This is a genomic window from Companilactobacillus sp. RD055328, assembly GCF_022835675.1.
In the GTDB taxonomy this organism is placed as follows: Bacteria; Bacillota; Bacilli; order Lactobacillales; family Lactobacillaceae; genus BQUT01.
In genome coordinates, this window is record NZ_BQUT01000005.1 from 447,251 (window position 1) to 503,371 (window position 56,121).

The following is a 56,121-nucleotide window of genomic DNA, read 5'->3' on the forward strand; positions in this document are numbered from 1 at the left end:
TTTTTCCTCTTTCTAAATTAAAAGACAACTCGATTAAGAATTGTCTTCTATTTGTTTAATTCAAATCTAATTGTGTTGATACCCTCATTTAGATACCAAACATTCTTGCTTCCGATGGATTGAGTTAATGTTCCATTCAATTCATATATTCGTGGCATTTTAATTGTTACATTATCAAAATTATTGTTGATAATTGTCGTCGGTACTTGTGTACTCTCGCTACCGAATACTTGACCGGAAGTTTCAAATCCATTTACTTCTGTATCAAGAGCATTTTGATATTTCTCAACTAAAATTGATTTTGGATTTGCACCTAAATTATGATTAATTTTCACTTCGAAGCCATCGGGTATCCAGGTTGATATTATCTTCTCAATATTTTCAATTCTTGGATCTAAGGTGTTAAATTCTCCATATATATCACTCTTTCGAGCAAGTATAACTTCACTGTCTGTAGTAGCATTAGCTATTACATCTTGAAAATCATCTTCAACATTTGATTGTCGTTCTTCAACATTATCAACTCGATTTAATACACTATTAAACTCATCTTTAATAGCATTAATCATTACGCTAATCCATCGAACGAATAACGACAACGATTTACGTACTTCTTCACCAAACATTTTCGTCATCAACCAACCAGCTAATTCTTCACTTTTATCATCAACTGTTCCATTTTCAATTGCTTGCGATATTTCGTTGTCATTTTCAATAGGTGAATCGTCTGTTGCGTAACAATCATCGTTATTTTTATTAACCATTAAATCACTCCTTTCGCAAATAATTTTCTTTAAATCTCGAACTTGGTTCTGTGTTCATATCAACGTTTCCTACAATTCCGCTTATGCGACCGGTGGACGTATATTGCCACAAATCGTAAGGGTGTGTTGGACGTGTACTGTTTTCAATCGTTCCATCATTAGCACCATAAGACGGCAGTATGATAGACCCAAATTTAGAAACATTGATGTTGAAACTGTCATACAAATGATTGGCTATATAAGCCACTTGCTTATCAGCAGGTACACCTAACTTAACCATTTCAGCATTCCAAGCTTCTGTAGTGCCTCGCATGTCTGTAGCAGTCTGTTCTTCGATGTCAATCATGTAGAATTTAGGATTAGCGTTCTCTGCTTTGACCCTATTAAAAAAAGCACTAGCTTCTTGCTGTGCTTCTGTAATAGTTGAATATAATCCATAAGCGTAAACTGCATAGTTGATACCTGATTCTTTAGCTTTTCGAAGATTTTCTTTAAAAGTTAAATCTTCTCTAGATTGTCCATATTGAACTCTTATGATAACTAATTGAACGCCCATGTCTTTCAATGTTTTAAATGAAATATTTCCTTGAAATTCTGATACATCAAGAATTGCTCCGTTTGAATTTCCATTATTTAATTTATCAAGTTCATCTTTCAACTTCTGAATCTCATCATCTTGTGCTTTCTCACGATTACTTAATCCATCAATTGACTTATTCTGTCCTTGAACAATATTCTTTAAACTATCAACAGAATCCTTATATTTCTTGTATTCGTTTTGATACTGAGATAGCGATTTCTTCTTATCTCCAAAAGTTAAAGTTGATATATTCGGATTTAGGAAATCAATTTCTTTTTGTGTGATTCTTAGTGCTTGAGTTTCAGAAACATTTGGATTAATAAACATATAACTATCTGAAACTTTAAAGGATTCAAAGTTAGCACCTATTTCAAGGGCTGATATACTCCAATGTTCTGATGAAGTCTTTTGGTCTTTAACCCATTGCTCTGCTTTAGTTTTTAAATTCTTAGCTTCTTTTACATCTTCCCAAACGTTCGTACCGTTGATTATCCCAAATTCATTTTGTAAATCTGGGATATCAATATAATCTTTACCACCATTAACACTTGAAATTGTTAATCGTGGATTTGATACGTGTTCTCCCTCACGTTCAACCGTTGCCCCTAATGGAACTAGTCTCGTGATTACTAAGCTGGGATCAATTTCAACAGTAGAGCTTTTTAAATTTTTGCCAATTTTGATTGGAGTGTCATTGTCGTGTATCTTTCCTGGATCTTTCAAATAATCAATATAGTTAGTTCCATTTTCAAATCTAACTCTTAGATATCCACCTAATCGACTAACTAATTTATCAATTATTGTTTGGTATGAATTTGAATAGTCAACATAGCGATAAACATTATCCGTTGAATTAGTTACGTCAACGTTTCCGATAGTAAATTTTTGATAGTCTTCAACTTGTGAATTGTGAACATCAATTAGCTTTTTAAAAAAATCAGTAGGAGTCGTATTGTTAATTTCCAAAAACCTTTGAGTTGAATCTAGTAAATAAGCACTAATTGATTCAAAGCTAAAAGTTTGATTGAATAGTCCATCTTGAGACATTGAACGAGTAGGTTTTAAAGCTCTTCCACGGAAAATCAATACATCATCTTGAAATATATCAACATGCGTTTTAAATGGTCTAATTCCCCCAAACAATGGACTGGATGGAGCTAATGATAAAGTGAAATCGTCAATATCATTTTCTTTAAGTGTTAATTTACCTGATGAAATATGCTTATTAGTTGTTAAATCAAAAATAACCCTTCCTACTCTATCGGTTGGGCTATCGTAAGCTATTATTTTGTACATCTAAACCATCAACTCCTTACGCCAATTAAACGATACTGAACCTTTTCCTGAAAGTTTAATATTGTTAATTCCAACGTTTAATACTATTTGAGTATCTTTGTATTCTCCTGTCTTAAATGGAATTCCATTAATACTAATATCCCCATCTACAACAATTAATAATTCTGATCTATGAGACCCATTATTAATTAATACTATTTCCTTGTTTCCATTAACTTCAAAATCAACCTTTTGGGAAATATCACTTGTAAAATTAAATATATCCCAAACATCATTACCTTCTAAGTATTCGTAAATTGCAAATGGATAACAATCGAACACAATTGTGACAGATAATGTATTTTTATCTTGATTATCTTCAACAGAAACTGATTTACATTTACCAAACCAGTACATATTTTGATTATGAGTATCGTATATTTGCTGCTTACCAAAAGGCATCAATGCAGATTTAACTTTATTCTCTAGTATTTTTCTGTCAGGGTAATTCATTTTAAATGCAGTTAATTTGAAAGTTAAATCTCTATTATTGAAATAGCGTTCATTATCAATGATTGAAAAATCATAATTTCCTTGCATATAAGCGATTGACTCTGTGATTTCTTTCTCAGGCGGAGTTGGCGCATCACGTTCAATTAGGTACAAGTCATTATCTAACGAATTAAATTCGGCAAATTTAAACCCTTCAGTGATGCTAATACCATCGATTTCTGTTTTACCTTCATATTTGTTTAAATCTCTAAAATTATATTCAGCCAAAACTCCACCTACTTTCATTTTCGATAGCTCCACCTAAAGCATTATTCATTCGATTTTGAGTTCCTCCTACAAGAGTATCGCCATCTAAGTACATATCTGTACTTTTATTTGCAATTTGTTTCAATAATGCGTTTTGTTGCATTTGCATTGAATTTTCAGACATTTCATATTTAACATTTAACGTACCAGACAATTTATTTGCACCAATGTTTGCCATTTTTGAAAAACTTGAATTAATAACATCAAACTGTTCAGCAAAAGACTTAGTGTCAATTTTGGGTAAAGCATTTTCAGCTAACATTTGAGATGCTCTGTTTACAGTGGAAGCCATTGAATTAATACCATTCGCAAATCCTTCTCCTGTGTAACCACCTATTTCAAATAGAACTCTTGATGGCGAATGTATCCCCAAGAATCCTTTAATGCCACTTACGGCTTTATCTGCTACACCTTTTACTGCTTTACCTACAGCACCAACCATTGATCCAATTCCATTGATGAAACCTTGTATAACATTTTTACCGATTCCGACCAAATCAATACTCTTAAGTACATTCATTACAGCATTACCATTAGCTTTACCTGCATTTTTCGAACCACTCATACCATCCATAATTCCTGATATGAATTTTTTAATAAGCTCTCCACCTGAAGTTAAGACTTTTCCGAGGTAATAACCAACACCGTACACGAATTGGCCAACTGCATACATCGCTTTATCAACAATTTTAGGTATTGCATTTACGATTCCGTCAATAAAAGCAAATATTAGATCAATACCAGCGTTGATTACTCTGCCTAAATTTGCAGTAATTCCATTTACTAGAGCGACAATTAAGTTAACTCCAGAAGTGATTATTTGAGGTAATCCAGTTGCTAAAGCATTTAGAAAGTTAACTAATATTTGAATAGCTATAGCTGTTATTTGCCCAATATTAACCATAATTCCTTGCAATAAACTTAAAATAACTTGCATTCCAAAGGCTACAATTTGTGGAATTAATGCCATACCTTGAATAAGTAATTGACCTATTCCTAAAATAAATGCCGCTACAACTTGTGGCATTCCAGCAGAAATTGAAACAGCGAAATTAACCATCATTAGCGCTGCACCAGTTCCGATTGCTGCAAAAGTAGGAACAATTTGACTTGAAACTGTTGTTAATCCTTGAAAGGCTGTCATGACTTGAGCTATACCTATAGCCAAGACTCCAAACCCAGCAGCTGCCAATCCAACACCTAATCCAATTTTTAGAATAGACGTGGCGACTTTAGAAAATCCACCACTCGCTGACGTAGCACTTTTACCTGCGACATCTTGAGTATTTTTCAAGGCATCCATTGGACCTTTTACTGCTTTAGTTGCATCAGTAACTGGTTTTATTGTTTTTTTGAACTTCATAAATCCAGCGATTAACACACCTAGCCCCGCAATACTTCCAAGAGAGCCAACAGCTAACTTCAATGTATCAATTCCGCCGATTGTTTTAGGTACTTTAGAAGCTAAATCACCTAAAGATTTAACGGCTCCGTCAATAAAATCTCTAAATGGTTTAATATTTTGATATGCGTACATAAACGCTGTTGCTAGTGCTAAAATCACTGCAATTACAGGATGTTTATAAATTAAAGTTAGCCCACCAGATACTGCGCTTGTAGCCTTACTAAATCCATACATCACAGTTAGTCCAGCGCCTAACGCACCAAATACTAATCCGAATGCTTTAGCTGCTGGAGCTATTGCTGTTACCATTTTTTTAATAAAGTCCATTGTCTGAACAACAAAAGGAACCATAGCTTCAAAGCCTTTAGCGACTCCATCTGCTGCTTGTTTCATTAGATTTAAAATCTTAGGAGCACCTTCACCGCCGCCAATAGCCTCAATGATCTTCTGCATACCTGCTCCGACTTTTTGTTGCATAATTTGCAGTGTTCCAGCAAATCCAGCTGCTTCTTTAGCAGAGCCTTTATATCTCTTGCCCATTTCTTGAACAGTATCAGAGACCATATCAGCGGTAACTTTACCGGCTTCTAAATCTTTAGTGAATTTAGCACCATCGCCGTTGTAGAATTTCTTAGTCATTTCAGAACGTAATCCAACTACAGATTCACCCATTATATTTAAATCTTGAGTCGTAACACGACCAGTTGAAGCGGTCTGTTGAAGTTGTCTTGAAAAGCTTTCAACTTCAGCTTGTCCACCACCAAGACCAGATACGGTATCTAGTAGCGCACTCATTGTCTTTTTTGTTTTTCCAGCACCCATTCCAGCTGCCATCCAACCGGCTGCCATTTTAGATGTAGCAGAAGTTGTAAACTGCGTTCCAGTAACCATATCTTGCAATTGAGCAGTATAAGCATGTGCAGCATTTTTGGACATTCCTAAACCTTTGGTCATAGTCATGTTAGCTGAACGCATTGTATCCATTCGTTCAACTGCCGCTCCAACACCCATTTTCAACATACTAATTCCAGCTGAGGCTAATTTAAATACACCAAAAGCTCCAGCCATTCCTAAAACGGTTGATTTCATGTTATTAAATTTTTGTTCAGTTCCTTCAGTAGAACTTCCCATTTCATCAGTCGAACCACTAATAGTCTTTGCTGCTCCATTTGCGGCTTTTGCTGCATTCTCAAATGCGGAAGAAAAGTTAACGTCAGTTGCTTTCAAAGTAGCGCTAACTTGATAATCTGCCATATGTTTTCCTCCTTTCAAAAAAGAGAGCAGCATCTTAGCTACTCTCTTTCTTCATTTTTTGAAATTCTTCAAACCTTCTGAGCGTTTCACTTTGCTCAGTTTTTTCTTTTTCTTTTTTTGTTTCCGCAATAGGGACGTAATTTTCAATAAAATTTTTATGGATTTTATTTTTCAACTCTATGGAATTATAAAATTCTTCAAATTGTTTAAATTTAGGTTGCGGATTTTTAGAAGAGCCCTTTGTAGCTTGAACAGATTGATTTAACCAGCTTTGCTTTGCAATTTTTTCAGTTTCTTCAACTTTTTTAATTTGAGCGGCTTCAAATCTTAACCAATATTCTTCTAAACTCATCATTCCAATTTGCTTCAAATCATTTATATTAAAATCATTTAAAGCAGTAATGTACATTTCACGGTACGTTTGTTCAAAGCCAACTTTTATTTGCTGTTCGCTGTGATTTTGTTGAGTGAAATACGTACCAGTGGTGATTTTTTTAGTTCACCATTTAATTCTTCAAACAGTGTATTGATTTTATCTTCGTCCATTGTTTCATCAGCAAACATTGAAGTGATTTCGTCCATTGAAGGACGTGGTGAACAAGCGTGAGTACCGCAGTATAGAACATTGATTAAAGCTAATGGATCATATGCCATCAACGCCGGTAATGTTCTAGATAGCCCCATTCCCATTGATACACCTTTTACTTCCATTCCTGCAATTCGATCTAAATCACGCAAGAAATCAATGCCGAAATTAAGTTCATATTCTTTTTTGTCAATTTTTATTTTCATATTAAAATCACCTTTAATTTATTCCGACCGCCACCGCTCTAGTGTGAGAGTATGCACCTGATTAACTATTTAACTTTCTTAGTGTCTAGTTTCTGTGTTCCACCTTCTGGAGGTGTACTTTCAGGAATTCCGGCTCCATCAACTTTAGAATCGTAATCAATTCCACCGGCTTTATCATCGTCAGAAGCAATTTTGTCAATTCCACGGAAGATGTAATCGAACGCTTCTCTTTGAGTGTCTGATAACTTAACCCAACCAATTTTAGGTATTCCGTCAATTGATGTTGAAATCTCACGAGTTGAATTATCATCAGGGTCATTACTATTAGAGTCTTCTGAAATTGTTCCCTGCATATACTTAGCAAAAACATATTCCTCTTTACCGTCTTCTGATACTTTCACGCGATCTTTACTCAATAACCAAAATTCCATTTTTTCGCTATTAAATAACGCTGTAAGAATTCTGTCACTGATAAAGTGATTGTTGTTAATAAAGTTAAAACTAAAACCAGTCTCAACGGAAGATTGAGAAGCAACAGAACCATCTTTAGTCTTTGTTGAATCTGAATCTGCGGAAGGGTCAAAATCAGCACCTGTTTGCCAAGGAACTAATTGAGCTTCCATATTTTTTGCTTCTGATAAAGGACGTGTCATAACGACTGTTTCTTTACCTTGAAGCGTTTTAAGAATTTCTTGTGACATCTTGTGCCCTCCTATAGTATTTTGAATTGAATATCTAATATGCCGTGCCACAATGTAGTATTAGGAACTGACGTATCTTGCAAAACCCTTTGAGTAATTGCTTGTTTATCAATTACCACATTGTAGTTTTTTAAATTTTTAAGATGTATTCCGGCATAAAAAAAACGATTAACCATATCTGATATAGTCAATCGCTGTGTATCATTCCCCCAAAAGTGAATTGTTATTGCTACATATCCGTTCAAAGAGTATTTAGTTCCGCCAGAAATAATCTGAGTTTCACCAACTGTCACGAATGGATATGTTGCACTTTCTTCTTGCATAGGCAAATGATCGTATACATCGTAATTACTTTCTAGTCCGAATTTATAAAAATAATCGAACAATTGTTGCTCTGGAGATTGCATATTAACCTCCTATTTCTTTTTTTAAATCTGATAAGAAGATTAGTTGTTGTTCTTTTAAAGATGGTATTAAGATTGGCTCTGGTGCCATGTAGCGTGTTCCTAACTCTGTGTATTCGTTATACTCCATTGTTAGCCACACAGTTCCTTCTAACTTGTTAAGTTCAATTGCAATACCTCGTTTTGTCGCCCCAGTTGAATAGCCTTTTACAAAGGCGCTTCCTGCTTTACGCATGGCTTTAGTTTGAAGTTCAGCGGTATTTCTTTTGACAACTTTTTCAACGACAGATAGATTTGAAGCTTTTTTTAAAGCTTTGGACAACTCTTTATCGCCGCTTAAATCAACACTAAAAGACTTACTCATCTATAGAACCTACAACTAAAGAAGAAACATTTAAAGCTGATAAAGAGCTGTTTTTTTCATATTTAGTATCGTTAATAACTAAATAAGACCAATTAAAATCTAATCTTTCAAAAGGTCTTACTACTTTCTTATTAATGTCGTATTTGCCGAACAATTGAATTGAACGTTCAACCCCTAAATCAGTTACATTGCAAGGAACTTTACCAACGAATTTATCATTTATATCATAAGTTGAAGTATTGGGATTATAAACTCTATCTTTTTTATAAAAATCTACATAATGTGTAATTCTCATTTGCGTACTCTCTGATACGGATTAATAAATTTAACAACATTCTTTTTATTCTTATCATCAGCATATTTGTTTATATCGTTTTCAAACTCTTTAAAATCATCATCTTTAAAAGTAATCGATTCCCCTTCTTGTGAATAGGCACTCATACCCTCATTTTTGAGACGATTAAATCGCTTAATTGATACTTCAACCACAATGTAATTAATGTCTTTTGGTAGATTATCTTTTAAACCTGTTAGAACTTTCAATCTTGATACTGTCATATCAACAATATCTTGAATTCGTTTATCTTCTTCATCAGTAGAATTTTCAATAAACAGTAATCTTTTAATTCTGTCTAAATAATCAGACATACTAATCACCGCCTATTTTTTAGATTTAGTTTTTTGTGTTTCTCCGCCATTTTCAGGTGGTGTAACAGAACTATTTGTTACTTTCATAATTTGTTTCTTGTTAGCTGGCAATACATATTCCCCAGCCATACCTTGTCCTTGAAGTGCTACACCGTCGAAGTCTTCTGATTCAATAGTACGCGCTGTGTTGATACCAGTAAATTGACGACCAACATTAACTACAGATGTGTAAGCAATTTCTCCAGTTTGGAACTTAGTATCTGGTGTTTCAACAATTGTAAATCCTTTGAAATTAACAATGTTGTTTTCATCAACATTAGCTGATGAAGATTTGGCAGATGTTGTTAGCGGGTGGTCAACGATTGCGTTATACAATTCTGATGTAACCCATGCCATTTTTTGACCAACTACTTCTAGATTTGAATATTTAGCTGATAATGAGTTAAACAATGCTAAAACTGAATCAGCACTGTAATCAGCAAGTTTTAATGTTTCAGCGGCTGATTTAGAAATAAATTTAGCCCCTTGGTCATCCATTAATTGAATCTTTGTTTGAGCTTGCAAATCAAGTCTATCAGCGATTGCTCCATCGAAATCTGCATTAACAGTAGTACGATCAATACCTTCGTGAATGCTCCAACCCCACGAGTAATCAACTTCTGCATTGTCGTAAATAATTTCAGTTCTATCACCAAATCTATTTGAATTTGATGTACCAGCTCCAAATGCAATTGCTGCGTCTTTATTATATTGACCGACCGTAACAGGAATATCATTTGTTTTAACTTCAAATGCCTTCTTGTTATTAGTAATTCCATCTAATGCTTGTAATTGGTTACCGAAAAAAGGTCCAAAATAAGCTTTCTTTTGATATACAGCTTGAAGTAATTCTTTAAATTCTGTTTGGTAACTTCTTACTGATTGATTATTATTTTCTCCTGACATATTTTATGTCCTCCTATTTATATTTATTGAGTTTCTTTTCAAAAGGACTCAATGGCTTTTCATTGCTATTACCGTTTATACGAGGAGTAATACCAGAAGTTAAATCTTTGGTAATTGCTTCCTTGTAAGATTCGGTAAAAGCTAAGAACTTTGATACATTCTCTTTAGTTGAATCTGCATCACTCGTTACAACTAGATCTAATGTGTCGTCTGATACATCAATCTTTGCTTCATTAAACATTGAACGTGCAACTTTATTCATCTCGAATTTTGCAAGTTTAGCATTTGCTTCATCACGTTCCTTTTGAACTTTTTCAAGCTCATATTCTTTCTTTTGATCAGCATTCATCTTTGCTAATTTTTGAGCTTCATCTTTTTGTTTCTCAAATTTAGCCTTTTCTTTTGCCAATCTTTTTTGAACAATATCATCCACATCTGAATCTGTATACTTATAGTCGCTTTTCTGTTCATCATTTTGTTGTAAGTTTTCGACTTGTTCTACATCTTCATTAGTAGGATTTTCTTCGACTTGTACTTCGTCTACTTTTGTTTCTTCTGACATAATAAAACCCTTTCCCCTAGCTTTTAATGTGAATCAAGGCTTACACTTCACTAGCTTTTTATGCCATCAAGTCTTGGGCAAAACAAAAACGCCTATCGGTTAATAGACGTTATTTTTGAGTATAAAAAAAGCACATCAGTTTAATTACTGTGTGCTTAGTCGGTATTAAAATGAATTGTAGTTACCACAACACTCCATTAGGTTGTTTAGGCTCGAATTTTTTTTTATTTTTAATCGCTTTCTTAATTTCTTTTATAATTTCTACTTCATCATTACCAACCGCGAAAGTAGGAAATCCAACTCCAAAAGTCTCTCTATATTTCATAATCAATTCAACTGTTTCTTTATTCATTACAATCTCTCCTCGATTAGTCTTAGATATTCCTTATATAAATTAGGGAATATCTCTTTTATTAATTTAAGTGAATCATCATTTCTTGCAATTGCCGAACTAATTTCTGCAAAAGCTTCGAGGTCTTTTTTATGATAATCCTTCCAATAAGAGGATGTATGACCCCATCCTAAATCTGACTTCCCTTTAGTTCTAGCGCAAATTATATCTGATATATCTGCAAAAGCCGAGTCTGTAATAACACTTTTATTATATCTCTTATTAAAGTAATTATTCCATCCCATTTCTCCATACAAATCAAAATCTTCTTTATAGTTAGTTTTAAAATCTTTTTTTAATTTCCTGTAATCAAGACTTGCCGCGTTATTCAACGTTACTCCGCTCACCGTATCTCCAAATTCACCATTATACGTATGGTCTATATAATGACCCATTTCATGAAAATAAACATCTCTATTTTTTATATTCCATTCATTTGGTTTTATGGATATAACTTTAGAAATTGGATTATAAAACGAACTGTCACCTTTTACAAATTTTGCATTTTTAAGCGCATCTTTATATGCATTTCGCAATTTTTCATTAGGTATTTCTGAAATTTTTTCGTTTAAATCTTTTAAAGCACTTTTATCAAAAAAATCATTATTAATAAATCCTTTGTCATTGTTTGAGTTATTATTGCTATCTGTGTCTCTACCAACGTGGACCGCTTTGGAACATCTGCAATTTGGGTGTACAGGTATTTGAGGGGCGTATTTAATATCGAATATTCTTCCGTCTCCTGGAGCACAAATACTACATGCTCCAGGCTCTGCTATCCATTCAACTTCTTCAAAACCATATTTTTTATAACTGTCCATTTGAGCTGAATCTTGAACTCTAGCCATTTCAGTTCTTGCTAATCGTTCAGCTGCATAACGTTTATTTAAAACATTATCTTTTAAACTAGGTAATAAATCACTAGCTATCTTACGTGGATTTAATCCTTGAATCATAGCTTTAGTTAATGAATCATCGAGCGTTGATTTCAGTTCATCCATACTTGACCACAATCTCGATGACCAACTAGCACCGTGGAAACTTGCACCAACTACCCTTCCAGCTTTATTTACTAAATCTACTGGTAATGACTGTCCCAAGATTCCAGCTTGACGTTTCAATTCACTAACATAAGCCCCATTTAACTTATTCCCCATTAGCTTTTCAATATCTGCGTTGGTTTTCGCTAATTCCATACCAACTTGCGACTTTAAATATTCTAATCGATTAATTCTCATTGTCGCATTGTAAAGCTTCAATCGTTTATTAGCTTCTTGACTGAAATCTTTATTCTTAACTAGCCTCTTAGCTTCGTCTGCAAATAATTTAGTATCAAAATCTTTAACTCTTTTCATAGCTTCAGACATTGAAATATTCTGACTTTTAGCATATGAAGTATAGAAAGCGTTAATGTCTTTAGTCATTTGATTTAATGATTGCTGAAATCGTTTTTCAATCTCTTTTGCTATCTTGTCATCGCTAAGAATTTGTTGTTTAATCCACTCTTGTTCACGCTGTCTCCAATAATCAGTTCTCGCCATCAGATCTACCATCTACAGTATTTGATTTTTGAAAATCTAATTCATTACCAGAATCAGCAATAGCTCGCTTGGTTCTATCAGACGTTTCTTTAGCTATCTTATCCATCTCATCTTTTGGATCTTTAACTGCTGAGAGTGTAGATAGTAACGTTTCTTGTGATACCAATCCATTCAATTTAGCAGCTGTATCAGCTTCGTCAGCATTATTATTGGGAAGGTTACGAGTGAATTGAAACTCAATATCTTGTGAGATATTATCAGTGAAATTTTTAATCGAATTAACAATTTCAAAAACTTTTCTCAATTGTTGAGTAAACTTGCGTTCTTTGTTTGAAGTTAAATTTCTCATTGAAAGTAACTTATATTCAAGTGAACGTCCTGAAGTAGCATTACCGAATACTTCATCATTAATATTTGCTACCATCGATATTTGGAATATCAAATTAGTAACACGATCAATTAAATGTTCTTGAGTCGCATCAGCATTAGGCTTTTCTAAAAAGAATGCATTAATCTTGTCGGCATCATTACCGAATAAATTAATCAAACGATTATCTTTGATATTAGTCTGTTCTTCTTCAGACATTTCAGCACCTAGAATAGCCAAATATGCATCAGCAAAATAGTCTACATCGTCTTTCTTGTTCGACAGCGTTTCATTTAAAGCATCAATTAGTGTATCAACACCGCTTGTTAATGATGTACGTTCCTCATTATCGAAAAACTCAATCGCTGGAACGTGTCCTTTATATACAAGATTTTGAGATTCGCCAGCTTTTAAACTTCCGTTTGATATCTCAAATGGTTTGTAACTATCTGAATAATAAATAGTACCAACAGTCTCTCTATCTTTATTCTCCGCGTATCTAATAAAAGCAATGGGTTTATGCTCTATCGTGTCGTCATAAATCATAAAACCTTCATATGCAGGTACAAGAGCTACTTTGGTATCTGATTTCTCGTTTTGATATACAAGTAAATATACGCGTCCATTGATTGATGATTTCTTAGCTAACTCACTTAATTCATCAGCGAAACTAACTTCACTTAACCAATTTTGAAAGGCATCGTTTTTATCATTTTTAATTTTGATAGTTGGTTCTATTCCAACAAAAAAACCATTCAATGTATTAACAAGATAATTCTGCATGTTAACTATTAAATGGTTTTTACCGTCACTATCAAATGATATATCGGCATTGTATTTATCTAATTGATTTAAATATTTAGGCTTAAAATTATCTTGATGGTATTTAATAAATTCTTGAATATCTTTAAATGATAAGTCTTTATCGACAGGAAATAAGAAATTATTATTAATATCAATCGTTCCATTTGTTAAATTCATGTGTTTTGCTCCTTTGGTATAATTGGCTTAAAAATTGTTTGAGGTAATACAAAATGACCGAAATAAAATTAAGTAATGATGAGTACAGAACGTTAAAAAAAATTAATAGATTAACTTATGAAAAATATAATGGAATATCGAGAGCAAAATTGCATGATAAATGGAAATTCACAAAAGTTCTTAAGGAATATGACTTGATTGAAACTGATCAAATTAATTATGGAAATAGAATGCCCAAATTACCAAAAGGCAACTTCGACTTAGTTAAAATAAACAACCGCGGTCACGAATTCATTTCAGAACACAGAGAAAATACCATTCGTTTTGTGCTGCGAAGTATTTTATCCAGTTTCATAACCCCAATAATAGTTGCAATTGTAACTTCATACTTAACCTTGAATTTTTTAAAATAACTTATTCTTAACAGATTTAACTGTTGCAGGTTTAATCATTTCATCTTCATTAGCATATCGAGTTGGATCAATTGTGTGGTCGTTTCCATCCGGATAACCAGCTTTGAAATTTCCGTTATTATCTCTAGCCAATTCATATGTTGAGAACTCTCTAGCAGCATTAGGGCATCTAATTGGGTCAATTACAATCTGCCTTAGATCTTGTAACCACTTAAAACCGTGTTCTCTTGAATCAGGACCTTTCTTAGCAACACTAATATTCAATCCTAAATCTCTAAACTCACTAACCGTACGTGGCTCTCTATCACTAATAATTAAGCCGTTGTTCCTATTCTTTTGTTGAATAAGTTCAACGGCTTTTCTATTTGATAACCCTGTTTGATAAATCTCATCAAAAATATAAAGTATTCTTCTTGTCTTGTCATAATGTTCTACTACATACGCTAATGGATCAGAGGCAAAACCATAATCAAGTCCTCGCTTAATGTTGTCAAAACCGTTCAATTCTTCATCCTCAATCTCACGAAGAGAGAGATTAGTAAATACTTCTGCTCCAGTTCCTGTTACTTCGCCTAAATACTCGTGATTATAAGCTTTAATATTGTCCTTCTTAAGCTGTTCAGCGTCCGCTATGAATTCCTTACCAAGCCATTCTTTCGGAACACTCAAATAATCAGATGAATGTACTAAAGTATCTTTTCTTAACTTCTCATGTTCACTAGTTTGATTAGCCCAGTTCGTTTGTGAAGCAGGTGGATTAAAACTGTGAAAAGAAATGATATCCGAACCACCACGATTTAATGATTGATTAATTGAGCGTATCTCATGAAAGCCATTAAATTCATCCACCTCCTCGAAATGTTTAAACTTTGTATATCCACGTCTGAACTTTTGAGATTTAATTTTCCTAGGTTTATCAGCACCTTTAAATCGTATTTCTTGCCCTGTTGGTAAATAGATAAGCTTTAGTGGGCTTACTGAATCTTGCCAAAATTTTGATACTCCTAGCACATCAATGGCCCACAGATATTGATCAAACACCGATTCTCTAAGAGTTGCCGCTACTTTACGTAAAACAACAGCATTAGCTTCTTGGTCTGTCATGATTCCCATTACTATTTCAAGAGAAATAAAAGAGGACTTAGTTGATCCTCGTCCTCCTTTTAGCCAATAATTTGAATGTTTTTTATTTTTAATATCGTTATGTAAATCATAAAAACTAGGTGCTACTATTTCAGATAGTTTAACCATCTTCATCACCGTAAATGTCATCCACAATTGTTACTGGAGTAACAGTTGCATTAATTTCTTTTTTATCAGTGAACATAGAATAGCGTTTACCAAGAAGCTCCAAAGCTTTCAGTCGGTCTTGGTCTTCTGGTTGGATTGTGTAAACTGTATCTTTTTTCACTTCCCCAGTAAGATTATCCTTTTGTTTGCTAACAACTTCTCTAGGCTTGCCCACAGCGATATTAGTAAGTTCTTCAGCAATCTGATTCACATCTAAAATAGATTTATTTTTTATTTCATTCATTCTTTTTTCGATTTCTGTTTGAATGTCAGGTTTTGTTAAGTTTTCATTTCCAATATTTCTTGCTGTCTTCTTACTATAACCAGCTCTAATAGCAGCCTGAGTAGCATTTAGATCAACTAGGTACTCATCAATGAAACGTTTCTGCTTGTCAGTTAAATTCACTATTCTATGTTCTCCTTTCTGATTTTTGGGTATTAAAAAAGACACCTCGGTGGGTGCCGTTAAATATTAATTTATTCTATATCTTTCAATGAAGTCTGCTCATTAAAGTGAGGAATAACCATGTAGTTATTATCAGCTTCTGTAGAAAGAAGCCCTGAATAAACAGTTATCTTATCTTGCATAATAGGAGTTACCTGCAAAAGTACTTCTATCAATTTATCATTATCTGAATCGTTAATTTGTTCTTTTTTTATTATTTTACCAATTTCATCATTATCCATACCAAGCCAAGCATTAACGGTTGCAAACAAATTATAGTTTTTGTAGTCAACAGAAAAAGATCTAGTTACTTTAATTTCGTCAAGTTGATTATTTGAAACAGAAAAATTAGTCGTACTGTCGTCATCTTTAGAAATATCTTTCCCTTCGTTTTTAATTCTAAACTTCAAATCCGATATATATAATTTAATTATTTTTATATTGTTATTCTCAATTATCTTACTTTTCATATAATATCTCCTCTTTAGTTCTTGGGAAATCTATTTCAATATTATTTTCAGAACTTTTCTCAATCAAACTATTTCCTAAAGCGATGATTTTATCTTGAGAAACTGAACCGAATGCATTAAATTGCAATTCTTTCTTTATATCATCCGTACTATTTTCGATGGTCTCTAAATGTTCTTTAACTTCATAAGTACTAGAATTCTGTAAACCTTTATCAATTGTTCTCACGATATAATCGTTTAAAGAAACTCCATCTTCTTCGGCTAAATAGTCCAACTGAGCATGCATTGTTTTAGGCATTCTTAGTGTAACTCGTCCACTTTTTTCTTTTTTTATTTTAGGAAGGGGAATACTTTTCCCAGATCTAATTCTTCCTAAGAACCAAGCTTTTTTAGCTTCTTCTAATTCACTTCTTATTTCAGAATCGTCATCAACATAAACTACTAACCCAGGAAGATCTGGTATATAAGCTTTTATATACTCTTCTCCCTCGTCTTCTAGAACATCAACGGAGTATTTATAATTTAATTTCATGTAATCTTCTAAAGTACTCATTTAATTATCCTCCTCGCATAATTCGATAATTTCATTTATATACTTTATAACATCTTTTACGTAAGGAAATTTTACAGGATTTTTATTTCCAGGCACAGTTAAATCTCTATCAATCAAATCATGACTGATAGAAAAGTGTGACCCACCAGGTGTTACCAGGCAACCGAAATGTTCACAAATTGTTCTAATTTCTTGAAAAGAACAATTTTTCGGATTGTTTTTCATCTTACTAAAAGCTTTATCAATTCTAGTCATACATCGTTTGCACCACCCGTAGTGTCATATTCGTTATTAACTATAATATACAATATTTATGTTGACGTCAACATAAATTAACTTCATTTAAAAGCCCTTTTCTGCACAAAATTAAAAAGCCACTTACTTAAGTAAACGGCTTTTTTGTTAACTTTGCTACTCTATCAATTTACCCCATTGACACGTGAGAAAAACACCTGTTTTAGTCTCACTTTCAACAAATTCCTAATTCTTTCCCTAAAATTTCTAATAGCTTATATCTTTTTCGATATATTGTTGGTTTAGAAACATGTATCAATTCCCCTATAGTTTCCCAATCATAATAATTAGTTTCTTTGAACTTCAATTTAAAAATATTCAATTGTTCATCATCTAATCTTTTGATTGCTCTATCTCCAGCTTTTTGAAGATTTATTAATCTTTGCAACTGCTTATCTTCATCATGCCTAACTACAATTTGTTCTTGTAGTTTAGTTATAATTGACGAACGACCGCCACCGATATTATCCTCTGGTTCTTTCCAAGGGTGATCTAGCTCAAGAATTCTATGTGCAATTAGGTAATCAATCTCAACATAGTCACGATAGGATTCTTCTAAATATTTCAACTTACCTTTAGTTAATTCAATAATTCTCACCCCCTAATAAATTCCAATCTTTTTGAAATATGTAATCTGATTGCTTAACTTATTCTTTGACCAGTGAAATTTACTTGCTATTTGTTCATTGGTTAATCCTTCAGCTAGTAAGTCTTTTATTCTTTGCGCTCTTTGAATAGTTTGAATTTTAGGCTTAACTCCGTTATTAACTTCTAATGTGGGCTTCAAATATTCTTGCATATCTTTCAATTCAGGATCACTATCAGGAACATCTAAAATTGATTTAACATGATATCTATTTTTAAGTTTCTTCTCTGTCTCTAAAATTAATTCAATTGTTTTCATAGCAACACCGCCCAAAATGCAAGAACGAAACCAAAACCAAAAGCTAGCATTCCTAAAATTAGCATTGTGATTGCGTATAGAATGTATTTCATTTTAAATCTCTATTGCCTCCCAACATTCAAAAGGAATCGGACAATTCGCTTCTTTTAATCTCTTTTTAAATTCTGACTCAGTAAGTTTAGAAGCGTAATAAATATCTTCATCTAAAAACCAACGTAATGGTAAGGCACTGACAAAATAATCCGAGTTGTTATATTCGTTTTTCATTCGCCACTTATATTTTGTTTCAACAAACTTAATTTCATCAGCACTGTGTATGCGTTCGATAACTTTAAACCCATTAATTCCTGAATCTTCTTTGAACCACTCATACATTAACTCTGATATTTCTTTATCATAATTTTTAAAATTCAGTCTGTGCGATAACATTTCAACGTAGTTAATTTTTCTAATATACTCTACTAAACTTTTATACTTCTCATCTAACGTAATTACTACTTTTTCCATTATTTCTCCTTATAAATCAACAATGCCCCAGTATCAAAACCTTGGTCATTAGCATACTCATTGGCGTAACCATAAGAGCTAAGTTGATATTTAACATCAACATATTCAATTTCAGGATTTTTTTGAATAAACTCATTTAATTGTTCATCAACTAACTTATAAATCGGATAGCCATTCACTGTCGTTTCTTTAAATTGTGGACAGAATTCTTTAAATTTAATCATCAGCCCACTCCTTCTTATATTTCTCAATAATTGAACAAGCCTTAGTTAGTCCATCAGAATAACCATTATAGTTTGAAATAACTAGTGGTTTATTTGAATTGTCCGCAGCTATCATTTGTTTTGGTGTATTGATTTCTTCAATTTCTTCTAAAATACTTTCTAATACTTCTTTAATCATCTCGCACCTCACTTAATTTAACTTTTACAATTTTGTAATTCTTACCACACCTTCTACGAGTGAACTGATATTTAATTTCTGATAAACGTTCTTCAGTTAATGCCATTTCAAATGATGTCATTTGCCAATATGGAATTCGTCTGAAATTAGTTCCGTATAGCCATTTACCAGTCCTGATATTTTTGATTGCATACATCTATTCACTCAACTTTCTACTCTTCATCTACTATGTATCTACTCTTCACTCAACTTTCTAGCGCACATTGGGCAGTAATTAACTAACAATGAAGTGATGTCACCTTTCTCATTTTCAATAGTTAATTCGATATGTCCGTATTCTTCTTTGAAAAGAAATACCGTATCTTCTCCTAAAATAAGACCACCGTTTTGCTTACTATTATTGATATACTTCCCACTAGTTTTTTTATCAAATTCACAATACTCACACATAGCTACACCTCGCTATCTTTTTGGCACATACTCATTAACGCCATGATTTTATTCCAGCGTTTTTTATCTTCAATTGAATCCCATATTCTATATTTCAACATTAGCGACGAGCCATCAGACGATAGTGTGTGTGAAATATAATCTACTAAATCATTTTTAAGAAATTCATTTAGTTCATTATCCATATCTTGATTAAACAACTTAAATTGCAATTTCATCTATTCCACCTTCTTTGCAAGTTCCATGTATACAGGATTGACGTTTCGTATTTCTTTTTCTGTTAAATCGTAAACGTAACCATCGTTGTTTAAAACTGTAGTCCACAAATATGTTTCTGACGATATAGCATAAACTAAAGATAGTGTGCGACATTGCCAGGTTCCTTCTTTTAAAACCACTCTGAACTTTTCTTCCTCAATCTCATAACCATTAACTAAAGCTCTAACTAGACGGTTTTTGTTTTCGTTTTTTACATATAACCACTGATGAAGCTCTAGAGCGACTTCTTTGTTAAAGTAGTCATTGCCCAACATTAGTAGTGCTATTCCTACACCATCGTCTATATCAACTTTTTCTAACCATTCAATTGCTGGTTTGTCTGTTTCTTCGTTAAATTTCTCTTTCATTTTATTGCTCCTTTCACTTAATTCACTTTTACCAAAATATATCTTTTTCCAAAATCGTTGGTTTCGTCTCTCGCAATCTGATATGAAATCACTTCAACATCGTGTTCTTTTGATAAATCATTCAATTGTCTAACTGCTTTATTTTCATAATCTTCGTCACAAAATTCTTTGTAATATGCCATTTTCATTCTCCTATTTTCAAAAATTCATATCTAAAATCGACTCTCTGTACTCTTCGTATTCCAATTCTGTATAATTTCTGTCATCTAAATACAAAGTTAAACGAAAGCCAAATTCCTTTTGTAGTCGCATTACTAGTTCTTGTTTTGTCATTTTCTTTCTATTACTTCTATCGCATCATCAACACTTCTACATACTCCGTATAGCACGGGGTATTTTTTTATGAATTCAGCGAATTTCTTTTGATCGGGTCTTAACTTTCCTGTTTTAGTTTTAACTTCGATATAAAACACTTTTCCGTCACTATGCCGAAAGCCGTATAGATCCGGATGACCTTTCGGTAATCCAGTATCAAACCAACGCCCATTATTCATCATCACTTTCCCAACGTTAGTTCGAAACACTGTGCAATCGTGTGCAGATAAAGCAATTCTTATATCATTTTGTATCTCTGTTTCTGGGTTAGACACTAATAAAACATCTCCTATCGTTGATATAACGGTGTTTATACAAATTTGGGACACTAAGGGGACACTAAGCTGTGCGCTGTTCTTCCTTACTGTCCCAAGGGTTTAACCTGTTCAGGACGTTGGGACACTATTTCTTAACTTCTCTATCTATACAGTGCTATATAAAATATATAAATATATATAATAATTAGTGTATTAGTGTCCCTATATATCTTATATACCTACTGTCCCAAGGGATTTGTCGGGGACACTAACGACTTTTTTAGTGTCCCTTTAGTGTCCTTACTGTCCCGTTATTTTCGTTTATATCCTCTTTTCGGCTTATTTGTATATTCCCAATCATTTCGATTGTCCATAATGTACTTAATTTTTTTTGATATCTTGCGGTTTTTAACTAAATTTTCTTCGCCTAAGAATTTTCCGATTTGACCAGATGACACAAATTTTAATTTATAATCAGCTAAGAATAATTCGATTTGTTCTTCTACTTCGTCAACATACATGAATTTTTCTCGATTTTTTTCAAGAATTTTTGATTGATGTTCTGTTAATCCAAAATCAAAACCTTTGTAGTAATAACTTGTAAATTCTCCCCAAAGTTGAATTACATCCTCTTCTGTTAAATCAGTGACAGGATGTTTAATTTGTTTCTCTTTATTGACTAAATTCGGTAAGAATCTACGTTCTCCAGTCTTATCTTTCAAATAAGTTAATTCGTTAGTAGTACGAGCTAAAACAAAATTCTTATCGTAAGTTTCTGAATTATGACCGTATGATTTTCTAAATTCTAAACTTTCCATACTAATGAACTTTTTTAAGTTTGCAAAATCAGAATTATTAGTTGCAGTCATCTCATCATCATTAACGATTAACGCTCTCAACATATTTGAATAGTTATCTTTATCTTTGAAATCAGTAAACTGATCTGTATACCAATCAACTGCCATTTTCTTTAAAAGTGTTGTTTTCCCGGCTCCTTGTCCTCCTACTAAATCGAGTACGAAGTCAAATTTAGTAGACGGCTCAAAGGCTTTAGCAACAGCTCCAGTGAAGAATATTTTAGTTTGAAGTGTAGTAACTTGAGACTTTTCAACTCCTAAATACTTCGGCAAAAACTCAGATACACGTTTCTCACCGTCCCAAACTGAATAGCACGCCTCGAAATAATCTTTTACGGGATTATATGTATGTTTTCTAGCTTCATTAATTACAGCCATTTCAACTAAATTCCGATTGAATAGTACGTTATATGTATCTTCAACGTATCGCATAATTATCGGCGTGTAATCGTCAATCATGCGCCCTTTTCTGATGTTTAATTCTTTAACATCTTTAATCACTGCTATTTCGTGAGTGAATTCATTAAAAGCGAACATATGAATAAGCTTTTTATCGTGTTCAAATATCAACCCAATATTTTTTAAACTATTAGCTTTGATGTTGTCATCTTTAGTAAGTAGGAAAGGTATCGGCATGTTAACTACTTTTTTAGTTTTCTGCATTTGTTTCAATTGCTCCATTGATTCCATCAGCTACCTCCCTTCTTCTGATTTCTTTTTTAACCATTGAATCGAACGTTTTATCGAATTCTTTGATTGATAGTGATTTTTCAGTGTTTTCGTTAGTTTGTTTTGCTAATTGATAAGTTATATCAACATCAACATTCCTGAATAATAAGCCCCCGATAAAACTCGCTAAGGCATTGTTACGTCCACCGGTTTCTCCTAGTCCATTAACTATTTGCTCAAATAACTCTGATGTAGCTGTTTTTTCGCTACTAAATTTAACTTTTGTTGGATCATAATCAGAATTATATTCACGCTTGTTAATTAACTTAATTAGCTCTTTGGGTGCTGTAGCGATTGGTTTCTTATTGAGCCACTCATATTGATTATTTTTAAACTCACTAGGAGCCACCATCACATAATTATTAATGTGAGCTTTAACATCTACACCATCTAGCCAACCTATGTTTTGTCTAACATCTATGTCATTACGCTTTAAATAGAACAATTGCTTTCCGCCGCTAGCTGTTTTTTGAGCTAATGTATCAATTAGCAAATCATCCGAAATACTTTCAATTGATTTAAACCCATCAGATCCATGAGCATCTTTAGTATCAATATCTATGACAAAGAAATTAGTCGTACGTAATGCTATTTGAGCGTATGGATGCAATTTCCAAAATTCTTCTATTTCAGCTACTGTCAAAGGTGGTTTGTCAGCGAACTTAATCATTGGCTGTTTATTTAGCATTGGTAAGACTGACATCCCACGTTCTGCATATTTAACAGCGTAATTAACTAGATTTTTCATTTATTAACTCCTCTTTAGAGTTTAGCGGGCTTCCCACCCTCTCGGCATTTTAGTGTTACTGCACTTTAACGACTAATTAAAACGGCATATCTTCATCAGAGATATCAATTGGTTGACTGTTATCTGCTAATGGGTCACCTTCTAATTTCTCAAAATCATAATTCTTATACGGTCTTGATGGATTCTTCTTGTTTTTACCGAGTTTTAATTCCATTGTGAATTGTTTTCCGGTAGCTTCTTTAAACGTTTCAACTAATACGCCCATATCGTCCCAAGCTTCATCTGAAATATTCACGCCTAAAACGTAAGCTAATTTACTAATGGTTTTGATATTTCTATCGATTACAAAATCAGGAAGTGGTGAGCCGTCTTGTTTTAATTCATCCAATCCAAGATTAATGAATTCTGACATCCCCGCATTATCACCTTCAATTACTTCTGCTTTTACACTTAATTGGTCGTAATCTGAACGTGCGATGCTTGCTGCAACAACGTTGTAGCTTCCATCTTTAAGTCCTTCATAACTATTAATTGAATCTGTTTCTGGGTTGTATGTTTCCTGTACGTTTTTAACTCTATCCATAATGCTCATATTTATTTACCTTCTTCTTTATTATTTGTTTGTGGTGTTTCTTTAACTAACGCTCCTGGTATTGCTTTTAAGATGTTTAAAATGTGTTCGTCCTTAATTTCTGAAGCTTTGTAATGCTTGCGAATGTCTGTGGCTGTGCGAATATAATTCTTTCCTAGATGTTGCGTACGAATTACTAAATCACAGTTACCATTTACAACGTTGTAATATTTTTGCTTTAGTGCGGGGACTGGTGTTTCTACATTGTTTTCTGTTTTAGTTCCTGCTCTTGAAATGTATACAACATTCATATTCAAGCCCTTTAAATTTTGAACTAATTCAGCTAATGCAGAATTAAACATCGCAAAACCTTTTCCCCACTGAATATCAGCCAGTGATTTAACATTGTTTTCGATGCAAATCGCTTGTTCGATTAATGTACAAACATCTTCGATAACATCGATTACAACTGTCTTATACGTATGCGTTTCAGTGTCTAAAGCCAATATAGCTTTATCTAAAGTGTCAACTACTGACGTTTTTAAATTGCCCCTAGCATCTCTTACATTTTTTAAAGGAATACTAGGACGTGTTCCTGAAGTCGCCTCGTTATCATCTGTACTCAATACAATTGATGATGGAAATTTTGATGCTAGGTAACTCTTACCACTCATCGTGTCGCCCCAAATGAAGAAGTTCCTTGGGACTGTATTTGAAGCATGTGGTTTATTTTCTGGTAGTATGCTCATTTAATAAATCCTCGTTTCTTTCCGTAAAACCAAACCCAACCTGGCTTATAATTCATAAGTTTTTGATAGGCTTTGATTTCTTCCATATTTTTCAAATCTGCCGGTGTTTTACCGGCTATATTCTTATTAATTTCAGATTTCATAATTTGTTCAGCGCGTTCAACACGCGTCTTGTTAATCTTTTCTAATTCAACAGATTCATCTGTTTCAATTTCTTGTATTTCTATTTTTATTTCTTTACCGCAATAAGGACATTTATTGTCAGCTTTTCGATAAAAAGTTCCAAAGCAGTATTCACAAGTGGTTGTCCCTTGAATTGAATCACCTTGTTTTGAGTTACTTTTTTTAGATCCCTTTAAAGTCCAATTTCTATCAATCGTTGGCAAACCAAAGCGATTCACATTGCCTACGTGGTCGATAATTACTGCAGTCTTATCTTTTCTTGGGTTCATTGACCTCATTGCAAATTGTAAGTAAAGCGATAATGACTGTGTCGGTCGTAGCATAATTACACAATCAACGTTCGGTAAATCTAACCCCTCAGTGAATAATTCAGCATTGGTAACTATTTGAATATCACCATTTCGATAAGCTTCAATTATTTGATTGCGCTCTTCTTTTGGCGTATTCCCTGATACTGCTTTAGTACTAATACCCACAGAATTAAATTCATGAGCTAACTTTTCAGCGCTGGCAACGTTGTATGTATAAGCTATTGCTTGTTTACCATTTGCTAACTTTTGAAAAGTCTTAACCGCATTTCCATATATCTTTGGTTTAAAAGCTTCGGAAATACTCTTCTCATCAAACTCGCCAGTTCGCTTTACTTTTAACTTATCTGTATTGATTTCGACTGGTGCATAGTAATCTACCGGAGCTAAGAAACCTTTATTAATCAATTCAGTAATTGGCTTCCCTTGAATTAAATCTGTAGCCACTTCTTCGAAACTATCACCATTCAATCGAATTGGTGTGGCCGTAAATAACAACCTAAGAGCTTTTGGAAATGCTTCTAGTATTCTCATGTACGACTTAGCCAAAACGTGATGAGCTTCATCTACAAATATTATTTTTGGCTCATCTAAAGTGTTGATTCTTCGAGTAATGGTTTGAACCATTCCAATAGTTGCTAAATCCATATCCACACCTTGTTCGATAAATGTCTTTTTGACTTGATCTACAATTTCTTTTCTGTGAACAATGAACAATACTCTATTTCCTATTGAAGTGGCGCGCCTTGCGATATCAGCCATAATCACTGTCTTACCAGTGCGAGGCGGACTCTGAACTATAATCGATTGATTACCTTTTTTAATTGATTGATATATTTCATTTATTGAATTTTGTTGATAATCTCGAAGTTCAAACACTATCTAATCTGTACACTTTCTGAACTCTCTAAGTGAGTTCCTGGAACAACTCCACCCTTTTTCAAAACTTCTTTAATCTTTGTTTTAGAAACGGTTTGTTTTGTTTCAAAATAAATAGGTGGAATACTTTCTTCATTATCAATTTGAACAGCTGCCGGACTCTTTCTAATTGAAATAGTAAACAGGTCTGTTTTAATCTTTTCTTTTCCAACTTTTTTCATTGAATCGAACAAGTTGTTTTTTAAATTAGTTCTGTTTCGAGTAATTGAATCAGCTTTACTTTTCAATCTTGAAATTTCTTCTTTAATATTTACTACTGAATTGCCAAGCTCTTTATCGACCTTTGCATAATTCTCTGCCTTATCTTCAATAGCTACATCGATTGAATCAAGCGTATCGTGAAATAACGTTGGATCCATATCTTCGGCATAATCTAGCAAGCGTCGATAATCGTCTGTTAAGTCGTATAGTGATGTCATTACTTAGCACCTTCAATCATTTTTCCATATTGTTTTACAAACCAATCAAACTTATTTTGTGCCTTAGTTAATTCTATTTTTTTATTATCGATATCTTGTTTTAATAACTCGATTGCATTATCTTTGTTTAGGTTAAACTCAATATTATTTGAAACTGTGATTTGGTAATCTGTTGTTTTGTTTGTTATATGAGCGGTTTTAATATCAACACTTGAGTAGCTTTGATTAATGTATGTTACTTCAATAGTTGGATTATCTTTGAACCCAATAATATTTGTAACAATCCCCGGATAAACGTGTTGTGTCGAATATTCTGTATATAAAACTTGTACTTTGCTACCTATTGTTAAAGCCTCTTTCTTTGTAATTGTTTCTGGATTAATCTCATAATTAATTCCGTTAATTGTTGTTTCCATAATTAAATTTCCTCCTGTGATTTTTCATATTCGTAATCTTCACGTTCTAGTTGTAAATCTTCGTTTTGATCATCATCTTTTAGATATTCGTCTAATTGTTGAGACCAATAAGTATCTTCGTCCATTTTTCATACCTCATATTTCGTGGTATAATTCACGTATAGATGTATTTCTTATTTATCGGACACCTTGCGCTGCAACGCTTAGTGTCTTTTTTTATTGCTTACAATCAATTTCATCACCTCCTTAGTCGAGGAATTTAAAATTAATAATATGTCCATGGCAGCAACCTCGATTTCCAAGTCAAATCCAAGTAAAAATCAGTTTATTCAAGATATATTGGTTAAATCAGCTCAAGAAGTCATTCGTCAGAACTTCTAGGTTTTGCCTCTAAATCAAATATTTTATCTTCAACCATCTCACTCACTGTGCTGACTTCAGAAAATTTAATTTTTGATGTCAGCATTATTTTTACAATTTCATTTGATAAAACACTTAATTCTTCGAATCTGTCATTGGTAATTACTGGCATTTTCAATCTCCTTCCTCTTTTTGTCGTACCAAATATCTGCTATCAAAAACGGTATTAAAATTAATAACCACATATCACACCGCCAAAACTGCAATTAGTAATAATGTGAATATTCCGATTGCGGTTAATACATTAATGAAATATTCATCATCAAAACCCCAATACCAACAGAATCTGTCGTATAAATTTTTCATTCCACAATCTCCTATCCAAAAATATCTTTGTAATGTTCTTTGATATATTGTTTTGTTTCGTCAATAGGCATTTCCCATGGGCTGCCTGAACCCGTTGAATATTTTATGAATCCCCCCTGATTGATATCTAAGAATCTTCTAAATGGATATAAAAAGTTTTCTTTAACCCAGTCCTGACTTCTATGCATATATCTAGCTAATTGAATTAAATTCCATTGAGCAGATATAGTAGATTCTTCTTTTATTACCCGATATCCTGCAGGAAGAATTTTTTCAATTATTGACAATTGAATTTCAACTTCTGCTTGCATTGTTATTCACCTACTTTTTTTAACAAACTTTTAAATTACGCTTTAATTCGTTTTGTTTTAGTACGTAATAATCGTACTTATCGCCCAAAAAAATATCATCATACTTAATTTCAAAAGCTTTCATATATTTATCAAGCAATTTATTTGGAATATTAGTTGAATCATTCTCATATTTATATATCGTCCTATCTGATACATTTAACATTTCAGCTAATTCAACTTGTGATAGACCAGAACTTTTTCTTAACTCTTCAAGTGATCTCATATGCAACCTCCTTTCTACAAAACATATGTTAGTACGTTTATTTCGTACTGTCAACAAATATTTTCGTTTTTTTCGTATTTTAGGGTTGAAAGTTCGAATTTTTCGTATTATAATTTCGTTATACCTTATAGGAAAGGATTTGAAAATTGGCTAAAGAAATTTCTAAAGAAGAATTAGAGCAAAGAAAAATAATTGCTGCTAATATAAAAAAATATTTACTTGAAAGTCCATTCAATCAAACAACACTTGCTGAAAAAGTGGGGATAAGTAAGAGTACTATGAGTGATTATTTAAATCTTAGATCAAAACCTTCTCATGGCGTTTTGCAAAAGATTGCAGATACTTTTAATATTGGTAAGAGTGATATCGATACGACTTATAAAGAATCTACACCAACGAATGATAATCTGTCTTTATTAGCAGCCCATATCGACGACGATGCAACAGAAGAAGAAATACAAGATATTTTAGACTACATAGAATTCAAAAAGAAAACTAGAAAATAAGGATCAGACTATGGGAAAAAGAAAAGCACTGTATCCCGAAATGTTAACAATAATGAATAACAAAAATATAAAGTTTAACATTATTAGCAGAGATGAAGCGGTCAACTATTTAAAAAATAAAAACTATTATTTTAAGTTGACCGCTTACCGAAAAAATTTCAAGAAGAATAATGGAAGTTATATAGATTTAGACTTTGCCTACTTGGTGGATTTAGCAACAATTGACGCTCGATTAAGATATCTAATATTAGATATGAGTTTAGATATTGAGCATGTCGTTAAAACTAAAATTCTTGATCTTATTGCTAAGGACGAACGTGAAGACGGATATTCAATTGTTCAGGAATTTAAAGAAGACAATCCTATTGGCTACAATCAAACGATGAATTACGTTCAAGCAAACAAATACTCTAGTGGTAGTAAGGGAATGCACGCTAAGCATCACGACAATCCTGCTATATGGGTACTTCTAGAAAATATGAGTTTTGGAACGCTTTGTTTTTTTTCTGAATTCTATTATCAAAAAACTAAATTTCAAGGTGTTAAGGCTGTAAATGAGTTACTTAAATTTGTTAAAAATCTAAGAAATGCTTCTGCACATAATAATTGTTTAACCTTAAATTTGTTCAAAGAAACAGAAAATATTTCTCGTGTATCTAGAGAAGTAAAAGAAACTAATAATAGAAATTATCGAATACCTATTTCTAATCTGCATGATAGAAAAATTCATGATTTAATGTGCCTGTTCTATCTACACTCGAAATTAACCAGCAAGAAAACTCAAGCATATAGTATAAAAAAATGTAGAGACTTTTTGAAACGTGCAAAAAGGAACTCTCGTTACTATAAAGATTGTCCAGATTTAATAAAAGCATATGAAATATTCTCTAAAATGGTTGACTCTAACATGGAAATGTTATAACTTATAAATATGGAATCAAGGTAAACCATTATGGTTTTTAATCGCCCTTGCCTCATCGAGCCTCTGGTAACGATGTTGTGAACCACTTTTATAAAGAGTCAACTTCTAACGAAGTTGGCTTTTTTTATACAATTAATTTAATAAAGAAGGAATATATATGAATAGAATGGAAAGCCTTATGGTTGCATATCCCATGCTTTCTTACGAATTTGAATCAATGCCAAAAAGACTTGGGGGTCTTGTTGAAGGTGAAGAAGTTACTATTAATTCCAATAGGTCTATTGAGAAACAAACGGAAGCACTAGCCGAAGAAATAGCTCATTATGAAACGTCTACTGGAAATATTCTTAACTTAAAGGATATTAAAAACAGCAAGCAAGAGTACCAAGCAAGACGTAGATCATGTTTCTTACTATTAGATTTAGATAGTTTAACAGCCTGCTCTGACGTGGGAATTGATACACCACAGGAATTAGCAGACTATTTCGAAGTATCAATTGAATTTCTATGGAAAACGATTGAAAACTACAGAACTAAATATGGTCTTGAATTTGACCATAAGGGTTACCATTTTAATTTAAGAACTGGGTTGAATATAAAGAAGAAGTAATAATAAGTCCAAAAAACTTATCGACTATAAAAGATGAAAATTGAAGGAGTACTATTATTATGAAGAAATTATTATCTTTAGCATTATTAGCAATAACAATTGTTTCATTAACAGCTTGTAGCTCAACAAGTGATTCCGATAAAACAGATAAGGGAACACAAAAAGTTGAAAATAAAACTAAAAAACAAAGTAAATGGACCTTCGATGGTACTACTTTTACAACCAAACAAGGTATTTATACAATTACTGCAGTTAAGAAAATGCCATCTGCAGAAGATGGAAAAAATGTAATTGTTTTTGAATTTGATTTTAAAAATAATACAAAAAAAGAAATCGATATGATGGCTGATAACAACTGGTATGTTTATGTTCATGCAACACAAAAAACAAAAAATTCTAATAAGAGCCTAGATCCAGGAACTATTGGATTGGATGCAAACGCAAATTCATTGGAACAAGCGCGTGAAGATGTAATGACAAGTGATTCTGTTCTTCCAGGAAAAACCGTTCAAGGTGTTGCATCATATACTCTAGTTAATGATGCACCTGTTAAACTTAAATTTTCTGATGAAGGCTTTAACACTATAGCTACTAAAGAATATACAGTTAAATAGCTAACTATTAATGTCCAAAAACTGATGACTTAAAAAGCTGAAATTATATTTACGGAGGTTTCTAATGAAACTTAAAATCAATATGTGGACAGCAATAGATGATATTGTCAATACAATTTTATTCTTTTTTTCTTGGTTCTTAATCATGGGTGCAGCATTCAGTGGCGATAGTAGTAATGCTGATAGCATGGCAACATTCTTATTATTTATGGCAATTATTGGTTTAGTTCTTAATATTATTTCTCTAGTTCGTAGTAAGAAAGTTAATATTTCAATTGTAGGACCTATTCTAGGAATCATCGGTAACGGTATCTATTTACTAGGAGCTTGGGCAGCATTCCCAGCAATTGTTTTATTAATTATTGCATGTGTATTTTCATTCAGACAAAAATCTGTAGAAAACAAATAATCACAACAATAACTTGACCGAGTTTAACTCTCAACCTAGGAAATAAAAAAGCACAACCCCACCGACCAAAGTTTGAGTTGTGCTACTGCAGATACACATTGTTTTACCAATAATGTACGTCTTTAATTTTAACATATCAGGCGTACTTGTTGGTACGTCTATTTTTGTACCCTAAATTAAGGAGAAAATAAATATGTCAGTAAAAAAGTTACCAAACAAAAAATGGCAAGCTAGAGTTTCGGTTAAAGTCGGTGGAGAGTTTAGAACCAAAAATGGAAATTTCAAAACTAAAGCTGAAGCACTAGACTTTGAACGAGAATGGAAAGGTAAAGAAGCATCTGGTATAGAATTATCTAAACAAGATATTACCCTACCCGAATACATGAGGGAATTTATAGATCTTTATAAATCTTCAAAATCAGAACGAACTCAAGAAATTTATGAAGGTTCATATAAGAAGATACTTGGTAAATTCAAAGGTCGCAAATTAGTTAATATAACTCGTGCTGATATCCAAAAATATATGAACGAGTTTGGCAAACACCACGCTATTACAACATCTAAGAAACTATTCCAGCACTTACACCAAACAATAACTAGCGCTATTAACGACGGAATAATAACTCGTGATATATGTGCACACATCGAAGTAACTGGTAATGATCCCGTCAAAGCCGAAGAAAAATACTTAGAGTTTGAAGATTACTTAACCCTTTTACAATACTTGTACCAAGAAGCTAACTACAATCGTCTGTATATGGAATTTGCCCTATTTGCTTTACAAACAGGTTGTCGATTCTCAGAAATAAGTGGAGTTAAAGTCTCTGACTTAGATTTCAAAAAAAATACTATTACAATTCAACGTCAGTGGATTGAAAGGAAAAAGAAATCAGGATCAGCCAAAGGTAATGGCTCATCAGATAGAATTATTGCTGTTTCTAAACCGTTTATGAATCATCTAGAGTATATGTTAGAAGAAAGAGAACAGTCTCTTATATCAAATAATATTAAAGATAATGACTACCTCTTTCTAACCAATGAAGGTCTTCATCTACAAAATGATTCATGTAATAAGAATCTTCATGGATTACTTAAAAAATTAAATATTAAACGTATCAACATGCATGGCATGAGACATACCCACGCCACCCTACTAATCTATCGCCATCGTGATCCATGGTATATTGCTAAGCGCTTGGGTCATGCTTCAATTAAAGAATTAGACAGAACGTACGGACATGTCTTTCATAAAATGGATGCTGAAAACGATAAATTTGTTATGAATGATTTCGGCCATGATTTAATTGATACCCCTAAAAACAAGATAATCCCTTTAAAATAAGCATTTTGCACTATCGACAATTGCTGTATCCCTTTATTATCAAAGGATACAGCAATTTTTTTGCACTCATTTTTTAAATCATCTAAAAATCATCAAAATAGTGCAAAAATAATGCAAAATATATCTGTGTTTTATAGTGTTCTTAAAAAACAAAAATCGCATAAGACCAACGTCTTACACGATTATCTGTGTTCTATAATGTTTTAACTATCACCCGTACGGGAATCGAACCCGTAACTCCACCTTGAGAGGGTGGCGTCTTAAACCATTTGACCAACGGGCAAAATACATTAGTTATGTTACCGTTATAACATATCCAGGTCAACTAAATTAGCGGTTTTTCTTTAAAATTGAGAATATAAATAACCCCAATAGAAAAAGGCAATACAAAATACAAGCCATCAAACAAAAAACTAGGAAGTCTAATCCTGTCATGTGATACATCACATCTATTAATACTGCTAATAAAACAAACTGAAATAATTTGATTATTAAATCAGTGCTTTCTTTATTCAAAAGAGATTTCTACCATTGCTAAATGACGATCTTTGATATTAGAAGTAGTTATCCAAATATCTTTATAATCTGAATGTTCTTCACTCAAGCGGTCAATAATGAACTTCATTTTTGATTTTGCTTCTTCTAAGATTGAATCATCAATTCTTGCAACATGTAATCTCATGATAGGAAAAACATTTTCTAAGTTTCTTGGAATCAAAGCTACTGCAAATGCAATTGTAATTTGGTTACTATAACGTTGTGGTTCAAAAATAACGTTATATTGTTGATTATATAAAAAATCTAACAATTCTAATTGTTGATCCATGTCTATCCTCCTATTAATACGCTTTAATTATATCAAATATCAGTTTAGTTTATCTAATATAAGTGATAATATAAATATATTATAAAGATTATAAGTGGAGGTCTATATGTCAGAAGAGCGAACTTTAATTTTAATAAAACCCGACGGTGTAAGCCAAGGGCATGTTGGTGATATTATTACTCGTATCGAAAATAAACGATACACAATAGAACAGCTAAAAGTTATCAATGTAACCGAAGATGAACTTAGAAATCATTATATCGATAAAATTGATAAACCATATTTTCCAGATATGATGAAGTATATGCAAGAAGGCCCTATCGTCGCTATGGTTATTAGTGGTACCAATGTTATTAAAGCCATGCGACAGATGGCTGGAGCTACTATGCCAGACGAGGCCTTGCCAGGTACCATCCGTGGTGATTTTGGTCGCTCATGGAATGCGGGAGCTACAAAAAATGTTGTTCACAGTTCTGACAGTGTAGAATCTGCCGAACGAGAAATTGCAATTTGGTTCAAATAAAAGTCTGACAGATGTCAGGCTTTTTTTGATATGATATTGCTATTAATTAACTAGGAGATTTTTATGAAACCTAATTTTAGTGCCATACATCACATCGCTATTATTGCTAACAATTATGATACTGCTCGTCATTTTTACGTTGATATTCTTGGGCTTAAAATCATTCGTGAAAACAATCGCTCTGATAAAGGTGATATAAAACTTGATTTACAATTGAATGCCGATACAGAAATAGAACTATTTATTAAACCTGATGCTCCTAATAGAACATCAAACCCCGAAGCTTTAGGTCTCCGTCACCTTGCATTAAAAACAACAAATATTGAAGCTGATATTGATTACCTAATTAACCAAGGTGTTAAAGTTGAACCATTAAGAGTCGATGATTTCACTGGTAAAAAAATGGTATTCTTCTGGGATCCTAACAACCTCCCTATTGAACTTCATGAATAATTAATATAAAAAAATAAATTAAGATAGGAATTACATTTTGGCAAAACGTAAACGTTACAAACTAACCCCAAGCACTCTTATAATAATTATTATTCTAACGATATTCTCATTAGTCGTTAATAAACCGGATAATAATACAAATTCTAATAATCAACAAGACTCAACTGGCTTAACTACAGGCAAGCAAAGGGTTAATACTGGTAGTGAGTATCAAGATCTTGCAAAACTAGAATATAGTAATGAACAAGAATTAATAATTAACAATAATGATCCTAACTTTTCAAATCAAGATTTATCAACTACTAATGGTTCTTGGCAAGAATATGGAGATTTGGATTCTCTGGGCAGAGCCACTATCGCTAACGCCTTGCTTAACAAAGACCTCATGCCAACCGAAAAACGCAAACGTCTAACCGTTGACCCTACTGGTTATCAGCATAAACGTGTAAATAATGACTGGCTCTATAATCGTAGTCATTTGATTGGGTTTCAATTAACTGGCCAAAATAATAACCTTGAAAACTTAATGACAGGAACTCGTAGTCTGAATTCTCCAGGTATGAACCATTACGAAATGGATATTGCTTATTTTTTGAAAAATAATCCCGATAAATATATTCGTTATCAAGTTCGTCCCATTTACCGTGGTAATGAATTAGTTGCTCGCGGTGTTCAAATGAAAGCTCAATCTATAGGTAGCGACGCTATAAAATTTAATGTTTATATCTTTAATATTGAAGATAATGTGAAAATTGATTATTCAAATGGAAATAGTCAGATAATTCAATAAATTTATTATATAATAAATTTATTAAATATTTGGAGGTGTCAATATGGATGAAATTTTTAGTATTATCGAAAAAGAAGCAAAGCGTCAACAGAACAATATTGAACTAATTGCATCAGAAAATATTGTTTCAGCTGATGTTATGAATGCACAAGGTTCAGTTCTAACCAATAAATATGCCGAAGGGTATCCTGGTGCTCGTTTCTACGGTGGTTGTGATTACATCGATGAAATCGAAACTCTAGCAATTGAACGTGCAAAAAAACTTTTTAATGCAGAATATGTTAATGTACAACCTCATTCAGGATCACAAGCCAATGAAGCAGCTTATAGAGCCATTCTTCAAACAGGTGATAAAGTATTAGGAATGTCACTTGATGCTGGTGGTCATTTGACTCATGGTTCTAAAGTAAACTTTTCAGGTAAGCTTTATGAGTTCTATTCTTATGGAGTTAATGATGATGGTTGGCTAGATTATGAAGAAATTCAAAAAATCGCTACTGAAGTTCAACCTAAATTAATTGTTGCTGGTGCTTCTGCTTACAGTAGAATTATTGATTTCAATAAATTCCGTGAAATTGCCGATTCTGTTGGGGCATTACTAATGGTTGATATGGCTCATATTGCTGGATTAGTTGCTACTGGATTGCACCCATCTCCTATCGGTATCGCCGATATCGTCACAACTACTACTCACAAAACATTACGTGGACCTCGTGGTGGAATGATTCTTGCCAAGGCTGAATTAGGTAAGAAACTAAACTCTGCAGTTTTCCCAGGCTCACAAGGTGGTCCATTAGAACATGTTATTGCTGCTAAGGCAATTTCCTTCGGTGAAGACCTACAGCCTGAATTCACAACATACTCCAAACAAGTTATTAAGAACGCTCAAGCTATGGCTGAAGTCTTCGATCAGTCCGATAATATTCACGTCCTAACAGGCGGTACAGATAATCACCTCTTTATCCTAGATATTAGAAAAACAGATATGAATGGTCAAGTACTCCAAAACTTGCTAGATAGTATTCATATCACAACCAATAAAGAAGCCATTCCAAATGATCCATTACCTCCAAGACAGACATCCGGACTTCGTATTGGAACTCCTGCTATCACTACTCGTGGTTTCAAGGAAGATGATTGTCGAGAGATCGGCCACATCATATTAGACGCTATTAAATATCATGATGATGAAGCTAAATTATCAGAACTTGCTAAACAAGTAATTGCACTTACAGATAAACATCCAATCAAATAATTAGATCAAAAAAGCACTCACAATTGTGAGTGCTTTTTTATTAGCTTAATTTTATTTTATGTTTTCTTTCATATCTGCTGTACAATCCTATCGCAATAATAGTAAAGATAATTGGTCCAGAAATTGTCCAGAAAGCATCATGCCATTGATGATCAAGCAATGGTTGAACACATGTAAAGAGGATACTTAGTGTTAAAACTATAAATGAAATTGAAACAACCGTCCACATGAAGTATTTGTTTTTGAAAAATACATATGGTTTTTTAATTTTGTTGTTCATATTAAAGAATGGATAAGCTCCTACTAAGAATAGGTATGGTAAAGCTGTTGAAACGTTACCCATCAGAGTAAGAACATTATAAAATGCTTGTGCTGTTGATCCACCAAATGAAATTGCAAAGATAAGTACAACAACTAATGTAGCTTGATACCACATAGCATTAGCAGGCATTCCGTTTTTGTTTAATTTAGTTACATGTTCAGGCCAAAAATCTTTAGGAGTTCCCAAAATAAATGACTTAATTGGTGAGTATATTAAAACAAAGAATGATCCGGTATAGACAATAAACATGTCTAATCCGGCAAAACGAGCAAACCATTCACCAATTATTGCTGAAGTAGCAGAACTCAAACCTAATTGATGTCCGAAAGTATTTCCCAGGTTATTCATCATTACGTATGTAATATTACCTAAGTTAACTCCCTCACTATTAACAATCTCATTCCAGTTGGCACTTACACCCCACAAGAAAATTGAGAAGGCATATAAAATAGCAATAACTAATGTAGAAATTAAAATTCCACGTGGGAAGTCACGTTTAGGATTCTTCATACTATCGGTGATTCCACCCATAGATTCCATACCAGCATAGGCAAATATTGCATACACTACAAAACTAATCATAGCAATTGGTGAAGCAAATGCTGGATTAGCACTATGAATGAATGTTTGAATACCATGAACAGGTTCGGCCGTGTGGAATCCAGAAGCAACTAAGATGAAGATACTTAGCAAGAAGAAAAGAATATTAATGGCAATCATCATTGTTCCACCAAATGATGAGATTTTTGAAATCCAATTAATACCTTTGCTAGCAAAGAAAGTAACAAAAATAATCCATAAAATTGCTAGTAACCCAATAACTTGCATTGAACCTAGTCCCATAAATGACCAAGTTTGTGTCTTATCAGAACCACTTATGAAAGTTGAAAGTGGAATCCAAATTTTTGACGCCGTAGCAACTAGCCAGGTTTCCCAAGATGCTAGCCACATGAATGTCCCAATAAATGCTGTTCTTGGTCCAACTGCTCCATCAATCCAAGAATAAATACCCCCTTTGGCTTCATTAAACGCTGAACCATATTCAGCCATCATGAATCCACTAGGTAAAAAGAAGAAAATTGCAGCAAAGATATACCAAATGATACTTGCATATCCCATCTGCATAAAGGCTATTGGTGTATTACCAAACCCAAAAATTGTAGTAAAGATCATCATAATTAATGTTCCTAACTGGATGGTCTTCTTCGGCGAATATTCTGTATCTGACATTCTTATGTCCTACTTTCGATAATTATAAATTTAAATCAGTCTTGTAATTAAGTTTAGAAAAATCAGTCGATTCTGTGATAATCTCAGCAATCATGGCTTTGTACTCTGCCAAAGCTATAGCAGCTGAATCACTACTTTCTTTTGTTAAGAACTCTGCTAACTGCTCATCATCTAATGAAGTTGCTTTAGCATCAGACTCGCGAAGTCTCTTGGCTAATGTAATGTTGATACTCTTTTGTTTTTCTTGAAGTTTTTTGCCAAATTCTTTGTAATGTCCATCGATCAAAACACTAGTTAATTTGTAAGTCCAATAAGCTGATTTTTCATCGTATGGAAGTTTTCCGATTTTATATTCATCCGGTGTATCAGTAATACCCATATAAAATGGAACATATACACTCTGAGCAGCAACACCCATAGCTAGCCATTGCACACAAGCTACTTCAGGTTTCATATCTGGTCTTATTTGTAAAACATGTGATTCTTGAGTTTTGGCCAAACTTATTGGTCTAAATAGATGATTATTATCCGATTCATTCAAAGGATCATATTCTGTTTTTTCAAAATGAGAACTAAGATACATCTTGGCATCGTTCACACTCAATAAGCGATTAGGCTTCTTGATGAAATCAAGTTCTTCACTCATAGGTGATTCATCAGTAACTCCAGAAAATTGTTGCTGGCCCCACCAAACACGCGGTGTACTATAATGTTCATCCGCCATTGTTTGTGTGCCAAATATCTTGCGGAAATTAAAAGTTGTTGGATTAGGATTCAATTTGTTATCTGTAACAAAATCTTCAATACCGTCAGAGTACATAAAGTTGTTGTCATCATTAAAATTAATTTCTTGAATAGCCAACTGATTAGCAACTACTGCGTAGCAATCATCTGGAATGCGTTGCGCTACCCAATGATGACCTGAACCTGTTTCCATATACCAAACTTCATCTTGATCAGAAAACAATATCCCGTTAGTCTCACAAGTTCCATACTGTTCAACAATTTCACCTAGTCGAGTAATACCTTCACGAGCAGTTTTGATATAAGGAAGAACAACTGTGATCATTGCTTCCTCACCAATACCGTCTTCAACTAAAGGATCTGCACCTAGAACTACTTCGTTTGAATAAGCACTTTCTGTCGCACTCATTGCTACTCCATATTCATTGAATCCATCTTCTTCAAACAGACCTTCTTCAGTAGTCCATTCAGGAGTAGATGTATACTTGAATCGGACTTTTGGTAGTTCTATTTGAAATTTATTAGCTTTAGAAATGAACTTCTCATTTTGTGATGACTGTCGTCGTTCATTCACTACAAAATGTTTGGGCCATGAAGCTTGCGAATCTTCATTTCGGCCGATGATGGTTGAACCATCAAGAGTTGCTTTTTTACCAATTAAGATACTTGTACAAGCACTTAATTCCGACTTATTATATTCCATCATTTCACCCCGTTTAGAGTTATTCCTTTTTGATAATTACATTATAATAGAGAACAGCTATTTTGATACCTTTTTCCTAAAAAAATTGCATCTTTTTTGTAAGCGTATTAAATATTGATATTTCAACGATAACTTATTGACAACTTTTTTGATAATTCTATAATATAACTATTGTATTAATGGGCATTAGCCAAATGGTAAGGCTACGGACTCTGAATCCGTGATTACTGGTTCGATCCCAGTATGCCCAATATATTGCAGCAAAAACACCTCTGATTAATTTCAGAGGTGTTTTTGTTAACTTAGAAAGTCCTTAGTAGTTTTAGCTGTTTTAAATAGTTTATTTAAAGTTGAGTTATCCCTTAAATATTGTTCTCCTTGTGAGGTTATTTCAGCAACCCTAGTCGACATAACCGTATCATCTCCATGAATTAATCCCGTTAAAAAACCTTCTCTTTGTAAGTAATTCAATTGTGTAACTAATTCCTCTCTAGTGAATGATACTTCTTGGTCTAAAATTTCTAATCTTTCACTAAAGTCGCTAGTCTCCGAATTGGCCTCAATAATTTTCAATATAGCGTATCTAATTTTATTTTTATTCACATTGGTATCTCCTATAAAAAATAATTATGGTTAATAATTCATTCACATGTTTCACATTATTATATCCACTTTTTGAGTGTTTTAATATTTCAAGAATCCTGAAAAACATTCATCTTCTAAAGTGATATTCTTTCCAGTCTCATTAATTTCTTTTATTCGAGTAACACCCCATTGAGACATTGCAATAAGAACTTCTTGTAACGACCGACCTGCATCTGTTAATTCATATTCAACTTTGGGAGGTATTTGTGAATAAATATTTCTAGTAATTATTCCATCTTCTTCTAATTCTCTTAGATGTTGAGTTAACATTTTTTGTGAAATATTAGGGATCTGTTTCTTTAATTCTCCCGTTCTCATAACTCCGTTACCTAGCTGACATAAAATTAATGGTTTCCATTTACCTCCAATGATATCTACAGTAACTCCAATTGAATGATCATAATTTTTCTTCATATCTTTCCCCTATATTTCTTTTACTCTCTAGTTCCTAAGGCACTAATAAGTGCCTACTAGTATTTCTATTTTATTAAACTATAATGGCATAACAATACAATGAATAATATATAATCGGAGGAACAATTGTATGTATGCTTATACTCTAAATTCTAATAATCAAGAAGGTCTAAATAATCTTCAGCTTAATGAAATGCCAGTACCTAATCCTCAAAAAGACGAAGTATTAATACAGGTTAATAGCATTGGACTAAACCCGGTTGATTATAAATTAATTGAAAAACCTTTATCTTCATTCGAATATCCACATATTTTTGGTCTTGATGCTGCTGGAACAGTAGTATCTGTTGGAGAAAACGTTAAAGGATTCAAAGTTGGTGACCGTGTTGCTGGCCATAATAATCTCCAAAAAGATGGAACGTTTGCCGAATATGCGATTTTCCCTGATTACAGTCTAGCAAAGATTCTCGAAAATGTAACTTTTGAAACAGCCGCTGCACTATTATGTGGAGCAATGACTGCCTATCAAGCCATCTTCAGAAAAATGAATCTCACTGGTAAAAAAAATATTTTAATCCACGCTGGTGCCGGTGGTGTTGGGTCTATTGCGTTACAATTAGCTAAGTTAAAAGGACTTGATGTAATTACCACTGTGTCATCATCAAAAAAACCCTTTGTTACAGCTTTCTCTCCAGATAAGATAATTGATTATAAACATGAAAATGTAAGTGAAGAAATCAATAAATACACAAATGACGTTGGAGTGGATCTCATTTTGAACACAGTTGGTGGAAATGAAACATATTTGGATGTTACTGAACGACTTGCTTACAATGGTGAACTAGTTTCGATTGTCAACGTTCCAAACTTTTCAGATAATAATATTTTATCTGAAAAAGGACTAACAATTAGTGCTTTGAATTTAGGCGGTGCTCATAGTAGTACTTCTATCAATCAAAAAAAAGATCTTGGGAAAATGGCCTTGGAACTTCTTGAATTAGCAAGCACAGAAAAAATTGATGCAAATATCACAGAAGTTTTACCTTTCAACCAACTTATATCTGGTTTAAAAAAACTTTATAGTCGCGATTCTTTAGGAAAAATCATAGTGAAAATTTAGACAATAAAAAAGAGTATTCTCAAAATGAGAATACTCTTTTTTATTGTCTTTTTTACTTATTCAACTTTATGCGAATGAACTTATCGAACTCAGTAATTATTAATATAACAACACCTGAAGCTATTGATATAATCCATCCTAATAATGACATATCAGCAGTATAGAATACTGTATGCATAAATGGTACGTAAGTTAGAATCAATTGTAAAACAAGCATTATTCCAATAATTAGAAATGCTTTTGGATTAGTAAATAAACTCTTACTAAATAATAAGTCATTAGTACGTATATTAAACAGATAGAAGATCTTACTTAATACAACAATATTAATCATCATAGTACTTGCAACCGCAGGATTAACTCCTTGAGTTAACAACCATTCATATGAAATTATACTTATTATCGCCATTAATACTGACACATAAAACATCTGCCACATATCATGTTTGTTTAATAAACCTTTACCTGTTTTTCTTGGTTTCCGATTCATTATTCCATTTTCAGCAGGTTCAAAGATAAACGCAAATTGAATTGTAATCGCGGATACCATATTGATCCACAACAATTGTGTTGGTTGTAATGGCATATCTTTTTGCATCAAAATTGTAAATACAATTATTAATCCTTCGGCAAAAGAAGTTGGTAGCAAGAATAAGATACTCTTCTTGATATTATCGTATATTCTTCTTCCTTCTTTGATTGCAACTGACAACGTCTTAAAGTTGTCATCAGTTAAAATCATATCTGCCGAATCTTTGGCAACGTCTGTCCCTTTTTGCCCCATAGCAACACCTATATCAGCACGTTTTAAGGCTGGAGCATCATTAACTCCATCTCCAGTCATGGCGGTTATTTTTCCGCTTTCTTGAAGAGCTTTCACGATATCGGTTTTGTTTTTAGGCGTAGTTCTGGCAAAAACTTGGTTATTCAACACAGCTTCTTTGAATTCTTGATCATTCATTGCATCAAGTTGAGCACCGGTTACGACATTAATATCCTTAGCCAATCCTAGTTTTTCTCCGATAGCTTTAGCCGTCACAGGATGATCTCCTGTAATCATTTTGATATTAATACCAGCATTATTCATCTCTTTTAATGCCAAAATAACTTCTTCTCTTGGCGGATCAATAATACCAGCTACTCCAAGTAGTTTAATACCATCAGATAATACTTCATGAGTTATTTCATCTATATCTGAAGATACTGACTTAATTCCTACCGCAACAACTCGTTTTCCTTCTTTTGATAATTTAGTTACTTGATTATTCCACTTATCAAAATCTAGTTGATCTCCATTGTTTTGCGCCATCTTAAATAATTTATCAGGAGAACCCTTAATGAAAATGAATCTGTCATTGTTTTGATCTTCAACAAGTTTAGCAATGTAGCGATAATCCGAATCAAATGGCAACATATCTATTTCTTTATATCTTGAATCCATTGGATATGAGAAGTTCTTATAATAAGCAGTTAAGAATGCTCCATCAGTCGGTTCACCATTTATCTGCCAGCTATCATCCTCATAAATTAAGACTGTATCATTGGCTTCTAGTCCAGCTTCTAAGAATAGGTCTAGTTGCTTGTTGTCTGTAACTTTATTCCCATCACGTTGAATCTCACCCACTGGCTCATAACCATCTCCAGTTACTTGATATTCTCCATCTTGAAGAATAATATCTTTAACCGTCATTTCATTCTTGGTAAGAGTTCCTGTCTTATCTGTTGCAACGACGTCAACTGATCCTAGTGTTTCTACTGCAGGAAGCGTTTTGACAATAGCATTCTTTGTCTTAGCCATATCGCTAACACCCATGGCCAAAACTACAGAAGTTGTTGCCGGTAATCCCTCAGGTATTGAACCAACAATCATCGCTACGATAGCTAAAGTCAATACTGACAATGAATATGTTTGTAAGAACAAGCTTAAAACAAACAAAGCAACGGCAACGGCAATAATTACATAACTTATCCCCTTACCTAAGCCATCGATTTCTTTCATAAGAGGTGTTTTTCTCTCTTTTGTATTCTTAACTTCAGTCGATATTTTACCAATTTCAGTAGAAGATCCGATGGCAGTTACAACACCTATCCCACTACCTGAAGTTACTGATGTTGAAGCAAACCCTAAGTTAGTTCTATCAGCAATTGGCAAATTCTCATCTGAAATACTATCAATACTCTTCTCAACAGAATCGGCTTCTCCGGTAAGCGTTGATTCTTGAATTCTAAGATTATCTTCTTCAATAATACGCATATCAGCCGGAACATTATCACCGGCTTCTAAGAAGACAACATCTCCTACAACAACCTGATCTGCAGGAATATCTTGTCTTATTCCATTACGATAGACTGTTGCTTCAGAAGACAACATTTCTTTAATTCTCTCTAGTGCATCAGAAGCACTAGCTTCTTGATAATACCCTATCAAGGCATTAATGATTACAACTAGCCCAATAATTACTCCATCAGAAACATGTCGCATTAACAAGGCTAATAAACCAGCAAATATTAAAATGTAAATTATTATGTTGTTAAACTGGCGCAAAAACAATTTCCATCTAGGCGTTTTTTGTGACTGTAATTTATTTAATCCATATTGTTGATAACTTTCTTTGACTTGGTTGTCATTCAGGCCATCTTCAACATTTCTTATTTTATATTTTTTTAATATCTCTTCAGTAGTTAACTGAAAATCATTATTCTTATTCATTTATATATTAGTTTCCTTAATTAAATTTTGTGTAAAAAAATAGACCCAACACTGATTAGTTATTCAACTATCCGTTTTATTGTGCCTTAAATACACTATTCAATTAAGAAGTAAGATAAACACACTAAGATACGCTGATTATCTTCCATCGAATCACTACCCAATTAATACCACCCCCTAATACATTAATATATAATAATTATTATAATGAATTAATTACGTAATAACAACCAATAACCTAATCTATACTCTTATTGAATAGATATCATTAATATCTACATATTTGTTACCAATTAATAGCTTAGTTTGATAATAGCCCTCTATTCTTCCAACAATGGGTTTAGTAACCTCTAAATTATTATTCAAAAATCGTAGATCAACTATAACTTGTTTTTCTTTTTTTATAGCCATATTTATAACTTCTTGAATTTTAAAAGAGCTCATTTCTTCTGCGTGAGTTCTTTTTGTATTTTCATTAATACTATTTTCTTCTTTTTTCACTGCTGCGGTATGGTCTGATAAATAAAACCCTTGCCACTTCACTGTTCCACGATCCTGATACTCATTAAAAAATTTAGCAACTAACTCCGGATCATATTCTCTATCATTCATAAGAATTACCTCCTGCATGTCCACCAACAAGTCCAGCTCGATTAATAGCAGTAGCCCCTTTTGACTTGCTATCCAAATTAACGATAGATTTAAAACCATATTTTTTTCTAATACTATCCACAGTTTTATCCAGTTGTTTATTTTTATGTTTTAAATCTCGACTATCAAATAAGTCTAATTGTTCTATATTGTCATCTACCAATTTACTACACGAAAAAGCTATATTTCTAACCTCTTCGCCTCGCCACTTATCTTCAAATAACTTAATAATATGTTTCTTCAATTCTTTATTGCTATTTGTAGCGTCAATTTTCATGGAATGACCAAATCCCTTACGTCCTTGTTTTCGTAATTTATATGAAAAACCAACATTTAAATTAACCACTGTACAAGCAATTGAGTGAGATCGTAATCTTGCACCAACTTGCTCTGCAAGCTCCTTTAATACTGTTTCAATCTCTTGTTTATTGGAGTAATTTTTAGGCAATACTTGGCTATTTCCGTATGATTTAGATTTAGGTATATATTTATTGCTAATAATTGAACGATCTACGCCCCACGATAAAGCAAATAATTGAGAACCAATCACACCAAACTTTTCTTTGATAAAAAAAGGATTAGTGTGTGCTAAATCATACATCGAATTAATTTTTAAATTTGTAAGTTTTTCTGCCGTTTTGGCTCCTATTGACCATACTGAATTCAAATCAGTTATTGGCCATAATTTATCAGAGATATCTTCATAGTGCCATTCAGCGATTAAAGAATGATTATTCTTAGCTTCTAAATCCAGAGCTAGCTTAGCTAGAACTGGATTATCTCCAATTCCAACTGTTAAATAAATACCCGTTTTGCTTTTAATCTCTAATTGTATTTTTCTTGCAACTTCATATGGAGTTTTTCCAAATAATTTCCAACTTTTTGTTATATCTAATAGTGATTCATCAATTGAATATGGTAATAAATCTTCGTTTGCGACGTATTGTTCAAATATCTTTTTTATTTCAAGATTTTTTTTGATTTACAAATTCATTCTAGGTTCTGCAATTACTATGCGATCATCATTGGGAACTTCACTAGCACGCGTAACGTTACTAATACCAAATAGCTTCTTCGCCATTGGACTAGCTGCTAAAACTAATCCACTCCCCGTATTTTGTGCTTTTGACATCACTACTAAAATTGATTTTAGTGGATTTAATCCTCGCTCTACGCTTTCAACTGAAGCGTAAAAAGACTTAGAATCAATCATAAATATTATTCTTCTTGGTTCATTCTTATAATCATACATAGTTAATTCTCCGATTAATCTATAATAATTATACGAACATACGTTCTTATTATCAATAAGTTTTTCTATTCACGTTGTAATAAACTAATGAAATACTCAAAATAACTAATAACGACCAACTTGATATTTTACCAATACCAACTAAATGCCACCCTATCTCTTGATTAGGATATTTCCATGCTGAGAAAAAAGTTGAAATATTTTCTGCTACCCACAAAGCTATACCGATTAATAGAAAAGATAAATTCATTAACATATTGTGAGTACGATTTTTTAGAGTGAAATATACTTTTGTTTTCCAAAAAATCACAATAATCATTACAATAATAAAATATCGCAAGTCCCAAATATAATGATGAGTAAAAAAGTTAAGATAAATTGCAAAACATAATGTAACTACTTTCCACTTCGATGGCCAATTTTCATACTTTAAATCAAAAACTTTCCAAGCACGATAAATATAACTACCAACACTTGAATACATAAATCCACTATATAGTGGCACTCCCATAATTTTCATAATTCCTGGTTCTGGGTACATCCACATCCCTATGGACGTCTTAAATATTTCAAGAACTAACCCCACAATGTGAAATAACAAAATAACTTTTACTTCCGACCATGTTTCATATTTCACTGCTATTAGAACAATTTGAATTAAGATCGATAAAATTAATAAAAGATCATATCGATATATGAAAGGAAAAGTAAAATACTTTGTCAGAAACATTGATATAAATAGTAATGCTGGAAATAAGCAACACGTAATTTGCTTTTTGATGAAGTCTATCATAAATATCTCCAAAAATAGAATTTAAAGGCTAGTATACATTACTATTCATGACTAATTATCAATAATAATAATTTTGTAAATAAAAAAGACAGCCAATTGGCTGTCTTTTTGTTATTACAATCTTTTATTTAATTCTTTACCAAGCTCTTCGAACCCTGGTTTTCCAAGTAGAGCAAACATATTTTTCTTATAAGCTTCTACACCTGGCTGATTGAATGGGTTAACTCCATTCAAGTAACCTGAAATACCAACAGCAATTTCAAAGAAGTAAATCATGTATCCTAATGAATATGCATCTTGTTCTGGAATGCTAATTGTCATAACAGGAACGCCACCATCTGTATGTGCAAGAACTACACCTTCATAAGCGCGTTTGTTAGCAAAGTCCATTGTCTTACCTTCAAGATATCCTAATCCGTCAAGATCTTCATCATACTTAGGAATTTCAAGGTCATGTCTTGGTTTGTCAATCATGACAACTGTTTCCATCAAGTTACGACGGCCTTCTTGAATATATTGACCTAATGAGTGTAAATCGGTTGAGAAGTTCGCACTTGAAGGATAAATACCTTTTTGGTCTTTACCTTCAGACTCACCCATCAATTGTTTCCACCATTCACCAAGATATTGTAGGTTTGGTTCGTAGTTTTCTAATAATTCAGTTGTGTATCCCTTACGGTACAAGATATTTCTTGTAGCAGCGTAACGGTAAGCTTCGTTTTTATTTAAATCAGTATCTGTATAGTCTGTGCGAGCTGCTGCTGCACCTTCCATTAACTTATCGATATCAATTCCAGCTACGGCAATTGGTAATAAACCAACAGCAGATAAGACTGAGAAACGTCCACCAATATCATCAGGAACAACGAATTCTTCATAACCTTGTGCGTCTGATTCTTGTTTTAAAGCACCTTTAGCGCGGTCAGTTGTTGCATAAATACGTTTAATAGCTTCAGCTTCACCATATTTTTCAATTAATTTTGCTTTTAAAATGCGGAATGCAATTGAAGGTTCAGTTGTTGTTCCAGATTTTGAAATAACATTAATACTGAAATCACGATCACCAATTACATCAATTAAGTCAGATAAGTAGTTAGGTGAAATTGAGTTACCAGCAAAGTATACTTCTGGAACTTTCTTATCATTATGAACATTGTAAAAACTTGAACTTAAAAAGTCGATTGCAGCTTTAGCTCCTAAGTAAGATCCACCAATACCGATTCCGATAAATACTTCTGAATCGTCTTGAATCTTTTTAGCTGCAGCTTTTATACGTGAAAATTCTTCCTTATCATAGTCAACAGGCAAGTCAATAAATCCGCGGAAATCACTACCTGCACCAGTACCTTGGCGTAGTTGTGTATCTGCAGCATCAACCATTGCTTGGATTTCGTCTAATTCATTATCATTAATGAATGGTGTTAATTTTGAATCATCGAATTTAATATGTGTCATAATCTATTCCTTTCAAAATGAATACTTTATAATTTTAGTTCATTTGCTAATAAATTTCTATTATTTAAACGCTTTTTTCAAAGATTTACCAAACTGGTATAGACAATACCCCAAAATAACTCCAAGCACATTAAAGATGACATCATCAATATCTGTTACCCCAGATTGTAAGAAAAATTGTGCTGTTTCAATAGAAATAGAAAACAATGCTCCCATTATAGTAACTTGTAACAAATTAATTCTTTTCTTCTTTAACGCAGGAACCATAATTCCAAATGGAATAAACCACGCTATGTTTCCGTATAAATTATAGAAGAAATCTACAATTGATGTTCCGCCAGCTAATTTTAATGTCTCGATTATTGGTATAATATTAATTTCAGATAGTGAACGTCCAGTAACTATATGAATATCCCAAGGGAAATATTGTGCTCGAAATACTGTTAGGAATAATAAAAGTAGAATATATGCTACGAACAATCCTAATCCTAATTCTCGTTTGAATTTAACTTTTCTTTTTTTCTTCTTAAGGTATAGAATACGAAGAACAATATAAATCAACAAATAAAAGATTGTTTTGTCCAAACTTAAAATTGACAATCTAATTAACGGAAAATGATTTATTTTATCTGCATATAAATGTATTAATTGTTGGTATAATGGATTTAAAAATATCATAGTATAACTTTCTAAATAATTTTTCTTCACTATTAATACTATCAGTCTTAATTATTTAATTAAAGATTTAAGGAATGAACTTAATGAATAAAAAACAAAAACTATTTACTACACGTTTCGGCTTTATTACGTTATTAACAATTTTAATAGCACTCAAGTCAATTTTTGCTTATTATTTTGAATTTAATTTAGGAATTGCGGATCCTTTTCAACATTTAATTGCTGTCTTAAGTCCTTTTGCTACTACCATTTTTTTACTAAGCATTGGTTTATATATTAATCGAGAAAAGATCGCATATACTGTTACTCTAGTTTTATATTTTATTGAAACGTTAATTTTATACAGTAACATCATATATTATCGCCAATTCACTGATTTTCTTTCTTTTAATACTATTATCTCAGCAGGTAAAGTTTCTAAAGGTCTTGGATCTAGTACATTCAATCTAATGCAGTTCCATGATATCTTTTACTGGTTAGATTTGGTTATTATCATTGTTTTATTAGTGCGTGGCATTATCAAGCTAGACACACGTCCTATTAAGAGAATCACTGCCTTTGCAACAACCATCTTTGCTGTCTTCTTATTTACCTTCAACTTAACGTTAGCTGAGAGTAATCGTCCCCAACTTCTAGGCCGTACTTTTGATCGTTCATATATTGTTAAGTACTTGGGAATTAATTCATTTCTTGTTTATGATACGGTTAAAACCGCTCAAAATGATGCCGTTCGTTCTAATACTGACGGCACTGACATAACGCCTGTTCTCGATTATGTGAATAACAATTATGCAGCACCTAACCCCGATTATTATGGTGTGGCTGATAAAAAGAATATTATTGTTATTCATTTAGAAAGTTTTCAACAATTCTTAATTGATTACAAAATTAATGGACAAGAAGTGACGCCATTTATTAATTCTTTATATCATAGTAATGACACTCTAGCTTTTAAGAATTTCTTCCATCAAGTTGGACAAGGTAAAACTAGTGATGCCGAAACAATGATGGAAAATAGTCTTTATGGATTACCAGAAGGTTCAGTCTTTACTAAGTTAGGTCCAGATAATACTTTCCAAGCAGCTCCAGCTATTCTTAACCAGCAAAAAGGCTATGATTCGGCTGTTTTCCATGGCAATGTAGCAAGCTTCTGGAGTCGTAATAGTGTTTATAAAAACTTTGGATACCATTATTTCTTTGACCAAAGTTACTATGATACTTCAATTGCTGATTCCAGCACTCAATACGGTGTAAAAGACAAGTTAATGCTTTCTCAAAGTGTTAAGTATCTCGAACAACTTCAACAACCTTTCTACACAAAATTTATTACGGTAACTAACCACTATCCTTTCCCACTTGATGACGAAGATAATGATGGGTTCGTTCGCCCACAGACTGACAATCAGGTAGTTAATAATTACTTTGCTACAGCTCACTATCTTGATAATTCAATCCGAGAATTCTTTGATTATCTCAAAAAATCGGGAATCTATGATAATTCAATGATTGTTCTCTACGGAGATCATTATGGATTATCAGATTCAGATAACAAGTCGTTAGCACCTCTGTTAGATAAAGATCCTAAAACTTGGAACGACAATGATAATGCTCAGTTACAACGAGTACCATTCATGATTAATATGCCCGGACTTAAAGGTGGCATTCAAAATCAATATGGTGGTGAGATTGATGCATTACCTACCATTCTTCACTTAGCAGGTGTAGATACCAAAGGATACGTTCAATTTGGTACCGACTTATTATCATCTCAACATAACGCTAATGTTGTATTCCGCAACAAGAACTTTATTAACAAGGATTACACAGTAATTCATAATAAGAATGGTCAAGAAGATATTTACGATAATAAAACAGGGTTGTTAATTGAAAATCCTAGCAAAGAAATCCTTAAAAAAGTTAAAAACATTCAAGAGGATAGAAATACTTCATTATCATTATCTGATAAAGTTAATAATACTAACTTGTTACGTTTCTATACACCAACAGGGTTTACTCCAGTAGATCCAACTCAATATAATTATTTTGATCAGATTCAACAACTTGAAAAGATGAGAGAATCCTTAGGAAACAAATCTACAAGTGTTTTCTCAGAAAATAACAATCGATCAACAACTACTAACTATGACACTGATGCGGCAGAGCTATACGGCCGTAATTCTATTGATAATTTAAATATTTTAACAAACAAAAAAGACTAACTTAGGTTAGTCTTTTTTGTTTATATATTTTTGATCATAAAGTTTAACAATAAACGATGTACCTTTACCTAGTTCACTTTCCACTTCAATTTCACCTTGATGCATTTCAACTAATTGATGAACTATTGATAATCCTAATCCTGATTCACCTTTTGTCGTTTTTCTTGAAGGATCAGCTTTATAGTAACGATCCCAAATATTTTGTACTTCATCTTTCGACAACCCAATTCCAGTGTCTGAAACTGATATCATAGTTCCATTTTCAATCTTATTTAAAGAAACTTTTATTGTTCCATTTTCAGTAAACTGAATGGCATTCTGCAAGATATTAAAAAATATTTGTACAAACCGATCGTAATCAGCATATACTTCAATACTTTTATCATCTGCTACCAATTCAATCACATCGTTCGCATCTTTTAATTTTGTTTCTAGTTGTGAAATGATATTTTCTATCGGTGTGATTGCTAAAAAGGTGCTCTTCGTTAAAGAAATTTGATTAGTTCTGATTTTCTCATAATCAAGATTTTCGGAGACCAATCTTATTAATCGATTGGTCTCATTACTCATTAATTCCAGACTCTTCTCTTTAGATTCTTCAGGAATAACGTCGTAGCGAAGACCTTCAAGAATACCATTGATAGTAGTTAGAGGTGTTCTCATTTCGTGAGACGCGTTAGCCATAAAATCTTTGCGTCGTTGTTCTTGACGATCTATCTCTTCATTGGACTCTTTTAAGGAATTAACCATCACATTAAAGTCAGCAGCTAAGTCATCAATCTCATCACGTCTCTTCACATTAATTTGTACGTCAAAGTCATTAGCGGCAACTTTTTTTGCTGCAACTCGGAGACGATTAATTCGTGAAATATGATATTTAGCTAATAAGTAACTTAAAAGAATCGAAACAATTAACGAAATCAAGATAGTTGTATATAAGTTCTTTTGCATATCTTTCAAATTGTTTCTCAAGCTAGATACCTGTGATCCTACCCAAACAGCACCAACTAATTTGTCGGATCTAAACCACGGAACAATAACAAAGGTCATTTCTCCGTTGTTCCCAGAAAACTTAGGCGTTTGTAGACCGTTATCAGTTTCTTCTTTAACAACTTTATTCTTTTTTATTTTTTTCCAGATTTCTGGTTTTAAATGGGTGTTAGTACTGTCTTCTGGATAAGTTTGATCATTGTTAGCATCAAAAACTGCAAATTGAACAGATTGATCTTTTAATACATCTTCTAGATCATCTATGAAACCACCGGTGACGTTTTTAATTTCATGGGTTTCAGGATCTTCTTTTAATGCCATGCTTCCTAAACTATTTCCATAACTCTCTAATTGTTCCCACGTTTGTTGATATTCCAAGTGCTCATTATATTTTTGAATAGAGATAGCCAAAATACAAAGCGTAGTGAAAATCACAACAAAAAAACTAAGCATCTGTTGATAAATTAGTTTCATATCAATTTACACCTGTATCGTCAAATTTATAGCCCACTCCCCAGACAGTGCTAATTACTTGAGGTCCGACTTTTTCAATTTTTTGACGCAATTTTTTGATATGAGCATCTACTGTTCTTTCATCACCAAAGAAGTCGTAACCCCAGATTTGTTCGAGTAATTGTTCACGAGAAAATACTTGCCTAGGTTTAGTAGCAAGAACTTTTAATAGTTCAAATTCTTTAGGAGTAAGATCTGGTATATCGTTACCAGTAATTGATGCTTCACGAGTTTTACTATTCAATTTAAAAATACCGGTATCTATATCATTTTTTTCAGTATTTTGCTTTTCTTCACTTGTTTCTTCATTCACATTTGTACTATGTAAATCACTTCGTCGGTGTAATGCCTTAATTCTGGCAATCAATGTAATAGGACTAAATGGCTTAGTGACATAGTCATCAGCCCCTAATTCTAATCCTAAAACTTGATCACTTTCTGTATCACGTGCTGTGAGCATAATTAATGGTACCGTGTCAGAATTTTGGCGAATCTGTTTAGCTACTTCCATTCCATCGATTCCAGGAAGATTCAAATCCAAGGTAATAATATCCCAGTTATCAACATCAGAATGAAAAATCTTAAGAGCGTCATCACCATTGTATGCAAAAGTTGCTTCCCAACCCTCTTTTTGGAAAAACATATTCATCATCTCTGAAACTGACTTATTGTCTTCAATCATTAATATCTTCATAAAAACACCCCTGAAACCTTTATAGCTTATTTTACCATGAATCTGTTATCCTTAGATTATACTACAGAAAAAAACTTCGTAACCAAAGGAGCAAATATGGATCTAAATAATTTAAATGGTGTTGTCTTTTTTGATTTAGACGGAACACTTCTAAATGATGAATCAAAAATAACTGATGAAGTTGCGGCCGCAACTGAACAATTGAAAGTAAATAATATCTTACCGGTTATTTGTACGGGACGTTCTCCTCACGAGATAACGCACACACAGGAAATGACAAATATTGATACTGTAATTACTCTTAATGGTAGTTTAGTTAAAAATGGTCAGAATATTATTTATCAACGCATTATTCCAACCGACTTATGTGAACAAGTATTAAAAACTGCTGATGAATCTGGTGAAGCAGTAGCAATGTACAATAATAATACTATTGCTGCCACTACCGATAAAACTACAGAATTCATTGAAACCCATCATTTAATTGCGGAACCAATGCCACCAATTAATCCTGAATTTTATCAAAATAATGATATTAATATGATGGTTATCTATACTCAAGATTCAGGTAGTAGTTATAATAATAAATTTTCTGACCACCTAAAATTCTACAAAACTGGACTATTCTCATTAGATTGTGTAATGAAAGAAGAATCTAAAAAAACAGGAATTATTCATTTACTAGAAGAACTCGGTCTATCTAATGTCCCTACTTATGCTTTTGGTGATGGACCAAATGATATTGAAATGCTTGATTATGTCGATCATGCTGTAGTTATGGGAAATGCCAGAGAAGATATCTTCTCGCATGCGGAATTCATTACTACTAAAAATACTGATAGCGGAATTTTTAATGGTTTAAAACATTACAATTTAATCTAAATAAAAAAGACGTCTAATTAACGTCTTTTTTTATTACTATTTTTCCAGTCACATGACCATCTTCCAATAATTTGGTAGCTTCTTTAATATTATTTAAATTAAATCCAACAAATGTCTTATTTAAAGTAGATTTTATTTTACCCTCATCTAACCAACGAGCAATGTCACTTAAATATTGTCCTTGTGTAGCCATATTTTGTGTCTGATATAAAGACTTAGCAAACATATACTCCCATTCAAAACTTGCTGCTTTTGGTTTCAAATCATTAATATTTGAATTCATATTAGTAATTGCAACAATTTTACCAAAAGGCTTAATCAAGTGAACTATTTCATCCCAGTGAGGATCCACCGGTGCAAACACTAAAATATAATCAAACATTTTGTCGTTTAATTGCTTTACCAAGTCTTGATGATGATCAATTACTTCATCTGCACCTAAGCTTGTTACCCATTGAGTATTCTTGGGTGAAGCAGTTGCTGTAACATGTAATCGTGCAATTTTTGCTAATTGAGTAGCTATTGAGCCAACACCACCTGATCCATTGATAATCAAAACTGATTTATCACTATTATCAGCGTTTAAATCAATTCCTAATTTATCTACCAGTGCTTCATAGGCAGTTAAACTAGTTAATGGCATTGCAACTGCTTCTTCTAAGCTTACTTTGGTTGGAGCTAAGGCGACAATTCGTTCATCGATAGCTGTGTATTCAGCGTAACTGCCCTCACGGCTGTGATCACCAGCAAAAAATACAACATCACCTATATCAAACTTATCAACTTGTGATCCCTTATCAACGATTTTTCCGTAACCATCAAAACCAACTATCATTGGTTTATCTAATTCTTTAGTAACTTGTTTTCTGGTAGCTATATCAACAGGATTTAAGGAAATCCCTTGTATTTCAACTAATACATCATGATTTCGTAATTGTGGACGGTCAGCAGAAAATTCCGTGAAGCTATCTTGATGATCAATTGGATAATATTTTTTAAAACCAAAAGCTTTCATACTTAATTCTCCTTTTTATCGATTCCAATACCAGTATAACCACTAATAACAGAAAGAATAGGTGAAATCCATGCAAATATTACAAATGGTAAGTAAGCTTGTGTTGGTACTCCTAAAGTTGCAGCTGCAAAAGAACCTGCGACACCCCAAGGAATTAAATAATTAATTACTGTCCCACCATCTTCTAAAATTCTACTTAGAACTACTGGCTTAAATCCTTTTTTGTCATACACTTTTCTAAATGCATTCCCTGGCAATATTGCTGATAAATATTGTTCACCTACAAATATATTTACACCAAGTCCCGAAAGAATTGTCATTAAAACTAAGTTCCCCGTTTTATTAATATTCTTCGTTGCTAAATCAATCACGTTTTGGATAATTCCAAATTTCATTAATAATCCACCTAATGACAGAGTGATTATGATTAATGCAACTGTTGGCATCATACTTATAATTCCACCTCGAGATAATAAACTCGAGAGATTTTTATCTGCAGAGTCCAATATATATCCATTATTAAGAATATTAGTAATTTTTTGTATGCTGATATGTGAATCTTGAATATAAATCAAACCTACAGAAACACTTATATTTAACAATAACGTTCCTATTGCCGGCATCTTAATAATCGCACAAACAAACATTAGAATAATCGGAATGCTTTGCCACCAGCCAATCACAAAATGATTACTTATCTCTGATTGTAATTGGTTGATAGCTATTGTATGTGCACCAGTAGCCTCAGGATTAATAATTGCAAAGAATACCAATGAAATTATAAGAGCCGGCACTGTTGTCCACATTAGATGTTTAATATGATCAAACAAATCAGCACCAG

At 32.8% G+C, this 56,121-nt stretch carries 71 protein-coding genes, 2 tRNA genes and 1 pseudogene (1 of these 74 running past the window's edge); 15 read left to right on the forward strand and 59 right to left on the reverse strand.

All coding sequences use genetic code 11. The annotated features are described in order from the left end of the window. Nucleotides 1-47: 47 nt before the first annotated feature. The 16 genes from RD055328_RS04360 to RD055328_RS04435 all read right to left on the reverse strand — a co-directional run bounded on the left by RD055328_RS04360 (nt 48) and on the right by RD055328_RS04435 (nt 13,793). Entirely contained in the window at nt 48-764 is a 717-nt protein-coding gene (locus tag RD055328_RS04360; protein ID WP_244087582.1) for a hypothetical protein, read from the reverse strand. 4 nt (nt 765-768) lie between these two features. Then, nucleotides 769-2,640 carry a GH25 family lysozyme gene (locus RD055328_RS04365; protein WP_244087583.1) on the reverse strand — a complete coding sequence of 624 codons (1,872 nt, stop codon included), beginning with the start codon at nt 2,638-2,640 and terminating at the stop codon, nt 769-771. Beyond that, nucleotides 2,641-3,417, reverse strand: coding sequence for a phage tail protein (locus RD055328_RS04370; protein ID WP_244087584.1), 777 nt, complete (start codon nt 3,415-3,417; stop codon nt 2,641-2,643). It lies immediately after the preceding gene. Then, entirely contained in the window at nt 3,392-6,097 is a 2,706-nt protein-coding gene (locus RD055328_RS04375) for a tape measure protein (protein WP_244087585.1), read from the reverse strand. Before RD055328_RS04375 ends, RD055328_RS04370 begins: the two co-directional genes overlap by 26 nt. Nucleotides 6,098-6,131: 34 nt before the next feature. After that, nucleotides 6,132-6,506, reverse strand: a complete 375-nt coding sequence (locus RD055328_RS04380) for a hypothetical protein (RefSeq protein ID WP_244087586.1) — start codon at nt 6,504-6,506, stop codon at nt 6,132-6,134. Between the two features lie 29 nt (nt 6,507-6,535). After that, nucleotides 6,536-6,889 (reverse strand): tail assembly chaperone, encoded by a 354-nt coding sequence (locus tag RD055328_RS04385; RefSeq protein WP_244087587.1) that lies wholly within the window; start codon nt 6,887-6,889, stop codon nt 6,536-6,538. A gap of 65 nt (nt 6,890-6,954) precedes the next feature. Beyond that, nucleotides 6,955-7,590: a phage tail tube protein gene (locus RD055328_RS04390; RefSeq protein ID WP_244087588.1), complete on the reverse strand. Its 636-nt coding sequence runs from the start codon at nt 7,588-7,590 to the stop codon at nt 6,955-6,957. 11 nt (nt 7,591-7,601) lie between these two features. Continuing rightward, entirely contained in the window at nt 7,602-7,997 is a 396-nt protein-coding gene (locus RD055328_RS04395; RefSeq protein ID WP_244087589.1) for a hypothetical protein, read from the reverse strand. A 1-nt stretch (nt 7,998) separates the two neighbouring features. Then, complete coding sequence (locus RD055328_RS04400; RefSeq protein ID WP_244087590.1) at nt 7,999-8,358, reverse strand: phage tail protein; 360 nt, start codon at nt 8,356-8,358, stop codon at nt 7,999-8,001. Next, nucleotides 8,351-8,653 (reverse strand): hypothetical protein, encoded by a 303-nt coding sequence (locus RD055328_RS04405; RefSeq protein ID WP_244087591.1) that lies wholly within the window; start codon nt 8,651-8,653, stop codon nt 8,351-8,353. Before RD055328_RS04405 ends, RD055328_RS04400 begins: the two co-directional genes overlap by 8 nt. Beyond that, entirely contained in the window at nt 8,650-9,006 is a 357-nt protein-coding gene (locus tag RD055328_RS04410) for a phage head-tail connector protein (RefSeq protein WP_244087592.1), read from the reverse strand. Before RD055328_RS04410 ends, RD055328_RS04405 begins: the two co-directional genes overlap by 4 nt. A gap of 12 nt (nt 9,007-9,018) precedes the next feature. Beyond that, nucleotides 9,019-9,951: a phage capsid protein gene (locus RD055328_RS04415; protein ID WP_244087593.1), complete on the reverse strand. Its 933-nt coding sequence runs from the start codon at nt 9,949-9,951 to the stop codon at nt 9,019-9,021. Between the two features lie 13 nt (nt 9,952-9,964). Continuing rightward, nucleotides 9,965-10,513, reverse strand: coding sequence for a DUF4355 domain-containing protein (locus RD055328_RS04420; protein WP_244087594.1), 549 nt, complete (start codon nt 10,511-10,513; stop codon nt 9,965-9,967). 181 nt (nt 10,514-10,694) lie between these two features. Beyond that, on the reverse strand, nt 10,695-10,865 hold the full coding sequence (locus tag RD055328_RS04425; RefSeq protein ID WP_244087595.1) for a hypothetical protein: 171 nt from the start codon (nt 10,863-10,865) through the stop codon (nt 10,695-10,697). Continuing rightward, entirely contained in the window at nt 10,865-12,445 is a 1,581-nt protein-coding gene (locus RD055328_RS04430) for a minor capsid protein (protein ID WP_244087596.1), read from the reverse strand. The genes RD055328_RS04425 and RD055328_RS04430 overlap by 1 nt, the downstream gene beginning before the upstream one ends. Next, nucleotides 12,432-13,793 carry a phage portal protein gene (locus tag RD055328_RS04435; protein WP_244087597.1) on the reverse strand — a complete coding sequence of 454 codons (1,362 nt, stop codon included), beginning with the start codon at nt 13,791-13,793 and terminating at the stop codon, nt 12,432-12,434. Before RD055328_RS04435 ends, RD055328_RS04430 begins: the two co-directional genes overlap by 14 nt. Nucleotides 13,794-13,846: 53 nt before the next feature. Between RD055328_RS04435 and RD055328_RS04440 the strand changes: the two genes are divergently transcribed. Further along, entirely contained in the window at nt 13,847-14,206 is a 360-nt protein-coding gene (locus RD055328_RS04440; protein ID WP_244087598.1) for a hypothetical protein, read from the forward strand. Here the strand turns inward: RD055328_RS04440 and RD055328_RS04445 are convergent. The 27 genes from RD055328_RS04445 to RD055328_RS04570 all read right to left on the reverse strand — a co-directional run bounded on the left by RD055328_RS04445 (nt 14,198) and on the right by RD055328_RS04570 (nt 28,000). Beyond that, on the reverse strand, nt 14,198-15,463 hold the full coding sequence (locus RD055328_RS04445; protein ID WP_244087599.1) for a PBSX family phage terminase large subunit: 1,266 nt from the start codon (nt 15,461-15,463) through the stop codon (nt 14,198-14,200). The two genes, RD055328_RS04440 and RD055328_RS04445, sit on opposite strands and share 9 nt — an antisense overlap. Next, entirely contained in the window at nt 15,450-15,902 is a 453-nt protein-coding gene (locus tag RD055328_RS04450) for a terminase small subunit (protein ID WP_244087600.1), read from the reverse strand. The genes RD055328_RS04445 and RD055328_RS04450 overlap by 14 nt, the downstream gene beginning before the upstream one ends. A 71-nt stretch (nt 15,903-15,973) precedes the next feature. After that, nucleotides 15,974-16,411, reverse strand: coding sequence for a hypothetical protein (locus RD055328_RS04455; protein ID WP_244087601.1), 438 nt, complete (start codon nt 16,409-16,411; stop codon nt 15,974-15,976). Continuing rightward, a complete protein-coding gene (locus RD055328_RS04460; protein WP_244087602.1) occupies nt 16,401-16,964 on the reverse strand; it encodes a toxin-antitoxin system HicB family antitoxin in 564 nt (187 codons plus the stop codon). The genes RD055328_RS04455 and RD055328_RS04460 overlap by 11 nt, the downstream gene beginning before the upstream one ends. Continuing rightward, nucleotides 16,965-17,219, reverse strand: coding sequence for a hypothetical protein (locus RD055328_RS04465; protein ID WP_244087603.1), 255 nt, complete (start codon nt 17,217-17,219; stop codon nt 16,965-16,967). Nucleotides 17,220-17,433: 214 nt separating this feature from the next. Then, nucleotides 17,434-17,856, reverse strand: coding sequence for a hypothetical protein (locus tag RD055328_RS04470; RefSeq protein WP_244087604.1), 423 nt, complete (start codon nt 17,854-17,856; stop codon nt 17,434-17,436). A 3-nt stretch (nt 17,857-17,859) separates the two neighbouring features. Beyond that, complete coding sequence (locus tag RD055328_RS04475) at nt 17,860-18,162, reverse strand: hypothetical protein (protein WP_244087605.1); 303 nt, start codon at nt 18,160-18,162, stop codon at nt 17,860-17,862. A gap of 93 nt (nt 18,163-18,255) precedes the next feature. Beyond that, nucleotides 18,256-18,669, reverse strand: coding sequence for a hypothetical protein (locus RD055328_RS04480; protein WP_244087606.1), 414 nt, complete (start codon nt 18,667-18,669; stop codon nt 18,256-18,258). Further along, nucleotides 18,669-18,893: a hypothetical protein gene (locus RD055328_RS04485; protein ID WP_244087607.1), complete on the reverse strand. Its 225-nt coding sequence runs from the start codon at nt 18,891-18,893 to the stop codon at nt 18,669-18,671. Before RD055328_RS04485 ends, RD055328_RS04480 begins: the two co-directional genes overlap by 1 nt. Further along, nucleotides 18,886-19,071 carry a hypothetical protein gene (locus RD055328_RS04490; protein WP_244087608.1) on the reverse strand — a complete coding sequence of 62 codons (186 nt, stop codon included), beginning with the start codon at nt 19,069-19,071 and terminating at the stop codon, nt 18,886-18,888. Before RD055328_RS04490 ends, RD055328_RS04485 begins: the two co-directional genes overlap by 8 nt. Next, nucleotides 19,064-19,267, reverse strand: coding sequence for a hypothetical protein (locus RD055328_RS04495; protein WP_244087609.1), 204 nt, complete (start codon nt 19,265-19,267; stop codon nt 19,064-19,066). The genes RD055328_RS04490 and RD055328_RS04495 overlap by 8 nt, the downstream gene beginning before the upstream one ends. A gap of 38 nt (nt 19,268-19,305) precedes the next feature. After that, entirely contained in the window at nt 19,306-19,521 is a 216-nt protein-coding gene (locus RD055328_RS04500; RefSeq protein WP_244087610.1) for a hypothetical protein, read from the reverse strand. A gap of 2 nt (nt 19,522-19,523) precedes the next feature. Continuing rightward, nucleotides 19,524-19,739: a hypothetical protein gene (locus RD055328_RS04505; RefSeq protein WP_244087611.1), complete on the reverse strand. Its 216-nt coding sequence runs from the start codon at nt 19,737-19,739 to the stop codon at nt 19,524-19,526. Next, the gene (locus tag RD055328_RS04510) at nt 19,740-20,147 is read right to left on the reverse strand and encodes a DUF1642 domain-containing protein (RefSeq protein WP_244087612.1); all 408 of its coding nucleotides are present in this window, start codon (nt 20,145-20,147) and stop codon (nt 19,740-19,742) included. It abuts the gene before it with no gap. 17 nt (nt 20,148-20,164) lie between these two features. Further along, complete coding sequence (locus RD055328_RS04515; protein WP_244087613.1) at nt 20,165-20,329, reverse strand: hypothetical protein; 165 nt, start codon at nt 20,327-20,329, stop codon at nt 20,165-20,167. A gap of 147 nt (nt 20,330-20,476) precedes the next feature. Continuing rightward, entirely contained in the window at nt 20,477-20,797 is a 321-nt protein-coding gene (locus tag RD055328_RS04520; RefSeq protein ID WP_244087614.1) for a VRR-NUC domain-containing protein, read from the reverse strand. Between the two features lie 293 nt (nt 20,798-21,090). Further along, the gene (locus RD055328_RS04525) at nt 21,091-22,326 is read right to left on the reverse strand and encodes a VapE domain-containing protein (protein ID WP_244087615.1); all 1,236 of its coding nucleotides are present in this window, start codon (nt 22,324-22,326) and stop codon (nt 21,091-21,093) included. Then, nucleotides 22,286-23,113, reverse strand: coding sequence for a bifunctional DNA primase/polymerase (locus tag RD055328_RS04530; RefSeq protein WP_244087616.1), 828 nt, complete (start codon nt 23,111-23,113; stop codon nt 22,286-22,288). Before RD055328_RS04530 ends, RD055328_RS04525 begins: the two co-directional genes overlap by 41 nt. Before the next feature lie 76 nt (nt 23,114-23,189). Then, on the reverse strand, nt 23,190-23,705 hold the full coding sequence (locus tag RD055328_RS04535) for a hypothetical protein (RefSeq protein ID WP_244087617.1): 516 nt from the start codon (nt 23,703-23,705) through the stop codon (nt 23,190-23,192). A gap of 2 nt (nt 23,706-23,707) precedes the next feature. Next, complete coding sequence (locus RD055328_RS04540) at nt 23,708-24,433, reverse strand: AAA family ATPase (protein WP_244087618.1); 726 nt, start codon at nt 24,431-24,433, stop codon at nt 23,708-23,710. Further along, nucleotides 24,430-25,803, reverse strand: coding sequence for a DEAD/DEAH box helicase (locus tag RD055328_RS04545; protein WP_244087619.1), 1,374 nt, complete (start codon nt 25,801-25,803; stop codon nt 24,430-24,432). The genes RD055328_RS04540 and RD055328_RS04545 overlap by 4 nt, the downstream gene beginning before the upstream one ends. After that, nucleotides 25,803-26,282, reverse strand: a complete 480-nt coding sequence (locus tag RD055328_RS04550; protein WP_244087620.1) for a siphovirus Gp157 family protein — start codon at nt 26,280-26,282, stop codon at nt 25,803-25,805. Before RD055328_RS04550 ends, RD055328_RS04545 begins: the two co-directional genes overlap by 1 nt. Beyond that, nucleotides 26,282-26,698, reverse strand: coding sequence for a hypothetical protein (locus tag RD055328_RS04555; protein ID WP_244087621.1), 417 nt, complete (start codon nt 26,696-26,698; stop codon nt 26,282-26,284). Before RD055328_RS04555 ends, RD055328_RS04550 begins: the two co-directional genes overlap by 1 nt. A 2-nt stretch (nt 26,699-26,700) precedes the next feature. Beyond that, the gene (locus RD055328_RS07290) at nt 26,701-26,823 is read right to left on the reverse strand and encodes a hypothetical protein (RefSeq protein ID WP_279593916.1); all 123 of its coding nucleotides are present in this window, start codon (nt 26,821-26,823) and stop codon (nt 26,701-26,703) included. 236 nt (nt 26,824-27,059) lie between these two features. After that, on the reverse strand, nt 27,060-27,230 hold the full coding sequence (locus tag RD055328_RS04560) for a hypothetical protein (RefSeq protein WP_244087622.1): 171 nt from the start codon (nt 27,228-27,230) through the stop codon (nt 27,060-27,062). Nucleotides 27,231-27,435: 205 nt separating this feature from the next. Continuing rightward, the gene (locus tag RD055328_RS04565; RefSeq protein WP_244087623.1) at nt 27,436-27,735 is read right to left on the reverse strand and encodes a DUF771 domain-containing protein; all 300 of its coding nucleotides are present in this window, start codon (nt 27,733-27,735) and stop codon (nt 27,436-27,438) included. Nucleotides 27,736-27,754: 19 nt separating this feature from the next. After that, nucleotides 27,755-28,000, reverse strand: a complete 246-nt coding sequence (locus RD055328_RS04570; RefSeq protein ID WP_244087624.1) for a helix-turn-helix transcriptional regulator — start codon at nt 27,998-28,000, stop codon at nt 27,755-27,757. Nucleotides 28,001-28,146: 146 nt separating this feature from the next. On the opposite strand from RD055328_RS04570, the gene RD055328_RS04575 reads away from it, so the two are divergent. From RD055328_RS04575 to RD055328_RS04600, 6 genes are all read left to right on the forward strand, one after another. After that, complete coding sequence (locus RD055328_RS04575; RefSeq protein ID WP_244087625.1) at nt 28,147-28,506, forward strand: helix-turn-helix domain-containing protein; 360 nt, start codon at nt 28,147-28,149, stop codon at nt 28,504-28,506. Between the two features lie 10 nt (nt 28,507-28,516). After that, a complete protein-coding gene (locus RD055328_RS04580; RefSeq protein WP_244087626.1) occupies nt 28,517-29,428 on the forward strand; it encodes an Abi family protein in 912 nt (303 codons plus the stop codon). Nucleotides 29,429-29,594: 166 nt separating this feature from the next. Then, entirely contained in the window at nt 29,595-30,038 is a 444-nt protein-coding gene (locus tag RD055328_RS04585) for an ImmA/IrrE family metallo-endopeptidase (RefSeq protein ID WP_244087627.1), read from the forward strand. A 59-nt stretch (nt 30,039-30,097) separates the two neighbouring features. Next, complete coding sequence (locus RD055328_RS04590; RefSeq protein WP_244087628.1) at nt 30,098-30,652, forward strand: DUF5067 domain-containing protein; 555 nt, start codon at nt 30,098-30,100, stop codon at nt 30,650-30,652. 64 nt (nt 30,653-30,716) lie between these two features. Further along, complete coding sequence (locus RD055328_RS04595; RefSeq protein WP_244087629.1) at nt 30,717-31,061, forward strand: transporter; 345 nt, start codon at nt 30,717-30,719, stop codon at nt 31,059-31,061. A gap of 193 nt (nt 31,062-31,254) precedes the next feature. After that, nucleotides 31,255-32,403 (forward strand): site-specific integrase, encoded by a 1,149-nt coding sequence (locus RD055328_RS04600; protein WP_244087630.1) that lies wholly within the window; start codon nt 31,255-31,257, stop codon nt 32,401-32,403. Nucleotides 32,404-32,613: 210 nt separating this feature from the next. On the opposite strand, the gene RD055328_RS04605 is transcribed toward RD055328_RS04600, so the two are convergent. Both RD055328_RS04605 and RD055328_RS04610 read right to left on the reverse strand, forming a co-directional pair. Continuing rightward, nucleotides 32,614-32,686 (reverse strand) — tRNA-Glu (locus RD055328_RS04605). A 225-nt stretch (nt 32,687-32,911) separates the two neighbouring features. After that, the gene (locus tag RD055328_RS04610) at nt 32,912-33,229 is read right to left on the reverse strand and encodes a hypothetical protein (RefSeq protein WP_244087631.1); all 318 of its coding nucleotides are present in this window, start codon (nt 33,227-33,229) and stop codon (nt 32,912-32,914) included. Nucleotides 33,230-33,335: 106 nt separating this feature from the next. Here RD055328_RS04610 and ndk point away from each other — a divergent pair, with 106 nt between their 5' ends. The 4 genes from ndk to glyA all read left to right on the forward strand — a co-directional run bounded on the left by ndk (nt 33,336) and on the right by glyA (nt 36,250). After that, nucleotides 33,336-33,752, forward strand: coding sequence for a nucleoside-diphosphate kinase (gene ndk, locus RD055328_RS04615; protein WP_244087632.1), 417 nt, complete (start codon nt 33,336-33,338; stop codon nt 33,750-33,752). A 63-nt stretch (nt 33,753-33,815) separates the two neighbouring features. After that, nucleotides 33,816-34,205: a VOC family protein gene (locus tag RD055328_RS04620; RefSeq protein WP_244087633.1), complete on the forward strand. Its 390-nt coding sequence runs from the start codon at nt 33,816-33,818 to the stop codon at nt 34,203-34,205. A gap of 37 nt (nt 34,206-34,242) precedes the next feature. After that, the gene (locus RD055328_RS04625; protein WP_244087634.1) at nt 34,243-34,995 is read left to right on the forward strand and encodes a DNA/RNA non-specific endonuclease; all 753 of its coding nucleotides are present in this window, start codon (nt 34,243-34,245) and stop codon (nt 34,993-34,995) included. 43 nt (nt 34,996-35,038) lie between these two features. Continuing rightward, nucleotides 35,039-36,250, forward strand: a complete 1,212-nt coding sequence (gene glyA / locus RD055328_RS04630; protein WP_244087635.1) for a serine hydroxymethyltransferase — start codon at nt 35,039-35,041, stop codon at nt 36,248-36,250. Nucleotides 36,251-36,290: 40 nt separating this feature from the next. Here glyA and yjeM read toward each other — a convergent pair whose 3' ends face one another. Together yjeM and RD055328_RS04640 are read right to left on the reverse strand one after the other, a co-directional pair. After that, nucleotides 36,291-37,802, reverse strand: a complete 1,512-nt coding sequence (yjeM, locus tag RD055328_RS04635) for a glutamate/gamma-aminobutyrate family transporter YjeM (protein ID WP_244087636.1) — start codon at nt 37,800-37,802, stop codon at nt 36,291-36,293. A gap of 22 nt (nt 37,803-37,824) precedes the next feature. Further along, entirely contained in the window at nt 37,825-39,249 is a 1,425-nt protein-coding gene (locus tag RD055328_RS04640; protein WP_244088143.1) for a C69 family dipeptidase, read from the reverse strand. A 180-nt stretch (nt 39,250-39,429) separates the two neighbouring features. Between RD055328_RS04640 and RD055328_RS04645 the strand changes: the two genes are divergently transcribed. After that, nucleotides 39,430-39,500 (forward strand) — tRNA-Gln (locus tag RD055328_RS04645). Between the two features lie 46 nt (nt 39,501-39,546). Here RD055328_RS04645 and RD055328_RS04650 read toward each other — a convergent pair. Together RD055328_RS04650 and RD055328_RS04655 are read right to left on the reverse strand one after the other, a co-directional pair. After that, a complete protein-coding gene (locus tag RD055328_RS04650; RefSeq protein ID WP_244087637.1) occupies nt 39,547-39,852 on the reverse strand; it encodes a YjcQ family protein in 306 nt (101 codons plus the stop codon). Nucleotides 39,853-39,933: 81 nt separating this feature from the next. Next, nucleotides 39,934-40,308 carry a helix-turn-helix domain-containing protein gene (locus RD055328_RS04655; RefSeq protein WP_244087638.1) on the reverse strand — a complete coding sequence of 125 codons (375 nt, stop codon included), beginning with the start codon at nt 40,306-40,308 and terminating at the stop codon, nt 39,934-39,936. 130 nt (nt 40,309-40,438) lie between these two features. Here RD055328_RS04655 and RD055328_RS04660 point away from each other — a divergent pair, with 130 nt between their 5' ends. Next, entirely contained in the window at nt 40,439-41,428 is a 990-nt protein-coding gene (locus RD055328_RS04660; protein WP_244087639.1) for a zinc-binding dehydrogenase, read from the forward strand. 52 nt (nt 41,429-41,480) lie between these two features. Here RD055328_RS04660 and RD055328_RS04665 read toward each other — a convergent pair whose 3' ends face one another. The 6 genes and pseudogenes from RD055328_RS04665 to RD055328_RS04690 form a co-directional block, all read right to left on the reverse strand. Next, nucleotides 41,481-44,138, reverse strand: a complete 2,658-nt coding sequence (locus tag RD055328_RS04665; RefSeq protein ID WP_244087640.1) for an HAD-IC family P-type ATPase — start codon at nt 44,136-44,138, stop codon at nt 41,481-41,483. Between the two features lie 243 nt (nt 44,139-44,381). After that, nucleotides 44,382-44,750, reverse strand: coding sequence for a hypothetical protein (locus RD055328_RS04670; RefSeq protein WP_244087641.1), 369 nt, complete (start codon nt 44,748-44,750; stop codon nt 44,382-44,384). Next, nucleotides 44,743-46,041: pseudogene (locus RD055328_RS04675) on the reverse strand (Y-family DNA polymerase). The gene RD055328_RS04670 and the pseudogene RD055328_RS04675 overlap by 8 nt, the downstream one beginning before the upstream one ends. Before the next feature lie 52 nt (nt 46,042-46,093). Further along, nucleotides 46,094-46,834, reverse strand: coding sequence for a DUF817 domain-containing protein (locus tag RD055328_RS04680; protein ID WP_244087642.1), 741 nt, complete (start codon nt 46,832-46,834; stop codon nt 46,094-46,096). A gap of 114 nt (nt 46,835-46,948) precedes the next feature. Further along, entirely contained in the window at nt 46,949-48,289 is a 1,341-nt protein-coding gene (locus tag RD055328_RS04685; RefSeq protein ID WP_244087643.1) for a glucose-6-phosphate isomerase, read from the reverse strand. 60 nt (nt 48,290-48,349) lie between these two features. After that, complete coding sequence (locus tag RD055328_RS04690) at nt 48,350-48,967, reverse strand: VanZ family protein (RefSeq protein WP_244087644.1); 618 nt, start codon at nt 48,965-48,967, stop codon at nt 48,350-48,352. An 83-nt stretch (nt 48,968-49,050) separates the two neighbouring features. Between RD055328_RS04690 and RD055328_RS04695 the strand changes: the two genes are divergently transcribed. After that, nucleotides 49,051-51,186, forward strand: a complete 2,136-nt coding sequence (locus tag RD055328_RS04695; protein ID WP_244087645.1) for an LTA synthase family protein — start codon at nt 49,051-49,053, stop codon at nt 51,184-51,186. 6 nt (nt 51,187-51,192) lie between these two features. Here the strand turns inward: RD055328_RS04695 and RD055328_RS04700 are convergent, their stop codons facing one another. Together RD055328_RS04700 and RD055328_RS04705 are read right to left on the reverse strand one after the other, a co-directional pair. Next, complete coding sequence (locus tag RD055328_RS04700; RefSeq protein WP_244087646.1) at nt 51,193-52,650, reverse strand: HAMP domain-containing sensor histidine kinase; 1,458 nt, start codon at nt 52,648-52,650, stop codon at nt 51,193-51,195. A 1-nt stretch (nt 52,651) separates the two neighbouring features. Continuing rightward, on the reverse strand, nt 52,652-53,383 hold the full coding sequence (locus RD055328_RS04705) for a response regulator transcription factor (protein WP_244087647.1): 732 nt from the start codon (nt 53,381-53,383) through the stop codon (nt 52,652-52,654). Between the two features lie 96 nt (nt 53,384-53,479). Between RD055328_RS04705 and RD055328_RS04710 the strand changes: the two genes are divergently transcribed. Continuing rightward, on the forward strand, nt 53,480-54,265 hold the full coding sequence (locus RD055328_RS04710; RefSeq protein ID WP_244087648.1) for a Cof-type HAD-IIB family hydrolase: 786 nt from the start codon (nt 53,480-53,482) through the stop codon (nt 54,263-54,265). Nucleotides 54,266-54,278: 13 nt separating this feature from the next. On the opposite strand, the gene RD055328_RS04715 is transcribed toward RD055328_RS04710, so the two are convergent. After that, complete coding sequence (locus RD055328_RS04715) at nt 54,279-55,280, reverse strand: zinc-binding alcohol dehydrogenase family protein (RefSeq protein WP_244087649.1); 1,002 nt, start codon at nt 55,278-55,280, stop codon at nt 54,279-54,281. A 2-nt stretch (nt 55,281-55,282) separates the two neighbouring features. Beyond that, nucleotides 55,283-56,121 carry the 3' portion of a Na+/H+ antiporter NhaC gene (gene nhaC / locus RD055328_RS04720; protein WP_244087650.1) on the reverse strand. 532 nt of this gene lie beyond the right edge of the window, so only the last 839 of its 1,371 coding nucleotides appear in the window; its start codon lies beyond the right edge, outside the window — the gene reads right to left on this strand; it ends in the stop codon at nt 55,283-55,285.

Excerpts from the sequence above, each read along its gene's own strand:
- RD055328_RS04360 (WP_244087582.1), bottom strand. The coding sequence starts at position 764 with ATGGTTAATAAAAATAACGATGATTGTTACGCAACAGACGATTCACCT.
- RD055328_RS04365 (WP_244087583.1), bottom strand. The coding sequence starts at position 2,640 with ATGTACAAAATAATAGCTTACGATAGCCCAACCGATAGAGTAGGAAGG.
- RD055328_RS04370 (WP_244087584.1), bottom strand. The coding sequence starts at position 3,417 with ATGAAAGTAGGTGGAGTTTTGGCTGAATATAATTTTAGAGATTTAAAC.
- RD055328_RS04375 (WP_244087585.1), bottom strand. The coding sequence starts at position 6,097 with ATGGCAGATTATCAAGTTAGCGCTACTTTGAAAGCAACTGACGTTAAC.
- RD055328_RS04380 (WP_244087586.1), bottom strand. The coding sequence starts at position 6,506 with ATGTACATTACTGCTTTAAATGATTTTAATATAAATGATTTGAAGCAA.
- RD055328_RS04385 (WP_244087587.1), bottom strand. The coding sequence starts at position 6,889 with ATGAAAATAAAAATTGACAAAAAAGAATATGAACTTAATTTCGGCATT.
- RD055328_RS04390 (WP_244087588.1), bottom strand. The coding sequence starts at position 7,590 with ATGTCACAAGAAATTCTTAAAACGCTTCAAGGTAAAGAAACAGTCGTT.
- RD055328_RS04395 (WP_244087589.1), bottom strand. The coding sequence starts at position 7,997 with ATGCAATCTCCAGAGCAACAATTGTTCGATTATTTTTATAAATTCGGA.
- RD055328_RS04400 (WP_244087590.1), bottom strand. The coding sequence starts at position 8,358 with ATGAGTAAGTCTTTTAGTGTTGATTTAAGCGGCGATAAAGAGTTGTCC.
- RD055328_RS04405 (WP_244087591.1), bottom strand. The coding sequence starts at position 8,653 with ATGAGAATTACACATTATGTAGATTTTTATAAAAAAGATAGAGTTTAT.
- RD055328_RS04410 (WP_244087592.1), bottom strand. The coding sequence starts at position 9,006 with ATGTCTGATTATTTAGACAGAATTAAAAGATTACTGTTTATTGAAAAT.
- RD055328_RS04415 (WP_244087593.1), bottom strand. The coding sequence starts at position 9,951 with ATGTCAGGAGAAAATAATAATCAATCAGTAAGAAGTTACCAAACAGAA.
- RD055328_RS04420 (WP_244087594.1), bottom strand. The coding sequence starts at position 10,513 with ATGTCAGAAGAAACAAAAGTAGACGAAGTACAAGTCGAAGAAAATCCT.
- RD055328_RS04425 (WP_244087595.1), bottom strand. The coding sequence starts at position 10,865 with ATGAATAAAGAAACAGTTGAATTGATTATGAAATATAGAGAGACTTTT.
- RD055328_RS04430 (WP_244087596.1), bottom strand. The coding sequence starts at position 12,445 with ATGGCGAGAACTGATTATTGGAGACAGCGTGAACAAGAGTGGATTAAA.
- RD055328_RS04435 (WP_244087597.1), bottom strand. The coding sequence starts at position 13,793 with ATGAATTTAACAAATGGAACGATTGATATTAATAATAATTTCTTATTT.
- RD055328_RS04440 (WP_244087598.1), top strand. The coding sequence starts at position 13,847 with ATGACCGAAATAAAATTAAGTAATGATGAGTACAGAACGTTAAAAAAA.
- RD055328_RS04445 (WP_244087599.1), bottom strand. The coding sequence starts at position 15,463 with ATGAAGATGGTTAAACTATCTGAAATAGTAGCACCTAGTTTTTATGAT.
- RD055328_RS04455 (WP_244087601.1), bottom strand. The coding sequence starts at position 16,411 with ATGAAAAGTAAGATAATTGAGAATAACAATATAAAAATAATTAAATTA.
- RD055328_RS04460 (WP_244087602.1), bottom strand. The coding sequence starts at position 16,964 with ATGAGTACTTTAGAAGATTACATGAAATTAAATTATAAATACTCCGTT.
- RD055328_RS04465 (WP_244087603.1), bottom strand. The coding sequence starts at position 17,219 with ATGACTAGAATTGATAAAGCTTTTAGTAAGATGAAAAACAATCCGAAA.
- RD055328_RS04475 (WP_244087605.1), bottom strand. The coding sequence starts at position 18,162 with ATGAAAACAATTGAATTAATTTTAGAGACAGAGAAGAAACTTAAAAAT.
- RD055328_RS04480 (WP_244087606.1), bottom strand. The coding sequence starts at position 18,669 with ATGGAAAAAGTAGTAATTACGTTAGATGAGAAGTATAAAAGTTTAGTA.
- RD055328_RS04485 (WP_244087607.1), bottom strand. The coding sequence starts at position 18,893 with ATGATTAAATTTAAAGAATTCTGTCCACAATTTAAAGAAACGACAGTG.
- RD055328_RS04490 (WP_244087608.1), bottom strand. The coding sequence starts at position 19,071 with ATGATTAAAGAAGTATTAGAAAGTATTTTAGAAGAAATTGAAGAAATC.
- RD055328_RS04495 (WP_244087609.1), bottom strand. The coding sequence starts at position 19,267 with ATGTATGCAATCAAAAATATCAGGACTGGTAAATGGCTATACGGAACT.
- RD055328_RS04500 (WP_244087610.1), bottom strand. The coding sequence starts at position 19,521 with ATGTGTGAGTATTGTGAATTTGATAAAAAAACTAGTGGGAAGTATATC.
- RD055328_RS04505 (WP_244087611.1), bottom strand. The coding sequence starts at position 19,739 with ATGAAATTGCAATTTAAGTTGTTTAATCAAGATATGGATAATGAACTA.
- RD055328_RS04510 (WP_244087612.1), bottom strand. The coding sequence starts at position 20,147 with ATGAAAGAGAAATTTAACGAAGAAACAGACAAACCAGCAATTGAATGG.
- RD055328_RS04515 (WP_244087613.1), bottom strand. The coding sequence starts at position 20,329 with ATGGCATATTACAAAGAATTTTGTGACGAAGATTATGAAAATAAAGCA.
- RD055328_RS04525 (WP_244087615.1), bottom strand. The coding sequence starts at position 22,326 with ATGGAATCAATGGAGCAATTGAAACAAATGCAGAAAACTAAAAAAGTA.
- RD055328_RS04530 (WP_244087616.1), bottom strand. The coding sequence starts at position 23,113 with ATGAAAAATCTAGTTAATTACGCTGTTAAATATGCAGAACGTGGGATG.
- RD055328_RS04535 (WP_244087617.1), bottom strand. The coding sequence starts at position 23,705 with ATGAGCATTATGGATAGAGTTAAAAACGTACAGGAAACATACAACCCA.
- RD055328_RS04540 (WP_244087618.1), bottom strand. The coding sequence starts at position 24,433 with ATGAGCATACTACCAGAAAATAAACCACATGCTTCAAATACAGTCCCA.
- RD055328_RS04550 (WP_244087620.1), bottom strand. The coding sequence starts at position 26,282 with ATGACATCACTATACGACTTAACAGACGATTATCGACGCTTGCTAGAT.
- RD055328_RS04555 (WP_244087621.1), bottom strand. The coding sequence starts at position 26,698 with ATGGAAACAACAATTAACGGAATTAATTATGAGATTAATCCAGAAACA.
- RD055328_RS07290 (WP_279593916.1), bottom strand. The coding sequence starts at position 26,823 with ATGGACGAAGATACTTATTGGTCTCAACAATTAGACGAATATCTAAAA.
- RD055328_RS04560 (WP_244087622.1), bottom strand. The coding sequence starts at position 27,230 with ATGCCAGTAATTACCAATGACAGATTCGAAGAATTAAGTGTTTTATCA.
- RD055328_RS04565 (WP_244087623.1), bottom strand. The coding sequence starts at position 27,735 with ATGCAAGCAGAAGTTGAAATTCAATTGTCAATAATTGAAAAAATTCTT.
- RD055328_RS04570 (WP_244087624.1), bottom strand. The coding sequence starts at position 28,000 with ATGAGATCACTTGAAGAGTTAAGAAAAAGTTCTGGTCTATCACAAGTT.
- RD055328_RS04580 (WP_244087626.1), top strand. The coding sequence starts at position 28,517 with ATGGGAAAAAGAAAAGCACTGTATCCCGAAATGTTAACAATAATGAAT.
- RD055328_RS04585 (WP_244087627.1), top strand. The coding sequence starts at position 29,595 with ATGGAAAGCCTTATGGTTGCATATCCCATGCTTTCTTACGAATTTGAA.
- RD055328_RS04590 (WP_244087628.1), top strand. The coding sequence starts at position 30,098 with ATGAAGAAATTATTATCTTTAGCATTATTAGCAATAACAATTGTTTCA.
- RD055328_RS04595 (WP_244087629.1), top strand. The coding sequence starts at position 30,717 with ATGAAACTTAAAATCAATATGTGGACAGCAATAGATGATATTGTCAAT.
- RD055328_RS04600 (WP_244087630.1), top strand. The coding sequence starts at position 31,255 with ATGTCAGTAAAAAAGTTACCAAACAAAAAATGGCAAGCTAGAGTTTCG.
- RD055328_RS04610 (WP_244087631.1), bottom strand. The coding sequence starts at position 33,229 with ATGGATCAACAATTAGAATTGTTAGATTTTTTATATAATCAACAATAT.
- ndk (WP_244087632.1), top strand. The coding sequence starts at position 33,336 with ATGTCAGAAGAGCGAACTTTAATTTTAATAAAACCCGACGGTGTAAGC.
- RD055328_RS04620 (WP_244087633.1), top strand. The coding sequence starts at position 33,816 with ATGAAACCTAATTTTAGTGCCATACATCACATCGCTATTATTGCTAAC.
- glyA (WP_244087635.1), top strand. The coding sequence starts at position 35,039 with ATGGATGAAATTTTTAGTATTATCGAAAAAGAAGCAAAGCGTCAACAG.
- yjeM (WP_244087636.1), bottom strand. The coding sequence starts at position 37,802 with ATGTCAGATACAGAATATTCGCCGAAGAAGACCATCCAGTTAGGAACA.
- RD055328_RS04640 (WP_244088143.1), bottom strand. The coding sequence starts at position 39,249 with ATGGAATATAATAAGTCGGAATTAAGTGCTTGTACAAGTATCTTAATT.
- RD055328_RS04655 (WP_244087638.1), bottom strand. The coding sequence starts at position 40,308 with ATGAAGAAAAATTATGATCATTCAATTGGAGTTACTGTAGATATCATT.
- RD055328_RS04660 (WP_244087639.1), top strand. The coding sequence starts at position 40,439 with ATGTATGCTTATACTCTAAATTCTAATAATCAAGAAGGTCTAAATAAT.
- RD055328_RS04665 (WP_244087640.1), bottom strand. The coding sequence starts at position 44,138 with ATGAATAAGAATAATGATTTTCAGTTAACTACTGAAGAGATATTAAAA.
- RD055328_RS04670 (WP_244087641.1), bottom strand. The coding sequence starts at position 44,750 with ATGAATGATAGAGAATATGATCCGGAGTTAGTTGCTAAATTTTTTAAT.
- RD055328_RS04680 (WP_244087642.1), bottom strand. The coding sequence starts at position 46,834 with ATGATAGACTTCATCAAAAAGCAAATTACGTGTTGCTTATTTCCAGCA.
- RD055328_RS04685 (WP_244087643.1), bottom strand. The coding sequence starts at position 48,289 with ATGACACATATTAAATTCGATGATTCAAAATTAACACCATTCATTAAT.
- RD055328_RS04690 (WP_244087644.1), bottom strand. The coding sequence starts at position 48,967 with ATGATATTTTTAAATCCATTATACCAACAATTAATACATTTATATGCA.
- RD055328_RS04695 (WP_244087645.1), top strand. The coding sequence starts at position 49,051 with ATGAATAAAAAACAAAAACTATTTACTACACGTTTCGGCTTTATTACG.
- RD055328_RS04700 (WP_244087646.1), bottom strand. The coding sequence starts at position 52,650 with ATGAAACTAATTTATCAACAGATGCTTAGTTTTTTTGTTGTGATTTTC.
- RD055328_RS04705 (WP_244087647.1), bottom strand. The coding sequence starts at position 53,383 with ATGAAGATATTAATGATTGAAGACAATAAGTCAGTTTCAGAGATGATG.
- RD055328_RS04710 (WP_244087648.1), top strand. The coding sequence starts at position 53,480 with ATGGATCTAAATAATTTAAATGGTGTTGTCTTTTTTGATTTAGACGGA.
- RD055328_RS04715 (WP_244087649.1), bottom strand. The coding sequence starts at position 55,280 with ATGAAAGCTTTTGGTTTTAAAAAATATTATCCAATTGATCATCAAGAT.